At 69.6% G+C, this 54,897-nt stretch carries 59 protein-coding genes and 1 tRNA gene (1 of these 60 only partly in view); 29 read left to right on the top strand and 31 right to left on the bottom strand.

The genetic code is table 11. The features are described 5' to 3' along the window. On the top strand, positions 1-586 hold the 3' portion of the coding sequence (locus tag KNO15_RS00300; RefSeq protein ID WP_241701367.1) for a sugar phosphate isomerase/epimerase family protein. The gene continues 332 nt to the left of window position 1, outside the view; the window shows 586 of its 918 coding nt (coding positions 333-918); the start codon falls outside the window, past its left edge; its stop codon occupies positions 584-586. Here KNO15_RS00300 and KNO15_RS00295 read toward each other — a convergent pair. Next, positions 498-1,370 carry an SGNH/GDSL hydrolase family protein gene (locus KNO15_RS00295; RefSeq protein ID WP_241701366.1) on the bottom strand — a complete coding sequence of 291 codons (873 nt, stop codon included), beginning with the start codon at positions 1,368-1,370 and terminating at the stop codon, positions 498-500. The genes KNO15_RS00300 and KNO15_RS00295 overlap by 89 nt on opposite strands. A gap of 59 nt (positions 1,371-1,429) precedes the next feature. Further along, the gene (locus KNO15_RS00290; protein ID WP_241701365.1) at positions 1,430-2,092 is read right to left on the bottom strand and encodes a TetR/AcrR family transcriptional regulator; all 663 of its coding nucleotides are present in this window, start codon (positions 2,090-2,092) and stop codon (positions 1,430-1,432) included. A 136-nt stretch (positions 2,093-2,228) separates the two neighbouring features. Here KNO15_RS00290 and KNO15_RS00285 point away from each other — a divergent pair, with 136 nt between their 5' ends. After that, a complete protein-coding gene (locus tag KNO15_RS00285; RefSeq protein ID WP_241701364.1) occupies positions 2,229-5,177 on the top strand; it encodes an MMPL family transporter in 2,949 nt (982 codons plus the stop codon). Continuing rightward, the gene (locus KNO15_RS00280) at positions 5,174-7,135 is read left to right on the top strand and encodes a YhgE/Pip domain-containing protein (protein ID WP_241701363.1); all 1,962 of its coding nucleotides are present in this window, start codon (positions 5,174-5,176) and stop codon (positions 7,133-7,135) included. Before KNO15_RS00285 ends, KNO15_RS00280 begins: the two co-directional genes overlap by 4 nt. Before the next feature lie 20 nt (positions 7,136-7,155). On the opposite strand, the gene KNO15_RS00275 is transcribed toward KNO15_RS00280, so the two are convergent. After that, on the bottom strand, positions 7,156-8,310 hold the full coding sequence (locus tag KNO15_RS00275; protein ID WP_241701362.1) for an SLC13 family permease: 1,155 nt from the start codon (positions 8,308-8,310) through the stop codon (positions 7,156-7,158). Between the two features lie 61 nt (positions 8,311-8,371). On the opposite strand from KNO15_RS00275, the gene KNO15_RS00270 reads away from it, so the two are divergent. Both KNO15_RS00270 and KNO15_RS00265 read left to right on the top strand, forming a co-directional pair. Then, positions 8,372-8,569, top strand: coding sequence for a hypothetical protein (locus KNO15_RS00270; protein WP_241701361.1), 198 nt, complete (start codon positions 8,372-8,374; stop codon positions 8,567-8,569). 97 nt (positions 8,570-8,666) lie between these two features. Further along, entirely contained in the window at positions 8,667-9,116 is a 450-nt protein-coding gene (locus KNO15_RS00265) for a hypothetical protein (RefSeq protein ID WP_241701360.1), read from the top strand. Between the two features lie 74 nt (positions 9,117-9,190). On the opposite strand, the gene KNO15_RS00260 is transcribed toward KNO15_RS00265, so the two are convergent. Beyond that, entirely contained in the window at positions 9,191-10,567 is a 1,377-nt protein-coding gene (locus KNO15_RS00260) for a glucose-6-phosphate dehydrogenase (protein ID WP_241701359.1), read from the bottom strand. A gap of 29 nt (positions 10,568-10,596) precedes the next feature. Here KNO15_RS00260 and KNO15_RS00255 point away from each other — a divergent pair, with 29 nt between their 5' ends. Genes KNO15_RS00255 through KNO15_RS00245 form a run of 3 tightly spaced genes read left to right on the top strand, consistent with a single transcriptional unit; the run spans position 10,597 to position 13,195 of the window. Further along, entirely contained in the window at positions 10,597-12,375 is a 1,779-nt protein-coding gene (locus KNO15_RS00255) for a glycoside hydrolase family 15 protein (RefSeq protein WP_241701358.1), read from the top strand. Further along, positions 12,372-12,674, top strand: a complete 303-nt coding sequence (clpS, locus tag KNO15_RS00250) for an ATP-dependent Clp protease adapter ClpS (protein WP_374113118.1) — start codon at positions 12,372-12,374, stop codon at positions 12,672-12,674. The genes KNO15_RS00255 and clpS overlap by 4 nt, the downstream gene beginning before the upstream one ends. After that, positions 12,671-13,195 (top strand): DUF2017 domain-containing protein, encoded by a 525-nt coding sequence (locus tag KNO15_RS00245; protein WP_241701357.1) that lies wholly within the window; start codon positions 12,671-12,673, stop codon positions 13,193-13,195. Before clpS ends, KNO15_RS00245 begins: the two co-directional genes overlap by 4 nt. A gap of 91 nt (positions 13,196-13,286) precedes the next feature. Here KNO15_RS00245 and KNO15_RS00240 read toward each other — a convergent pair whose 3' ends face one another. Continuing rightward, positions 13,287-14,408, bottom strand: a complete 1,122-nt coding sequence (locus KNO15_RS00240; protein WP_241701356.1) for a baeRF8 domain-containing protein — start codon at positions 14,406-14,408, stop codon at positions 13,287-13,289. 224 nt (positions 14,409-14,632) lie between these two features. Between KNO15_RS00240 and KNO15_RS00235 the strand changes: the two genes are divergently transcribed. Genes KNO15_RS00235 through KNO15_RS00225 form a run of 3 tightly spaced genes read left to right on the top strand, consistent with a single transcriptional unit; the run spans position 14,633 to position 17,114 of the window. Continuing rightward, entirely contained in the window at positions 14,633-14,971 is a 339-nt protein-coding gene (locus tag KNO15_RS00235; protein ID WP_241701355.1) for a YciI family protein, read from the top strand. Continuing rightward, positions 14,968-16,212 (top strand): RNA polymerase sigma factor, encoded by a 1,245-nt coding sequence (locus KNO15_RS00230; RefSeq protein WP_241701354.1) that lies wholly within the window; start codon positions 14,968-14,970, stop codon positions 16,210-16,212. Before KNO15_RS00235 ends, KNO15_RS00230 begins: the two co-directional genes overlap by 4 nt. A 59-nt stretch (positions 16,213-16,271) precedes the next feature. Then, positions 16,272-17,114: an NAD(P)-dependent oxidoreductase gene (locus tag KNO15_RS00225; RefSeq protein WP_241701353.1), complete on the top strand. Its 843-nt coding sequence runs from the start codon at positions 16,272-16,274 to the stop codon at positions 17,112-17,114. A gap of 77 nt (positions 17,115-17,191) precedes the next feature. Here the strand turns inward: KNO15_RS00225 and KNO15_RS00220 are convergent, their stop codons facing one another. From KNO15_RS00220 to KNO15_RS00190, 7 genes are all read right to left on the bottom strand, one after another. Further along, on the bottom strand, positions 17,192-18,247 hold the full coding sequence (locus KNO15_RS00220; protein ID WP_241701352.1) for a Gfo/Idh/MocA family protein: 1,056 nt from the start codon (positions 18,245-18,247) through the stop codon (positions 17,192-17,194). Further along, entirely contained in the window at positions 18,244-19,275 is a 1,032-nt protein-coding gene (locus tag KNO15_RS23235; RefSeq protein ID WP_241701351.1) for a Gfo/Idh/MocA family protein, read from the bottom strand. Before KNO15_RS23235 ends, KNO15_RS00220 begins: the two co-directional genes overlap by 4 nt. 41 nt (positions 19,276-19,316) lie before the next feature. Then, a complete protein-coding gene (locus tag KNO15_RS00210) occupies positions 19,317-20,216 on the bottom strand; it encodes a carbohydrate ABC transporter permease (protein ID WP_241701350.1) in 900 nt (299 codons plus the stop codon). Further along, positions 20,209-21,174 carry a carbohydrate ABC transporter permease gene (locus KNO15_RS00205; protein ID WP_241701349.1) on the bottom strand — a complete coding sequence of 322 codons (966 nt, stop codon included), beginning with the start codon at positions 21,172-21,174 and terminating at the stop codon, positions 20,209-20,211. The genes KNO15_RS00210 and KNO15_RS00205 overlap by 8 nt, the downstream gene beginning before the upstream one ends. Positions 21,175-21,176: 2 nt before the next feature. Continuing rightward, positions 21,177-22,442, bottom strand: a complete 1,266-nt coding sequence (locus KNO15_RS00200) for an ABC transporter substrate-binding protein (RefSeq protein ID WP_241701348.1) — start codon at positions 22,440-22,442, stop codon at positions 21,177-21,179. Between the two features lie 120 nt (positions 22,443-22,562). Further along, positions 22,563-23,792 (bottom strand): Gfo/Idh/MocA family protein, encoded by a 1,230-nt coding sequence (locus KNO15_RS00195; RefSeq protein WP_241701347.1) that lies wholly within the window; start codon positions 23,790-23,792, stop codon positions 22,563-22,565. Then, the gene (locus KNO15_RS00190) at positions 23,789-25,000 is read right to left on the bottom strand and encodes an ROK family transcriptional regulator (protein ID WP_241701346.1); all 1,212 of its coding nucleotides are present in this window, start codon (positions 24,998-25,000) and stop codon (positions 23,789-23,791) included. Before KNO15_RS00190 ends, KNO15_RS00195 begins: the two co-directional genes overlap by 4 nt. 229 nt (positions 25,001-25,229) lie before the next feature. On the opposite strand from KNO15_RS00190, the gene KNO15_RS00185 reads away from it, so the two are divergent. Next, entirely contained in the window at positions 25,230-26,339 is a 1,110-nt protein-coding gene (locus KNO15_RS00185) for an AI-2E family transporter (RefSeq protein WP_241701345.1), read from the top strand. Positions 26,340-26,347: 8 nt separating this feature from the next. Here the strand turns inward: KNO15_RS00185 and KNO15_RS00180 are convergent, their stop codons facing one another. Genes KNO15_RS00180 through KNO15_RS00170 form a run of 3 tightly spaced genes read right to left on the bottom strand, consistent with a single transcriptional unit; the run spans position 26,348 to position 29,239 of the window. Then, complete coding sequence (locus KNO15_RS00180) at positions 26,348-27,640, bottom strand: MFS transporter (RefSeq protein ID WP_241701344.1); 1,293 nt, start codon at positions 27,638-27,640, stop codon at positions 26,348-26,350. A 25-nt stretch (positions 27,641-27,665) separates the two neighbouring features. Further along, positions 27,666-28,274 (bottom strand): winged helix-turn-helix domain-containing protein, encoded by a 609-nt coding sequence (locus KNO15_RS00175; RefSeq protein WP_241701343.1) that lies wholly within the window; start codon positions 28,272-28,274, stop codon positions 27,666-27,668. 50 nt (positions 28,275-28,324) lie between these two features. Beyond that, the gene (locus KNO15_RS00170) at positions 28,325-29,239 is read right to left on the bottom strand and encodes an NAD(P)H-binding protein (RefSeq protein ID WP_241701342.1); all 915 of its coding nucleotides are present in this window, start codon (positions 29,237-29,239) and stop codon (positions 28,325-28,327) included. Positions 29,240-29,306: 67 nt separating this feature from the next. Here KNO15_RS00170 and KNO15_RS00165 point away from each other — a divergent pair, with 67 nt between their 5' ends. After that, complete coding sequence (locus tag KNO15_RS00165) at positions 29,307-29,666, top strand: metalloregulator ArsR/SmtB family transcription factor (RefSeq protein ID WP_241701341.1); 360 nt, start codon at positions 29,307-29,309, stop codon at positions 29,664-29,666. Positions 29,667-29,698: 32 nt separating this feature from the next. Here the strand turns inward: KNO15_RS00165 and KNO15_RS00160 are convergent, their stop codons facing one another. Then, positions 29,699-30,166 carry a hypothetical protein gene (locus tag KNO15_RS00160; protein WP_241701340.1) on the bottom strand — a complete coding sequence of 156 codons (468 nt, stop codon included), beginning with the start codon at positions 30,164-30,166 and terminating at the stop codon, positions 29,699-29,701. A gap of 892 nt (positions 30,167-31,058) precedes the next feature. Next, on the bottom strand, positions 31,059-31,634 hold the full coding sequence (locus KNO15_RS00155; protein WP_241701339.1) for a DUF416 family protein: 576 nt from the start codon (positions 31,632-31,634) through the stop codon (positions 31,059-31,061). A gap of 31 nt (positions 31,635-31,665) precedes the next feature. On the opposite strand from KNO15_RS00155, the gene KNO15_RS00150 reads away from it, so the two are divergent. The 4 genes from KNO15_RS00150 (at position 31,666) to KNO15_RS00135 (ending at position 34,434) form a co-directional block, all read left to right on the top strand. Continuing rightward, positions 31,666-32,109: a hypothetical protein gene (locus tag KNO15_RS00150; RefSeq protein WP_241701338.1), complete on the top strand. Its 444-nt coding sequence runs from the start codon at positions 31,666-31,668 to the stop codon at positions 32,107-32,109. Between the two features lie 227 nt (positions 32,110-32,336). After that, on the top strand, positions 32,337-33,128 hold the full coding sequence (locus KNO15_RS00145) for a DUF4241 domain-containing protein (protein WP_241701337.1): 792 nt from the start codon (positions 32,337-32,339) through the stop codon (positions 33,126-33,128). Then, positions 33,125-33,499 carry an immunity protein Imm33 domain-containing protein gene (locus KNO15_RS22775; protein ID WP_241701336.1) on the top strand — a complete coding sequence of 125 codons (375 nt, stop codon included), beginning with the start codon at positions 33,125-33,127 and terminating at the stop codon, positions 33,497-33,499. Before KNO15_RS00145 ends, KNO15_RS22775 begins: the two co-directional genes overlap by 4 nt. Next, positions 33,499-34,434 (top strand): suppressor of fused domain protein, encoded by a 936-nt coding sequence (locus tag KNO15_RS00135; RefSeq protein WP_241701335.1) that lies wholly within the window; start codon positions 33,499-33,501, stop codon positions 34,432-34,434. The genes KNO15_RS22775 and KNO15_RS00135 overlap by 1 nt, the downstream gene beginning before the upstream one ends. Positions 34,435-34,453: 19 nt before the next feature. Here KNO15_RS00135 and KNO15_RS00130 read toward each other — a convergent pair whose 3' ends face one another. From KNO15_RS00130 to KNO15_RS00095, 8 genes are all read right to left on the bottom strand, one after another. Beyond that, positions 34,454-34,666: a hypothetical protein gene (locus KNO15_RS00130; protein WP_241701334.1), complete on the bottom strand. Its 213-nt coding sequence runs from the start codon at positions 34,664-34,666 to the stop codon at positions 34,454-34,456. Between the two features lie 111 nt (positions 34,667-34,777). After that, positions 34,778-35,311 carry a hypothetical protein gene (locus KNO15_RS00125; protein ID WP_241701333.1) on the bottom strand — a complete coding sequence of 178 codons (534 nt, stop codon included), beginning with the start codon at positions 35,309-35,311 and terminating at the stop codon, positions 34,778-34,780. Positions 35,312-35,480: 169 nt separating this feature from the next. After that, a complete protein-coding gene (locus tag KNO15_RS00120; RefSeq protein WP_241701332.1) occupies positions 35,481-35,924 on the bottom strand; it encodes a WapI family immunity protein in 444 nt (147 codons plus the stop codon). A 105-nt stretch (positions 35,925-36,029) separates the two neighbouring features. Further along, positions 36,030-37,052 (bottom strand): DUF695 domain-containing protein, encoded by a 1,023-nt coding sequence (locus tag KNO15_RS00115; RefSeq protein ID WP_241701331.1) that lies wholly within the window; start codon positions 37,050-37,052, stop codon positions 36,030-36,032. Positions 37,053-37,258: 206 nt separating this feature from the next. Beyond that, positions 37,259-37,852: a hypothetical protein gene (locus KNO15_RS00110; RefSeq protein ID WP_241701330.1), complete on the bottom strand. Its 594-nt coding sequence runs from the start codon at positions 37,850-37,852 to the stop codon at positions 37,259-37,261. 430 nt (positions 37,853-38,282) lie between these two features. Beyond that, positions 38,283-38,927, bottom strand: coding sequence for a hypothetical protein (locus tag KNO15_RS00105; RefSeq protein ID WP_241701329.1), 645 nt, complete (start codon positions 38,925-38,927; stop codon positions 38,283-38,285). A gap of 36 nt (positions 38,928-38,963) precedes the next feature. Beyond that, positions 38,964-39,215 (bottom strand): hypothetical protein, encoded by a 252-nt coding sequence (locus KNO15_RS00100; protein WP_241701328.1) that lies wholly within the window; start codon positions 39,213-39,215, stop codon positions 38,964-38,966. Between the two features lie 247 nt (positions 39,216-39,462). Continuing rightward, positions 39,463-39,535, bottom strand: a tRNA-Lys gene (locus KNO15_RS00095). A gap of 122 nt (positions 39,536-39,657) precedes the next feature. On the opposite strand from KNO15_RS00095, the gene KNO15_RS00090 reads away from it, so the two are divergent. Then, positions 39,658-40,461, top strand: coding sequence for an inositol monophosphatase family protein (locus KNO15_RS00090; RefSeq protein ID WP_241701327.1), 804 nt, complete (start codon positions 39,658-39,660; stop codon positions 40,459-40,461). Between the two features lie 15 nt (positions 40,462-40,476). On the opposite strand, the gene KNO15_RS00085 is transcribed toward KNO15_RS00090, so the two are convergent. Both KNO15_RS00085 and KNO15_RS00080 read right to left on the bottom strand, forming a co-directional pair. Beyond that, the gene (locus KNO15_RS00085) at positions 40,477-40,950 is read right to left on the bottom strand and encodes an SRPBCC family protein (protein WP_241701326.1); all 474 of its coding nucleotides are present in this window, start codon (positions 40,948-40,950) and stop codon (positions 40,477-40,479) included. Between the two features lie 5 nt (positions 40,951-40,955). Then, positions 40,956-41,339 carry an ArsR/SmtB family transcription factor gene (locus tag KNO15_RS00080; protein ID WP_241701325.1) on the bottom strand — a complete coding sequence of 128 codons (384 nt, stop codon included), beginning with the start codon at positions 41,337-41,339 and terminating at the stop codon, positions 40,956-40,958. 189 nt (positions 41,340-41,528) lie between these two features. Here KNO15_RS00080 and KNO15_RS00075 point away from each other — a divergent pair, with 189 nt between their 5' ends. Genes KNO15_RS00075 through KNO15_RS00065 form a run of 3 tightly spaced genes read left to right on the top strand, consistent with a single transcriptional unit; the run spans position 41,529 to position 44,637 of the window. Beyond that, the gene (locus KNO15_RS00075; RefSeq protein ID WP_241702641.1) at positions 41,529-42,404 is read left to right on the top strand and encodes an ABC transporter ATP-binding protein; all 876 of its coding nucleotides are present in this window, start codon (positions 41,529-41,531) and stop codon (positions 42,402-42,404) included. Between the two features lie 2 nt (positions 42,405-42,406). Next, positions 42,407-43,651, top strand: a complete 1,245-nt coding sequence (locus tag KNO15_RS00070) for an ABC transporter permease (RefSeq protein WP_241701324.1) — start codon at positions 42,407-42,409, stop codon at positions 43,649-43,651. After that, the gene (locus KNO15_RS00065; RefSeq protein ID WP_241702640.1) at positions 43,651-44,637 is read left to right on the top strand and encodes an NAD(P)H-quinone oxidoreductase; all 987 of its coding nucleotides are present in this window, start codon (positions 43,651-43,653) and stop codon (positions 44,635-44,637) included. The genes KNO15_RS00070 and KNO15_RS00065 overlap by 1 nt, the downstream gene beginning before the upstream one ends. Here the strand turns inward: KNO15_RS00065 and KNO15_RS00060 are convergent. Continuing rightward, complete coding sequence (locus KNO15_RS00060) at positions 44,561-45,001, bottom strand: ribosomal maturation YjgA family protein (protein ID WP_241701323.1); 441 nt, start codon at positions 44,999-45,001, stop codon at positions 44,561-44,563. The genes KNO15_RS00065 and KNO15_RS00060 overlap by 77 nt on opposite strands. An 82-nt stretch (positions 45,002-45,083) precedes the next feature. Between KNO15_RS00060 and KNO15_RS00055 the strand changes: the two genes are divergently transcribed. The 4 genes from KNO15_RS00055 to KNO15_RS00040 all read left to right on the top strand — a co-directional run bounded on the left by KNO15_RS00055 (position 45,084) and on the right by KNO15_RS00040 (position 49,449). Further along, a complete protein-coding gene (locus KNO15_RS00055; protein WP_241701322.1) occupies positions 45,084-46,097 on the top strand; it encodes an adenosine deaminase in 1,014 nt (337 codons plus the stop codon). Next, positions 46,085-46,957 carry an alpha/beta fold hydrolase gene (locus KNO15_RS00050; RefSeq protein WP_241701321.1) on the top strand — a complete coding sequence of 291 codons (873 nt, stop codon included), beginning with the start codon at positions 46,085-46,087 and terminating at the stop codon, positions 46,955-46,957. The genes KNO15_RS00055 and KNO15_RS00050 overlap by 13 nt, the downstream gene beginning before the upstream one ends. 105 nt (positions 46,958-47,062) lie before the next feature. Beyond that, a complete protein-coding gene (locus tag KNO15_RS00045; protein ID WP_241701320.1) occupies positions 47,063-47,944 on the top strand; it encodes a hypothetical protein in 882 nt (293 codons plus the stop codon). 92 nt (positions 47,945-48,036) lie between these two features. Then, the gene (locus KNO15_RS00040) at positions 48,037-49,449 is read left to right on the top strand and encodes an APC family permease (RefSeq protein ID WP_241701319.1); all 1,413 of its coding nucleotides are present in this window, start codon (positions 48,037-48,039) and stop codon (positions 49,447-49,449) included. Here the strand turns inward: KNO15_RS00040 and KNO15_RS00035 are convergent. Then, on the bottom strand, positions 49,409-50,083 hold the full coding sequence (locus KNO15_RS00035; protein ID WP_241701318.1) for a hypothetical protein: 675 nt from the start codon (positions 50,081-50,083) through the stop codon (positions 49,409-49,411). The two genes, KNO15_RS00040 and KNO15_RS00035, sit on opposite strands and share 41 nt — an antisense overlap. Before the next feature lie 166 nt (positions 50,084-50,249). On the opposite strand from KNO15_RS00035, the gene KNO15_RS00030 reads away from it, so the two are divergent. Beyond that, positions 50,250-51,458 carry a toxic anion resistance protein gene (locus tag KNO15_RS00030; protein WP_241701317.1) on the top strand — a complete coding sequence of 403 codons (1,209 nt, stop codon included), beginning with the start codon at positions 50,250-50,252 and terminating at the stop codon, positions 51,456-51,458. A 46-nt stretch (positions 51,459-51,504) separates the two neighbouring features. Here KNO15_RS00030 and KNO15_RS00025 read toward each other — a convergent pair whose 3' ends face one another. Further along, the gene (locus KNO15_RS00025; RefSeq protein WP_241701316.1) at positions 51,505-52,329 is read right to left on the bottom strand and encodes a hypothetical protein; all 825 of its coding nucleotides are present in this window, start codon (positions 52,327-52,329) and stop codon (positions 51,505-51,507) included. A 134-nt stretch (positions 52,330-52,463) separates the two neighbouring features. Between KNO15_RS00025 and KNO15_RS00020 the strand changes: the two genes are divergently transcribed. Both KNO15_RS00020 and KNO15_RS00015 read left to right on the top strand, forming a co-directional pair. Then, positions 52,464-52,673 (top strand): hypothetical protein, encoded by a 210-nt coding sequence (locus KNO15_RS00020; RefSeq protein ID WP_208041735.1) that lies wholly within the window; start codon positions 52,464-52,466, stop codon positions 52,671-52,673. Beyond that, positions 52,670-53,110, top strand: a complete 441-nt coding sequence (locus tag KNO15_RS00015) for a MarR family winged helix-turn-helix transcriptional regulator (protein ID WP_241701315.1) — start codon at positions 52,670-52,672, stop codon at positions 53,108-53,110. Before KNO15_RS00020 ends, KNO15_RS00015 begins: the two co-directional genes overlap by 4 nt. Before the next feature lie 32 nt (positions 53,111-53,142). Here KNO15_RS00015 and KNO15_RS00010 read toward each other — a convergent pair whose 3' ends face one another. Continuing rightward, positions 53,143-53,412: a hypothetical protein gene (locus tag KNO15_RS00010; RefSeq protein WP_241701314.1), complete on the bottom strand. Its 270-nt coding sequence runs from the start codon at positions 53,410-53,412 to the stop codon at positions 53,143-53,145. Between the two features lie 268 nt (positions 53,413-53,680). On the opposite strand from KNO15_RS00010, the gene KNO15_RS00005 reads away from it, so the two are divergent. Continuing rightward, a complete protein-coding gene (locus tag KNO15_RS00005; RefSeq protein ID WP_241701313.1) occupies positions 53,681-54,133 on the top strand; it encodes a hypothetical protein in 453 nt (150 codons plus the stop codon). The last annotated feature ends 764 nt before the right edge of the window (positions 54,134-54,897 follow it).

Below are 54,897 nucleotides of genomic sequence, written 5' to 3'. Positions count from 1 at the left end.
CTTCCTGGACATCGTCCGGGCGACGGCGTCGTCGACGGGGGTCGTGGTCGCGGTCGAGAACATGTTCCCGTGGAAGGTCGCCGGGCGGTCCATGGCCGGGTACGTGCCGCACTGGAACCCGGTGGGGATGGACTGCGACGCCGTCACACTCGATTTCTCGCACGCCGCGCTGAGCGGTGTGGACGGTCTCGAGCTGGCCGACGCGCTCGGCTCCCGGCTGCGCCACGTGCATCTCTGCGACGGCTCCGGCGCCCTCGACGACTCGCGGGTCTTCGACGAGCACCTCGTGCCCGGTCGCGGCAGCCAGCCGGTGGCCGCCGTGCTCCGCTCGCTCGCGGCCTCCGGCTGGAGCGGGTCGATCGTCGCGGAGGTCAACACCCGAAAGGCGCGCGACGCCGCGGACCGGCGGGCGATGCTCCAGGAGACCCTGAGCTTCGCATACGCGCACACGAGCGGGATCGACCAGGGCGGGCCGGACGAAACGGCGACCCCGCCCGCTACTGCGCCCGCCCCAGCAGCCGCACCAGCGCGCTCGAGTATTGTCCGTAGCCCGTTGCGGTCGGGTGGAAGGCGTCGATCCCGCTGACGTTGAGCCACGGCGATTTCGAACCGATGCCGTGGCCTGCGAAATCGACGCCGACGTATGTGATCGGCACGCCGGAGGAACGCTGGCTGGCCACCACGTCCTGCACGGTCTGGTTCAGTCCGAGCGTTGCCGCGTTGATCGCCGTCGCCGTGCCGAAATCGGGCGACCTGGTGTTCGAGTTGTCGAACATGAGCGCGTAGCCCGTGACGACGATGCGCGCGTTCGGCGCGGCATCGTGGATGGCGCCGTAGACGGCGGCGAGCCGCTCCGGGAGGACGTTGAGCAACGACAGCGCCGACGACACCCCGTCGCGGCACGGGACGGCTTTGCCCGCGGTGCACTCCGCCGCGATGGCGGCGACGCCGAGGTCGTTGCCTCCCACGCTCACCGTGACGAGGTCGGTGCGGTCGTCGAGGGCGATCAGCTGGTGCTTGAGCAGGTCGGAGGTCGTCGCTCCCGCGCACGCGGCGTTCACGACGAGGTCGATCCCCGAGGCCCTCGTGAAGTCGCTCGGGTAGCTGTTGGGGCTGAGCCGGCATTTGCCGGTCTCGTCGCCCCCGCCCATCCCGGCTGCGAACGAGTCGCCCAGAGCGACATAGCGGGTGCGCTCGGTCAGCGGCTTGCGCGGGAACGGATCCGGCGTCGTCGATGCGGTGGGCGCCGGCTGGGGCGTCGCGTCCTGCGTGCCCTGCTGTGCACCCGGCGATGCGCACGCGGCCACGGCGAAGAGCACGGCGGCTCCGAGCGCGGCCGTGAGAGCGGAGGTGAGCACTCTGCGTCGCATCGAACTCACGTTACCCGCTGCTCCTCGCTGTTCGATCGGAGGCCGCAGTGAGGAGCTGATCAGATCCGTTCGGTGAGCGCGAGCAGGATGGCGGGAACCGTCTGCGACAGCCGCTCGGCGAAGGGTCGCTCGTCGCCGGCGAGCAGGGCGCGCGCTTCGCCGTTCGCGCACAGCTCCGCGATGATGCGCACCCCCTCTTCCGGGTCGATCGTGAAGCGGCGGCGTGCGCTCGCCAGGGCTGCGACGACCGTCTCGGTGAGCTCCTGGAAGAAGCTGTCCTGATAGCGGAGGAAGTCGGCGGAGATCGCCGGGTCGCGCAGCGCCAGCAGCAGGAACTCGGACTGCACCAGCCACCAACGCCGGTCGTCGGACTGCAGTTCGAGGATCCGGGTGATCGTGCGGATGACATCCCCGTCGTCGAGCTCCACCCCTCCATCGCCGACGAGCGGCCGCAGATACTGCTCGACACCGGCGTCGAGCTGCTGGATGCGCATGACCTTCTCGCGCTCCATCAGGGCGAAGAAGAGCTCCTCCTTGCTGGAGAAGTTCGAGTAGAACGCGCCGCGCGTGAAGCCCGCCGCCTCGGCGATCGTCTCGACGCTCGCGGCCTTGACGCCCTGCTCGGCGAAGACGTCGAAGGCGGCGTCGAGGAGGCGGGCGCGGGTGCGCTGGCGGCGCGCGGACTCGACGGGGGCGTCCTCTCTGAGAGCTGTGCCTTCCAAGCTGAAACCTTCCTGGGTCGAGTTCCCGATACACGAGTGTATCCGATACAGTTTCGGGCGTCGGATACAAAGGTGTATCGAAGTCCTTCGTCGGTCCCGACCTCCGGTGCCGTCGGTCCCTACCGCTGGAGAACGCGTGTCCTCGCTCCTGTATTCGATCGGCCGCTGGGCCTTCCGTGCCCGCAAGCTCGTGCTGTCTGTGTGGTTGCTGCTGCTCGTCCTCCTGGCCGGTGGCGCCATCGCGTTCAACCAGGGCACGGACAACACGTTCAGCATCCCCGGCACCGAGTCGCAGGAGGCCCTCGACACGCTGAGCAGGACCTTCCCGCAGGTCAGCGGCACCAGCGCCCAGATCGTCGTCGTGGCCCCCGACGGCGAGACCGTCGACCAGTCGGCGATCCAGAAGCCCGTCGAGCGGACGGTCGCCGACCTCGCGAAGACCGACGGCGTCGCCGGCACCACCTCCCCCTACAGCTCGACGGTCAAGAACCTGATCTCGGACGACCGCACAGCGGCCATCATCACCGTGCAGCTGCACGGGCAGCAGACGACGGTGCCCGCCGCGACGAAGAAGGCGATCTCCGACGCGGGCGCGTCCCTGCGCACCGAGCTGCCGTCCGGATCGCAGGTCGCCGTCGGCGGTCAGCTGTTCTCGCAGAGCCTGCCCGAGATCTCACCGACGGAGGGGATCGGCCTCGTGATCGCGATCGTGGTGCTGATCATCACGTTCGGGTCGATCCTCGCCGCGGGGATGCCGCTGGCGTCGGCCCTGCTCGGCGTCGGCCTCTCGATGGCGCTCATCTTCATCGCGACCCTCTTCGGGCCGATCTCCTCCACGACGCCGCTGCTGGCACTCATGCTCGGCCTCGCCGTCGGCATCGACTACTCGCTCTTCATCATCTCCCGCCATCAGAGCCAACTGAAAGCGGGGGTCGATCCCGAGGAGTCCGCAGCGCGCGCCGTGGCGACCGCCGGCTCCGCCGTGCTCTTCGCGGGCATCACCGTCATCATCGCGCTGGCCGGTCTCGCCGTGGCCGGCATCCCGTTCCTGACCACGATGGGACTCGCGGCGTCGGTCGCGGTGGGCATCGCCGTCCTCGTCGCGCTCACGCTCACTCCGGCGTTCCTCGGCTTCGCCGGTGCCCGCATCGCGCCGGGACACCGCGCCGCAAAGCGCGCTGCACGGAAGTCGAAGGCGGCCACGGCAGTCACAGCGGACATCGCTGCGCCGGAGGCCGCGGCACCCGCCGCAGAGCCGGTCACCCGCGCCAATCCGTCGCTCGCGCACGCGGCGAAGGCGGAGATCCCGAAGGGACCGTTCCGCACCTGGGTGCGAGCTGTCACCCGATTCCCGATCGCCACAGTGGTCGCGGTCGTCGTCGCTCTGGGAATCGCGGCCGTCCCGGCGCTCCAGCTGCGGCTGGCGCTCCCCGACGCAGGCTCGCACCCCAAGTCCGACCCTGCACGCATCGCCTACGACCTCGTCTCCGAACACTTCGGGCCGGGCTACAACGGCCCGCTGATCGTCACAGGGTCGATCATCTCCAGCACGGACCCGGTCGGCCTGATGAAGAAGCTCGGCGCAGAGATCGCCGATCTACCCGGCGTCGCCGCGGTTCCGCTCTCGACCCCGAACCAGAACGCCGACACCGGGATCGTGCAGGTCATCCCGACGACCGCCCCCGACGATCCGCAGACCGCGCAACTGGTGTCCGAGCTGCGCGCCAAGCACCAGCACTTCCTCGACGAGTACGGTGTCGACCTCAAGGTGACGGGCACGACGGCGGCCCAGATCGACGTCTCCTCCCGACTGGCCGGCGCGCTGCTGCCGTTCGGCATCCTCGTCGTCGGGCTCTCGCTCGTGCTGCTGACGATGGTGTTCCGGTCGATCGCCGTGCCCATCAAGGCCGCGCTCGGCTATCTGCTCTCGGTCGGCGTCGCCTTCGGCGCCGTCACGGCGGTGTTCGAGTGGGGCTGGTTCGCCGACGCGGTGCACCTCGACAAGACCGGGCCGGTCATCAGCTTCATGCCGATCATCCTGATGGGAGTGCTGTTCGGTCTCGCGATGGACTACGAGGTCTTCCTCGTCAGCCGGATCCGCGAGGACTACGTGCACGGCGGTGACGCGCGCCGAGCGGTGCAGAGCGGCTTCGTCGGCTCAGCCAAGGTCGTCACGGCCGCGGCCGTCATCATGATCTCGGTCTTCGCCGCGTTCGTACCGGAGGGCGACACCTCCATCAAGCCGATCGCCCTCGGCCTCGCCGTCGGAGTGTTCGTCGACGCGTTCATCGTGCGGATGACCCTGGTGCCGGCCGTGCTGCAACTGCTCGGCGACAAGGCCTGGTGGATGCCACGCTGGCTCGACCGCATCCTTCCGTCGTTCGATGTGGAGGGCGACGGACTGCAGAAGGAGCTGGAGCTGGCCGACTGGCCGGAGCCCGGCTCGCAATTCGTCGCTGCGGCGGACGGGCTCGCCGTCAGCGCGCGCCGCACGCCCATCCTGCGCGACGTGTCGTTCCGCCTCGGCGACGGAGAGGCCCTCGTCGTGCACGGTCCCGACCGCACCGCTGCCCTCGCCCTGCTGATGGCCGTCACCGGACGCACCACGGTCGCAGGCGGCACCGTGAAGGTCGCCGGCTTCGTCCTGCCGACGCGCGGCGCGGCCGTGCGGTCTCGCACGTCCGTCGTGCGGCTCGACCACTCGGAGACGCCGGTGGAGGATGTCCGCCGGGCACTCGCGAGCTCGCCGGTCATCCTCGGCCTCGACGCCGCCGACAGCCTCACCGATCCGGTGGAGCGTCGCCGCGTCCGCGTCGAGCTCGGCCGTGCGTTCGCGAGCGCGCAGGAGGCCGGACGCCCGTTCGCGCTCGTCGTCACCTGCGTCGACCCCTCCGGGCTGGACGACCTGCTGCCCGAGACCGCGGAGCCCACGGCGGTCCAGCTCACGATCGACGCCGACGGCGCCGCGCACCCCGCGACCGACCACCCCGCGACACCCGGCGTCACCGGGCAGGCCGGCACCGCCGGCGAAACCGATGACGCGGACCACCCCGCCGCCCACCTCGAGAAGGCGAACGCCCGATGACCACCCCACCTCCTCTGCGCCGCCCGCGCTCCCTGTTCTCGCTCGAGCGCATGCGCTCCGACAAGCGGGTGACCTGGCTGACCATCGTCGGCCTCATCCTCGTGCCGCTCGTCATCGGCGGACTGCTCGTCTGGGCCCTGTGGAACCCGACCGAGCGCCTCGGCGAGGTGAAGGCCGCAGTCGTCAACCTCGACCAGCCGGTCACCGTCAACGGCCAGGTGGTGCCCCTCGGCCGCCAGATGGCCGCTGGGCTGCTCGGGGCCAAGAACGACAACTTCACCTGGGTGCTCACCGATCAGAAGGACGCGGACGCCGGGATCGCCGACGGCAGCTATGTGGCGGTGGTCACGATCCCGAAGAACTTCTCGAAGGCGGCGACCTCCACGGCGGGCACCACGGGCGCGGCGACCCAGGCCACCATCGACGTCCGGACCAGCCAGAAGTCGAAGCTCGTGGACCCCGCGATCAGCCAGGCGGTGACCACCACGGCGACCGGTGTCCTCAACAAGCAGCTCACGACGACCTACCTCGAGAACGTCTACGTCGGCTTCAACACGCTGCACGGCCAGCTGGCCAAGGCAGCGAGCGGGGCGCACTCGCTCTCGAGCGGGCTGACGCAGCTGGCATCGGGGGCGCACCAGGCCGCGGATGCAGGGGCACAGCTCTCCAGCGGGGCGTCGTCGCTCGCGGGAGGTGTCTCCCGCTTGGCGGGCGGGGCCTCCGACCTGTCCAGCGGGCTCGGCACGATCGCGGGCAACCTCGACACCGTCTCGAGCGGCCTCGGCCAGGCGGCATCGGGCGCTGCGCAGCTCCCCGCCGCGATCGAGGGAGTGGGCACCGCCGCGCGCACGTCCGCGGCGAAAGTCACGAGCGCCGCCCAGGCGATCGGCGCCGCCGCGGCGACGAACTGCACGCCGACGCCGGTCGACCCGCAGCTGGCGGCGCTCTGCGCAGCAGTGACGGCGAACCTGCCTGACCTTCAGCAGGGCATCGGTTATGCGTCAGGTGCGGCATCCGGGGCGTCCACGATCGCCGGCCAGACCACGCAGCTGTCGTCGAATCTCGGCACGCTGTCGACCGCCACCAGCCAACTCGCCGCCGGCACCCATCAGTCGGCCGACGGTGCGGCGACGCTCGCCGCCGGGGCCGAGCAGTCCGCCGCGGGGGCCACGCAGCTCGCCGACGGGACTGCGCAGCTCACGGCAGGACTCCAGCCGCTCGCCAGCGGCGCCGATCAGTCCGCCTCCGGCGCGGCCTCCCTCGCGTCCGGCCTCGACACCGCCGTCGCGCAGCTGCCGAACTACGACGCGGGTCAGCGCACCAACCTCGCGTCGGTCGCCTCGCAGCCGGTCGGGCAGAAGCAGTCGGGCACCACGGCGTTCGGCGCCTCCAGCGTTCCGCTGTTCGCGTCGGTCGCCCTGTGGCTCGGAGCCCTCGCCACCTTCCTGGTGCTCCAGGCGCTGTCGCGGCGCGCGCTCCTGACGTCCCGTGCCGCCGGCCTGATCGCCGCGGACGGCCTCGCGCCCGCCGCCGTGATCGGGGTCGTCCAGGGCCTGCTCGTGGCCGGGATCATGCAGCCGGCGATGCACCTCGGCCTCGGCGCGTGGTTCGGCTTCGCCGCGGTCTCCGTCGCAGCGGCGGTCTGCTTCGCCGCGGTGAACCACGGTCTCGTCGCCCTGCTTGGCGGAATCGGCCGCTTCCTCGCCATGCTGGTCGTCGTGGTGACGCTCGCCGCCGGCATCGTGTCGACGTCGCCCGGGTTCTTCGACAGTGTGATGGCGTGGATGCCGACCTCACCGGCGATCACCGCGCTGCAGGGTGTGGTCGACGGCTCGACAGGGGTGTGGCGGGGCCTCGGCGGTCTGCTCCTCTGGGCCGTCGTCGGCTTCGGCCTTGCGCTGGCGGCCGTCGCCCGGCGCCGCATCGTCACCGCCTCGCAGCTGTTGCCTGCGGAGTAGCGCGGAGTGGTCCGACGGCGTCAGGCGGTCGCGGCGAGGGCGAGCGTTGCGACGACGACGGTGACGGGGGCGACCAGGAGGCCGAGGAGCACGTAGCGGCGCCAGCGGATGCGCACGTCGAACGACGACAGCCGCTGGTGCCACAGCAGGGTCGCCAGCGACGCCCATGGCGTGATCAGCGGACCGGCGTTCACCCCGATCAGCAGCGCGGCGAGCCGCACCGGGCTGCCGGCCGCGGGCTCCAGCGCCAGGTAGGCAGGGAGGTTGTCGATCGCGTTCGCCCCGACCATCCCGGTCAGCGAGAGCCGCAGCAGGTCGAGCGGCGACTCCCCCGATCCCGACACGCGTGCCAGCAGCGTCCCGAGCCCGTTGGCGTGCAGCGCCTCGATGAACAGGAACAGCCCCGACGCCAGGAGCACCAGCTGCCAGGGCAGGAGGCCGAACCGCAGGACATCGCGGCGACGCACGGCGAACACCGTGATGAGCACGACCGCCGCGGCCGACGCCGGCAGCCAGACCGGGATGCCGGACACCAGGAGCGGAACCAGCGCCGCCACGACCGCAGCGCTGATCCAGAACAGCACGGGGTCCTCGACGCCCTCCTCCTCGCCCGTGACGTAACGCACGCGCAGCTGCTTGCGCGAAATGACGGCCACCACGACCATCGGCAGGATGATCGCGACCGCAGCCGGCGCCCACATCAGCGCCGCGAACTGCAACGGCGAGGGATCCCCCATCGCGTGCTGGGCCAGTAGGTTCGTGAGATTGGACACCGGCAGAAGCAGGGAGCCGGTGTTCGCCAGCCACACCGTCGTCAGCGCGAACGGCAGCGGGTCGAGACCCGCGTGCCTCGCGAGGACGATCACCACCGGCGTGAGCAGCACAGCCGTCGTGTCGAGCGAGAGGAAGATCGTGCTCAATGCCGCCACCGCAACGACCAGCAGCCAGAGCAGCCAGGCTCGTCCGCGGCCCCACCGCGCGGTCTGCTGCGCGATCACCGTGAACACGCCGGCCTCCGACGCCAGCTCGGTCACCACGGTCACCGCGATGACGAACAGGAGGATCGGCCACACGCGATCCCAGAGGGCCAGCGCGTCCGACCACGGAAGCAGTCCCGTCACCGCCGCGACACCGCCCAGCACCAGGAGCGCCGCGCCGACGATCGCCGTCCGCATGCCGCTCCTCTCGTCAGACGCCTTGGGAAGCGTACGCTAACTCACGAGCGAAAGGACGCCGATGCGCAAGTTCATCTTCAACGGCGCGGTCATCAGCGCGATCATCGGGCTGTGGACGACGATCCAGACCACCAAGAACGGCCCCCGGGACTGGCGCGTGCCGCTCATCTGGATCAGCGCTGCGCTGAGCGTGGTGATCGCCGTCGGGACGGTGCTTCAGGAGTCCCGCGAGGCCGACGAGCGCGAAATCGGGCACTGACCGCACGAATTCCGCAGTCCGCACGGCGTGTCCGCGCGTTTTGAGCAGGTACGGCCCCGAAACTGTTCTCGACGGAGAACCTGGAAGGGGTTGCGCGATGTTTGGACGTAGGCGGCACGCCGCCGCCGAGGTGCAGGCGGCGCCGGTTCCTCAGCTGACGGATGCACAGATCCTCGAAGTGGTTCACGCCAAGATCGCCGAGCTGATCGGCGAGCGCGGCGAGTGGACGGTCTCGCGCCGTTCCTCCGACGACACCGACGCCATCTTCCACTCCGTCCTCTCGCAGTCCGTCTCGGTCGGCATCACCGCCGCACTGGTGGAGGCACGCCGCCGGCTCGAGGCCGGCGAGTCCGAGATCGTCGTGGCCGCCGAGCCGCAGCACCGCGCAGAGGCCGAGGCGGAGCCCGTTGTCGAGGCCGAGGCCGCCGACGAGGTCGCCGAGCCCGCCGCGTTCGGCTGGGAGCCCGCGCCCATCACCGTCTGGACCGACCTCCGTCGCCCGGTCACCGGCGAGATCCCCGCGATCATCGAGCGCCCCGCGGCCTGACCCGTCCGCGACACAGCGCGAACGACGCAGGCATCGCGCGGGACGACGGAGAATCAGCCGTCTCGAGTGTCCGCTCAGCCGATGTGCTTCCAGGAGGCCGGGCCGGATGAGCCCGCTCGGTAGGTCTGGAGCGGCACGTCGTCCTTCTTCCACGCCGAGATGACGGGCGTCACGATGCGCCACATCTCGACTGCGGTGTCCCCGCGCACGGAGAGCGACGGGTCACCGTCGAGGATCCCCTCGAGGACCTCCCCGTAGGCCAGCAGGAGCCCCGGGCCGAATTCCGCGCTCAGCGCCACCCGCTCGATTTCGTGCGGATCGCCCGGCCCGTTGATGTTCAGCTCCAGCGACATCGCATCCGGCGCGAGCATGATCCGCAGCATCGTGGGCTCGTTGTGCCCCCGCAGACCGCGCGGGATGTGCCTGGCCGGCTTGAACGTGACCAGGATCTCGCGGCGACGCGAACCGAGCGCCTTGCCGGAGCGCAGCGTGAAGGGCACACCGGCCCAGCGCCAGTTGTCGATCTCGACCGTGAGCTCGGCGAGCGTCTCGGTGTTCCTGGACGGATCCACCCCCGGCTCGTTCGTGTAGGCGGGCACCTTGCGCCCCTCGACGGTTCCCGCGGTGTAGCGGGCGCGCCGGCTCGCCACGAGCGGATCGTCGCGCCAGATGCGCGTCGCCCGCAGCACAGTCGCCTTGGCGTCACGCAGGTCGGTGGCGTCGAGGGCGGACGGCGGCTCCATGGCGACGACGGCGAGCACCTGCAGCAGGTGGCTCTGGATCATGTCCATGAGGGCGCCAGCGTTGTCGTAGTAGCGGGCGCGGCCCTCCAACCCCAGGGTCTCGTCGTAGACGATGTCGACGCTCTGCACGTGGTCGCCGTTCCAGACCGGCTCGAGGATGCTGTTCGCGAAGCGCAGGCCGATGAGGTTCAGCACCGTCGAGTTGCCGAGGAAGTGATCGACGCGGTGGATGCGCTCCTCCGGCACCAGGGTCGCCAGCCGCTTGTTCAGGGCGACCGCGCTGCGTCTGTCCGTGCCGAACGGCTTCTCCAGTGCGAGCGTGAGCCCCTCGGGGAGCGTCAGCTTCGCCAGCGCCTCGCAGGCTTTCGCGGTGATGGCGGGCGGGAGGGCGAAGTACAGCGCGGGAGCACCTTCGCAGAGGTCGAAGATGCGCTGGAGGTCGTCGGGCTTCGTGACATCGACCGAGAGGTACCTCGACCCGTTCAGCAGCTCGTCCACCGCCGGCCCGCTCGCCTTCACGGTCTTGAACGACGCACGGAGGGTGGAACGCCACTTCGCATCCGACCACTCCTCCGCTCCTGCGCCGATCAGCCGGAAGCGCCGTTCGGGGTGGTTGCTGAGCAACTGGCCGACGGCGGGGAGCAGGAGCCTGGACGACAGGTCGCCGCTCGCTCCGAGAATCACCAGAGTGCCAACGGTCTGCGTCATGGCCTTCACAGTACGGCCATACTGGGGATATGTCGCTCCCCATCGAGGATTACGCCCTGATCAGTGATTGCTTCACGGGAGCCCTCGTCGGACGGGACGGCAGCATCGACTGGCTGTGCCTGCCGCGGTACGACTCGCAGTCGACCTTCGGCGCCCTGCTGGGCACCGAAGACCACGGCCGCTGGCTGCTGGCCCCCACGGATCCCGCCGCGAGCTGCACCCGCGCGTACGAGCGCGACACGATGATCCTCGTCACCCGGTGGCGCACGTCCACCGGTGAGGTGGAGGTCGTCGACGCGATGCCGATGGGCGATCACCGGGCCGACCTCGTGCGGCGGGTGCGCGGGGTGAGCGGCCACGTCGAGATGCGCGAGGAACTGCGGATCCGGTTCGGCTACGCCACGGCCATCCCGTGGGTGCGCAAGATGACGGACGAGAAGCCGGCCGCGCTGGTGGCGGTCGCCGGACCGGACGGTCTGGTCTTCCGGGGTTCGTCGCTGCACGCGAGCAACCACGCCCACGAGGGGAGGTTCACCGTGCACGCCGGGCAGACCGTCGACCTCTCGATGACGTGGTTCCCGTCCCATCGCGCCACGCCCGAAGCGCTCGACGTGGAGGACGCCCTCGTGCGCACGCGCGCCTGGTGGACCGGCTGGGCCGAGGGCTGCGACCACGACGGCCCGTACCGCGAGGAGGTCGTGCGCTCGCTGCTCATCCTGCGCGCACTGACCCATTTCGAGACCGGCGGGATCGTCGCGGCGGCGACGACGTCGCTCCCCGAGAGCTTCGGCGGCGAGCGCAACTGGGACTACCGCTACGTCTGGCTGCGCGATGCCTCGCTGACGATCGCCGTGCTGCTGGCGCACGGTTACAACGACTACGTGGACCACTGGCGGGACTGGCTCCTGAGGGCCATCGCCGGCGACCCGGGAGACGTGCAGATCATGTACGGGCTCGGCGGTGAGCGCGACCTCGAGGAGCGCGAAATCGACAGCCTCCCCGGCTACCAGGGCGCCCGCCCGGTGCGGGTGGGCAACGGCGCCTCGACCCAGTTCCAGGCCGACGTCATCGGCGAGGTCATGCTGGGCCTCGACCGCGGGCGCGAGGCCGGCGTGCCGGAGACCCGGTTCTCCTGGGCACTGCAGCGCGCGCTCATGGGCTTCTTGGAGGACAACTGGCGGAATCCGGATCACGGTATCTGGGAGATCCGCGGGGAGCCGCAGATGTTCACGCACTCTCGCGGGCTGGTCTGGGCGGCGTTCGACTGCGCCATCCGCGGAGTCGAGCAGTACGGGCTGGACGGCCCGGTCGAGCGCTGGCGGCATCTGCGCGACCAGATCCGCGCCGATCTGGAGGCGAACGGCTTCGACGAGCACCGCGGGACGTATGTGCAGTACTTCGGGAGCACGGAGGTGGACGCCTCCCTGCTGCTGCTCGCCCAGGTCGGCTACTGCGCCTTCGACGACCCGCGGATGCTCGGCACCGTCAGGGCGATCGAAGCCGACCTGCTCCGCGACGGGCTCGTGCTGCGCTACCGCACCGAGCAGGGCGTGGACGGGCTGCCTCCCGGAGAGCACCCGTTCCTCGCCTGCTCGTTCTGGCTCGTCGAGCAGTACGCGCGGTCGCATCGGATGGACGACGCGACGCGGCTGATGGACCGGCTCGTCGGGCTGGCCAACGACGTGGGGATGCTGTCGGAGGAGTACGACGTCGACGGCCGCTCGCAGGCCGGCAACACCCCTCAAGCGCTGACCCACCTGGCTCTCGTCCGGGCGGCGGACGCCATCGCGGAGATGCAGTCGCAGTGACGCCGGCAGTGACGGAGCCCGCGGTCGAGGAGCAGGTCGACCTCGGCGAACGGCTCGAGCTCGGCTCGCCCTGGGTGACCATCGTGTGGAACGACCCGGTGAACCTGATGTCGTACGTGACCTATGTCTTCCAGAGCTACTTCGGCTTCTCGAAGGCGGAGGCGCAGCGCCTGATGCTGCTCGTGCACAACGAGGGCCGCGCCGTGGTCGCGACCGGTACGCGCGAGGAGATGGAGCGGCACGTGGAGGCCATGCACGAGTACGGGCTGTGGGCGACCTTGAGGAAGGCGGACGCGTGAGGCCGTTCCGGGCCGACCGGCACGGCGGCGGCGTGCACGCGCGCTTCGAGGCTGCAGAGGTGGAGGTGCTGCGCCGGTTCGCCGCGGAGGCGGTCTCCCGCGCCGAGCAGGCGGCCGCCGAAGGTGCCGGGGCAGCCACGGCGGAGTCCGACCCGGCGCTCGCGCGACTGCTGCCCGACGCGTATCCCGACGACGCCCAGGCCTCGGCGGAGTTCCGCCGGTTCACGGCCGAGCGGATCGCGGAGCGCAAGGCCGACAACGCCCGGGCCGTGATCGACTCGCTCGGCGACACGGCGGGCGAATCGGTGGAGGTGCGGCTCGACGACGCGCAGGCGCAGGCCTGGCTGCGCACGCTCACCGACATCCGGCTCGTGCTCGCCGCCGGGCTGGGGATCGAGCACGACGGCGACGAGGGCGACGTGCACGATCTCGAGTCGGCGACCCGGCGGGCCGTCTACGACTGGCTCGCCGCGGTGCAGGAGTTCCTGGTGCACGCCCTGACCCGGGCCTCCCGTCGCTGAAGCGCTCCCTCGGGCGTCGAAGGGCACGTAAGCGCCCCTAAAACCGAGCTTTAAGGGCGCTTAGGTGCCCTTCGGCGGGATCCGGTGCCGCTCAGACGGGGAAGCGGACGGCCGCTGCGACGGCGCCGCCTCCGGGGACGTCCTCGGCCCGGAGCGCGTAGACCTTCGCTTTGGAGGCCAGCGAGCGGCGGATGATCTCGTCGACCACACCGTAGTTGCCCGCGGTGTCGTCGTCGCCGTAGGCGATCTTGCCCGTCTCGTCGTCGAGCGATCCTGGTACGCGCCGGTCGATGTCGAACACCAGCGTCTCGACGGCTCCGTAGGTCGCTGCCCTGGCGATGTCGCTCAGATCGACCAGTGCCGTGCCTCCGGCGATGCGTGTCGAGAAGTCCTCCTTGAGCGCCTCCACCTTGCCCGCGTAGAGCCGGTCGAGCACGCCGCGCGCGGCGGCCGCCAGCTCGTCCTCCGTCTTCTCCTCGGGGTTGCCGGCGATCACGTCGTCGAGCAGTCGCGGATAGTCCGTCGCTCCGCGGAAGATGCCCACCAAGGGTTCGGCCGCGGCGAGGATGAGCGGTTCCGTGGAGGTCGCCAGCAGCGGGTGCAGCGCACGCTCGATCGCCTGCACGTACTCCAGCATCCGCACCTTCTGCCCCTCGGAACCCTGCACGCGACCGGACGCGGTCCGCCCGCTCACCGACGGCAGGCCGACCGCCGCCGGGACGTTCTCGGGCATGCCCTCGACCTCCACGAGGGCGGGCGGAGCCTCGGGGTCGATGCGGATCAACCGCACGGAGTTCTGCGCGAGCGCCAGGATCAGCGCGGACTGCGGGAAGGTCACGGCGCGCAGCAGCGGCTTGATGTAGAACCGGTCGGCGATCTCGCAGGCAGACGTCAGCCGGTTGGGCAGGCGGAACGTCTCGGCGACCGTCCCGTCGAGGAACACCGCGAGCGAACGCGACTGGTAACGCCAGAAGTCGCGGTCATCGAGGATGAGCTCCCCCTCGGCCTGGATGCGGCCGATCGTCGCACGGTCGATGCTCATCGCCTCCAGCGACTTCACCGCGCGGGCGAGGTGGTTCTTGAGCTCGATCCGGGCACGGTCGGCTTCCGGCGGCGTCGTGCCCGTCGGCAGGTAGATGCTCACGCAGCCCGGCTCGCGCAGCGACGCGATCCTTTCGATGTCGGCCTTGGTCGGAATGTCCTTGTACTCCACGTTTCCTCCTCGGTCGTCCACCGGCCGGACGTCGTCGGCCGGTCCGCCCAGTCTCGTCGCGGCCGTCAGACCGCACAAGTCCCGAGGACTGGCCGGCATTCGTCACGAATGTCGACATTCGTGGCACGAATGTCGACATTCGTGACGAATGCGAGCGGTCCGCGCCATGATGTCGAGAAGGTGCCCTCCCGTTCGTGTAGACGGTGAGAGGAAGGAATCCCACCATGTCCCAGTATCTGCTCAGCGTCTACCAGCCCGACGGGCCCATCCCGGAGCCGGAGGTGCTCGCCGCGATCGGCGAAGACCTCGACCGCCTCAACGACGAGATGCGCGCCGCCGGCGCCTGGGTGTTCTCGAACGGCCTGCTGCCGGCCGCCTCGGCGACCGTGCTGCGGCCGGACGGCGACGAGGTCCTCGTCACCGACGGCCCGTTCGCCGAGGGCAAGGAGCACCTCGGCGGCTTCACCATCGTCGACGTGCCGGACCTCGACGCCGCCCTCGCATGGGGCAGACGTCTGGCCGTCGCGTCGACGCTGCCGATCGAGGTGCGCCCGTTCGCATGACCCTCCCCACCGATGGCACCGAGGCGGTGGCGGCCGTGTTCCGACTGGAGTTCGGCCGCGCCGTCTCGGTGCTCTACCGGTCTCTCGGCGACCTGGACCGCGCGGAGGACGCCGTGCAGGAGGCGTTCGCGGTCGCCGTGGCCCGCTGGCCGGTGGACGGCGTTCCGGCCGCACCGGCCGGTTGGATCATCACGACGGCGCGTCGTCGGGCGATCGACCGGCTGCGGCGGGAGGCGGTCGGGCGGGAGCGGGAGGCGGAGGCGACCGAGCTGCTCGCGCTCGCGACCTCCCTCGAGTCGGCCGACCCCGGGCCGGTCTCGGACGATCGGCTGCGGCTGATCTTCACCTGCTGCCACCCGGCCCTCGGGCCGGAGGCCAGGGTCGCCTTGACGCTGCGCCTGCTCGGGGGACTGAGCACGGCGGAGATCGCCCGGGCGTTCCTGGTGTCGGAGGCGACACTCGCGCAGCGCATCTCGCGGGCCAAGGCGAAGATCCGCCAGGCGCGCATCCCGTACCGGGTGCCGTCGGCGGCCGACCTCCCCGGCCGGTTGGCCTCCGTGCTCGCGGTGGTCTACCTGATCTTCAACGAGGGCTACTCGGCGACCGCCGGCGACAGGCTCGTGCGCGACGAGCTGTGCGCGGAGGCGATCCGGCTCGCACGGCTGCTGGCCGGGCTGCTGCCTGAGGAGCCGGAGGTCGCGGGACTGCTCGCCCTGCTGCTCCTCATCGATGCACGGAGGCCGGCGCGGCTGGACCGCGACGGCGCGATGATCGCTCTGCCCGACCAGGACCGGTCGCTCTGGGACGCCACGCTCATCACGGAAGGCCATACCATCGTGCGCCGCTGCCTGGTACTCGGGCGGCCAGGGCCGTACCAGCTGCAGGCGGCGATCCAAGCGGTGCATGACGACGCCGCGCGCGCCTCCGACACCGACTGGCGACAGATCGTGACACTGTACGACCAGCTGCTGCGGGTTCAGCCGTCGCCCGTGGTCGCGCTCAACCGGGCGGTCGCGGTGGCGGAGGCGGCGGGGGCGTCGGCCGGGTTGGTCGCTACGGAGCCGCTGAGAGATCCGCTCGCCGATTTCTACCTGCTGCACGGGGTGAGGGCCGGGCTGCTGGCCCGCGTCGGACGCGAGATGGAAGCAGCCGAGGAGTACGACGCTGCGCTGCGGTTGTGCGGGAACGAGAGCGAGCGGGCGTTCCTGGAACGGCGGCGGGGATTGCTGCCGGAGGGGTGAAGGTGTTGTAGTCTCGTCCTCCCCTTCCCCTCGCCTCCCCTCCGGTGGAGAGTGGCCGCATGGACATCGCATTCCTCGGGCTCGGCCGGATGGGCCGCGAGCTCGTTCCGCATCTGATCGACGCCGGCCACCGGGTGACCGTGTGGAACCGGTCGCCGGGGCCCGCCGAGACCATCGGGCGGCGCGGCGCGGGGGTCGCCGAGTCGGCCGCGGAGGCCGTCGCCGGGGTCGACGCGGTCGTGAGCGTGCTGTTCGGGCCGGAGGCCGTGCGGGAGACCATCACCGAGGCCGGGCTGCCGTGGCGACCGAGGACGCTGTGGATCGACGTCACGACGGTCTCCCCCGCCGACGCGATCGAGTTCGCCGAACGTGCCTCCGCTGCGGGTATCCGCTACGTCGCGGCGCCGGTCGTCGGCTCGCTCGCCCCTGCGCGCGCCGGCGCGCTCGCCGTTCTCGTCGGCGGCGAGCACGACGCGGCGCGCGACGCGAAGCGGATCGTCGGGCTGTGGGCCGACCAGGAGAAGCTGCGCACCTTCGACTCGGCGGCCGCGGCCACCGCCGCCAAGCTGGTCGCGAACCTCGCGCTCGCGGTGTCGATGGAGACGCTGTCCGAGGCGCTGCGGCTCGGCCGAGCCGCGGGGCTCAGCAATGACGACGTGCTCTCGACGCTGTCACTGACCGCCATCGCGCCACTGGCCGCGCAGAAGGGTGCCCTCGTCACCGCCGGCGACTTCGACGACGCGCAGTTCACGGCCGAGGCGCTCGCCAAGGACACCCGTCTCATGCTCGCGACCAGCGACGTGCCCCTCCCGGCCGTCGCCCTCGTCGCCGCCGAGCTGCAGCGCGCCATCGAGGCCGGCCACGGCGACAAGGACTTCTCCGTCATCGCCCGCGATCGCTGAGCGCACGGTTTGCGGCAAATGTGCTCTGTGAGCGCGTCGAACGCATCATTTGCCGCAAATCCGCAGAACCGTGAGCGTCACCCGACGGTTGCGACCACCTCGCCGGTGGCGGCGGAGCGGCGGGCCGCATCGACGACGCGCAGCGTGCGGAGGCCGACCCGGCCGTCCGGCGTCGCCGGGCGCCCGGAGCGCACCGCGTCCACGAACGCGTCGAGCATGGCCCCGTCCAGGTCGGTGCCGAGCGGCACCCACACCGGGCCGTCTTCGGTCTGGCCGCCCAGGTGCGGCGCGAAGGGGGCGATCGTGACCGACCCGCGCGTCCCCGTCACCTGCAGCGTCAGCCCGCCCCAGGTCGGAGCGCTCTGCGGAACGCTCCAGGAGCAGTCGATCGTCGCCACCACGCCGCTCGGGTACACCGCCGTCACGAGGCCGCCGGTCTCAACGGCGGACTCCGGGTGGAGGAGGCGGTTCGCCACCGCGTGCACCGTCGACGGCTGCTCCCCCAGCAGTTCGTCGAGCAGGTCGGCACAGTGCACCACGTGGTCGACCAACGCGCCGCCTCCGGAGAGCGCCGGGTCGGTGAACCAGGCGCGCTCGGCGGGCAGCTTGCCGTTGTTGGTGCCCTTGACCGCCAGCACCGTGCCGAGCTGGCCCGAACGCACGCGGTGCAGGAGGTCGGCGAACGACGGCGCGAACCGCACGGGGTACGCCGTCATCAGGGTGACGCCGGCACGCTCGGCGGCGGCGAGCATCGCCTCCGCGTCCTCGACGGTGGTGGCGAGCGGCTTCTCGCACAGGATGTGCGCGCCGACGGCGGCCGAAGCCTCCACCAGCGCGCGGTGCCGGGCGTTCTCGGCCGTGACGATCACGGCGTCCGGCGCCCAGGCGAGCGCCTCTTCGTACGTCTCGAGGTAGCGCACGCCCAGCTCCGCGGCGAGCTCGGCTCCCCGGGGCGCCTCATCCGGAGCCGACGCACCGTCGGGATCGGCCACGACGAGGTCGATGTCGGCACGGCCGGCGAGCGCCCGGCAGTAGCCGATCGCGTGCGTGTGGGCGAAGGACAGCACGGCCACCTTGAGAGGCCGGGAGGCGGACGGGGTCAACGGAAGCTCCTCGAAGGTCGTGCCGGTCATGCGCCGACCCCGGCGGGGACGGCGGCGGACGCCCGGTCGGAGGTCGACGACAGGTCGACCTCCACCGGAAGCCCTGTGCGCAGCGAATCCATCGCCGCCTCGGCCACGATGACGGCGCGCAGGCCGTCCTCGCCCGTCACCCGGGCCTCCCGCTCCTCCGCGATCGCGGCGACGTAGTCACGCAGCTGCGCGGTGTAGGGGCTCTCGGTCGGGGAGGCCGGCGGGAGGTAGCCGTCACCTGCATGCGCCGTCGGGATGTCGACCCGGCTGGCGCTCGGCGCCGAGTCGAGGGCCAGGGTCCCGGCCGATCCCGCGATGTCCGCCGAGGTGCGGAACGGCAGACCAGGCGGCCCCCACGTGCCCTGCACGTGGCTCAGGGCGCCGTTCGCGTGCGTGAGGACGACGTGCGCCGTGACGGCGTCGGGGGCGTCCGGGTCGCCGGCCGGCGCGCTCTGCGCCGCGTACACGCGGACGATGTCGCCCGCCATCCAGAGCGCCTGGTCGAGGTCGTGGATCATCTGGTCGCGCACGATCCCGCCGCCGCGGCCCACGTCGTGGAACCAGGTGCCCGTGCGCGGTGCCTCTCCCCCACGCACGAATCGCAGGACGGCCGGCTCGCCGATCCGGCCGGCAGTCACCTGCCCGCGCAGCGCCGCGTAGTCGGGGAAATAGCGCACGACGTGCGCGGGGAACAGCTGGACGCCGGCCTCCCGTGCTGCGTCGATCACCGCGCGTGCGTCGTCGACGGTGCCCGCGAGCGGCTTCTCGCAGATCACGTGCTTCCCGGCCCGGATCGCCGCCAGCGCGAGCGGCGCGTGGCTCGTGGTCGGGGTGACGATGTCGACGAGGTCGACGGTAGCGAGGAGGGTGTCGAGGTCGGTGGCGACCGCGAACCCGTACTCGGCCGCGAGCGCGTCAGCGCCGTCGTGCGAGTACACGGTGACGGCCGCGCCCAGGGCGCGCCAGCCGTCCGCGTGGACGCGGGAGATGCCGCCGGCCCCGATGAGGCCGACTCGAAGGGTGGTCACGTGGAGTGCCTTTCTGAGGTGGTCGCTGCGGCTGCGCCCGGTCACTTGAGACCGGAGAAGGCGATCCCGTCGATGACGCGCCGCTGCATGAGGAGGAAGAGGATGAGCACCGGCGCCATCGCGAGCAGGCTCGCCGCCAGCAGCAGCGGGAAGTCCGGGATGGACCGCTGGCTGGTCAGAGTGGCGATGCCGGGCGCCAGAGGCATCTGCGTCGAGTCCGTCGCCACGATGAGCGGCCAGAGCAGGTCGTTCCAGGAGGCGAGGACGGTGATGATCGCCAGAGCGGAGAGGCCGGGCTTGGCCAACGGCAGCATGACCTTCCAGAACACCTGGAAGTGGTTGGCGCCGTCCAGGCGGGCAGCCTCCGCGAGCTCGTCCGGCAGCCCGAGGAAGAACTGCCGCATCATGAAGGTGCCGAACGCGCTGAAGATGCCCGGCGCGGCGATGCCGGCGATGGTGTTGAGCCAGCCGAGCCCCTGGACGATCTGGTACTGCGGAAGCAGGTACACCTGCGGCGGCACCATCAGGATGGCGAGCACGAGGGCGAAGATCGTCCGGCGGAACGGGAACTCCATCCGCGCGAACGCGTACCCGGCCATCGAGCACAGGAGCAGCTGGCCGACCGTGCGGATGACCGTCACGGCCACGGACACCCAGAGCTGGTTGAGGAACGGCAGCTGGTCGAACACGTGGGCGAAGTTCTCGAAGTGCAGGGTGCCCGGCCAGACCGTCGGGGGGACCGACGTGACCTGGGCGTTCGTCGCCAGCGACATCAGGATCTGCCAGACGAACGGGAAGATCATCAACAGCGAGGCGATGATCAGCACTGCGTGGGTCAGTCCGTTGCGGTTGCGCGCGCGGCCCGCGCCAGGGCGGGAGCCGGTCGGACGGGAGGCGGCGGACCGGGAGGCGACCGATCGGGAGGCGACCGAGCTAGACATAGTTGACCCACCTCTTCTGCATGCGGAACTGGAGCATCGTGAGCGCGCCGACCAGGATCAGGATCGCGACCCCGACCGCTGCGGCGTAGCCGTTGTCGCCGGTCTGCTGGTGCGCGAAGAACAGGTAGACCAAGGACTGCGTCTGGTTGATCGCCGGGTTCTGCGTGCCCATCAGCGCGTACAGCAGGTCGAACAGCTGGAACCCGGTGATCACGGTGATGACCGACACGAAGAAGATCGACGGACTGAGCAGCGGCACGGTGATCGAGAAGAACTGCCGGGTGCGCGTCGCGCCGTCGATCGACGACGCCTCGTACATCTCGGGCGGGATGCTGCGCATGCCGGCCGAGAGCACGATGAGGTTGAAACCGAGCGAGATCCACACACCGACGACACCCACGGCGAACAGCGCGAACCACTCCGTGCTGAGCCAGTTGGGACCCTTGATGCCGACGAGGGAGAGCGTGTAGTTGATCACGCCGAAGTCGCCGTTGAAGATGATCCGCCACACCATCGAGATCGCGGCGGGCATCGCGACGTAGGGCAGGAAGAAAGCGGTGCGGTATGCGGCGGCGAACTTCAGGCCCGGCCGGTTGATCAACGCGGCGAACAGCACCGCGATCGGGATGCCGAGCAGCAGGATCCCCACGTAGATCAAGGTGTTGAGGATCGACCGCCAGAAGTCGGGGTCGGCCAGCATCTGCTGGTAGTTCGAGATGCCCGACCAGGTGGCGCCGCCGAAGGCACCCCAGGTGGTGAAGCTGAAGTAGGCGTTGCGGAAGATCGGCCAGATGTAGAACACCAGCACGCCGAACAGTAGCGGGCCGACGAAGAGCAGCGCCCACCAACCGTCCTTGCGGAGCCGGCCGTGCTTGCGGGGCCGAGGGGCGCTCTCGCCCCGGGAGGCGGGCGCCGCCTGCGCGGCGCCCGCTCCCTTCGTGATCGTCTGAGTGGACATGGTCACTCTTTGGCGAGGGCCGCGTTCATCTGCTTGGCGAGCTCCTTGGCGACCTCTTCGACCGGCTTCTTGCCGCTGAAGGCGTCGGGCAGGAGGTCGTTCTCCAACTTGTTCCAGGCCGCGGTGTTCTTGGAGATCGGGTACGGGAACGCGTAGTCGGCCGCAGCGTTCTCGAAGATGTTCAGATCCCACGGAGCGGTGTCGACGAACGCCTGCTGCGTTCCGTTGAAGGCCGGGTTGGCCGCGCCCAGCTTGGCCTGCGTCTCGGCGGCCTGCTTGCCGCCCAGGTAGTCCTGGAACGCGATCGCGGCGGACTTGTTCTTGGAGTCCTTCGCGACGACGTTGGCGAGACCGTGGATGACGGTCGCCTGGCGCTCACCGGTGGGCAGCGGGGCCAGCGCGATGGTGTTCTTGATCGGCGAGGCGAGCAGCTCCGAGTTGAGCCAGGTGCCCGACCAGATCATGGCCGACTTGGAGTTGATGAACCACTGGTCCTGCGGGGTGTCCGACAGCTGAGAGAGCGTCGGCGACGAGCCGTCGGCGATCAGGTCGCGCACGAACTGGAGGCCCTTGATCGACTTGGGGTCGTCGTAGCCCGACTTCTTGCCGTCGCTCGAGATGATCGAGCCGCCGGCCTGAAGGATCGTGTTGTAGTACATCTCCTGGCCGCCGGAGAGGCCGCTCGCGACGCCGTAGACGCCGTCGCCCTTCAGCTTGTCCGAGATCTCCTTGGCCTTCTGGTGGAACTCGTCCCAGGTCCAGTTCGCGCTCGGGTAGGCGACGCCCGCCTTGTCGAAGACGGCCTTGTTGTAGAAGACGCCGATCGTGTCGAAGTCCTTGGGCGCGCCGTACTGCTTGCCGTCCCAGCTGTAGAGATCGTTCAGCGCCTTGGGGTAGTTCGCCGGCTTGATGCCGGAGCCGATCGGCTCGAGCAGGCCGTTGGATGCGTAGAGCTGGAAGTTGGGCCCGTTCATCCAGAAGACGTCGGGGAGGGTCTTGGAGGATCCCTGGGTCTGCAGCTTGGTGAAGTAGTTCGCGTACGGAGTGATCTGGGTGGTGACCTTGATGTTCGGATACTCCTTGTTGAAGTCCTTGATCAGAGCGTCCATCGCCGGCTTCTGGTTCACGTCCCAGAACGCGTAGGAGATGCTGGCGGACAGATTATGATCGGCAGGGGCATCGGAACCGCTGCCAGTGTTGGACGAGCAGCCGGCGAGTACGACCGCGGTGGCGACAGCGGCCGCGGCCGCGAGCAGGGCTTTTCGCATTGGTTCTCCTTCGATGAGGGGGTTGTCGGTGCCTTGCCGGGTCGGCGACTCCACTCGCCGGCCCGGATCTTCGTTTCTCGTGCGCTCCGTGCTTCTGGTGCGTACGGAGCCTGGTCGCGGCTACAACCGCGCCGCGACCTGTGCATCCACGGCGGGCACGGCACGGGGCCGGGATCCGTCGCGGATCGATTCGGTGGCTGCCACGGCGGTGGCCACCGCGTTGCGGGCGGCGACGGCGGACGTCGTCGTCGCGGTCCCCTCCCGCACGAAGCGCACGAACTCGGCTACGGTGAGCCGATCCGCGTCTCCGTGTCCGCCCTCGTCGCCGAGCACGGTGTACTCGGCGTCTCCGACGGGGTTGTAGGTGGTCCGGCGATTCCAGACGCGCACGATGGCGCCGTCCGAGTCGCCGAAGTTCTCCAGGCGCCCCTCCGTGCCGATCACGGTGTAGTTGCGCCAGTAGTCCGGGGTGTAGTGGCACTGCTGGTACGAGGCGAACACGCCGTTGTCCAGGTGCATGGTGACCATCGAGAGGTCCTCGACATCGATCACCGGGTTCAGCTCACGCTGGGCCAGGGGCGGCCAGGCGTCGAGCGAGAACCAATCCGGCATCGAGCGGTCGGAGTTGTCCCTCCGGTCGTCGATCCCGCCGTAGAGCGTGAGGCCGCCCATGCCGGTGACCAGTTCGGAGTAGCCTCCCGCGAGCCAGTGGATGATGTCGATGTCGTGGGCGCCCTTCTGCAGCAGCAGCCCGTTGGACTTGGCGCGCTCGGCGTGCCAGTCCTTGAAGTAGTAGTCGCCTCCGTTCCCGACGAAGTGCCGGCACCAGATCGCCTTGACCTCGCCGATGTCGCCGCGCTGGATGATGTCGCGCATGGTCTGGACGACGGCCATGTGCCGCATGTTGTGCCCGACGTAGAGCGGGGTGCCCGACTCGGCGGCGGCGGCGAGGATGGCGTCGGCGTCGGCGACGTCGATCGCGAGCGGCTTCTCGAGGTAGACCGCGATGCCCGCCCTCAGGAGGTCGATCGCGACCTCCGCGTGGGTGTGGTCCGGAGAGGTGACGAAGGCGGCGTCGACGTCGACGGCGCCCGCGATCAGCTCACGGTGGCCGGCGAAGAGCTCCGCCGCCGCACCGAACTGCTCGGCCGCGCGCTCCCGCGCGACGGCACTCGGGTCGGCGACGGCGACGATCACACCGTCCCCCGCCTCCACGGCGTGACCGGCGATCTCGGATCGGGCACCTGCGCCGATCACGGCGAGCCGCAACGGCCGACCGGTGACCCGCTCCCGCTCGCCCGCCGTCTGTTGCGCTGTCAGCTCTGCGCCCATCTGCACTCCTCTGCTCATCCGGCTGCTTCTTCCACGATCTCCTGCGCCGCCATCGTCCGTGCCGCGGCGACGTCGATGTCGGGCTCCGGCAGGTCAGGCACCAGGTACAGCCGCTCCATCGCCTGACCGGAGGCCAGCGCCAGCGCGCCGAGCACCACCGATTCGGCACCGAGCTCCGACTGGATGATCGACGGCCGGACCGGCACCCCGATCTCCGACATGACGGCGGCACGCAGCGGTCGGAGCAGCTCTTCGCCCGCGCGGGACAGACCGCCGCCGACCACGACCACGTCAGGGTCGACGGCCATCGTTACCGTCGCGATGCCGGTGGCGACGCCACGCACGAACCGCTCGATCTCTGCCTGGGCGGCCGCGTCTCCCGCCGCAGCTGCGCGGAAGACCTCCTCGGCGGTCTCCGCGGTCTCCCAGCGCAGCTGGCCCGAGTCGTCGACGTGCATCGAGAAGACGCTGCCGCCGATCTCGCCCGCCGCGCCGTGACGACCACGCCGCAGCTTGCCGTCGATGATCAGGCCCATCGAGATGCGGTGGCCCGCGAAGAAGTAGGCGACGTCGTCGACGAGCCGTGCAGCGCCCATCCGGTGCTCGGCCAGCGCCGCGAGCCGCATGTCGTTCTCGATCGCGGCGGTGCAACCGAACTCCTCGCGGAGCCTCCCCGCGATGTCGACGCCCTCCCAGTCGGGGAAGTTGTGCGAGACCGCCAGCCGGCCGTCCGGTCCGACCATCCCCGACACGGCGACCGCCATGCCCGACAGCGTCGCCAGTCGGCCGACGTCGAGCCCGGCTCGGTCGAAGCAGGTGCGCACGGCGTCCTTGACGTAGTCGAGACGGTCGGCGCCGACGAACCGGTGCTCGATGTCGCGCTGATGCCACGCGACGATCCGCCCGGTCAGGTCGGCCACGACCACCCGCACGCGGTGGATGCCGACGTCGACGCCGACGAGGAGGCCCGCGTCGGCGACGAACTCGAAGATACGTGCCGGACGGCCTGCGCCGCGGCCTCCCGCGGTGTGCTCCTCGATCATGTCGACCAGACCGCGCTCGCGGAGCGCCGGGAGGGCGGCCTCGACGGTGGGGCGTGAGAGTCCGGTGCGCTCGGCCAGCTGGGCGACGGTCGCGCGGCCTCCGTCGCGGAGGGCGACCGCGACGCGGGCGCCGCTCTGGTTCGCCTGGCGCGCATCGTGCGCGCCGTTCTCCACTGGAATCACCGCAGGACCTCTCCGTCCGCTTACAAAGAAAGTAGCTTTTGTAATTGCTTTCGGACAGTAGAGCACGACCAGGTGCCTGCGGTCAAGACGAACGCCGATACAAGCAAAACGACTTGCGTATTCCGCGATCTCGGATACCGGCCGCCCCACTCTCGCGCGTCGCCCTTGTCCGTGCGTTCGCCGACCAATACGCTCGCTCTGACGCTCGACCAGCCAGCAGGAGGCCTCCATGCGTTTCATCCAATCGCCGGAGCGTCGCGCGGCAGACCGCGCCTCGGAGTCCTCCGGCTCCGCCCCGCTGCTCAAACGCAGCCCCCTGCTGTTCGGTTTCGTGGTCACTCTCGGCGCGCTGGGGGCGATCGCCACGGGCTACATGCTGTACGGCCTCCGGTCGATCATCTTCTCCGTCTTCCTCGCGGCCTTCGCCACCGTCGGCCTCGACCCGCTGATCCGCTGGTTCCAGCGACACGGGATGAAGCGGGCGTGGGCCATCGTGACGGTGATCCTGCTCATCGTCGGCGTGCTCGTCGCGATCATCTGGGTGGTCGTCCCCCTGCTCGTGACGCAGATCTCCAACCTCGCGACCTCGATCCCCGCCGAGGTCCAGAGGCTGCAGGCCGAAGGCTGGTTCGACGCAACGAACAAGGCCAGCAACGGCGTGCTCGGACAGGCCCTCACCTGGATCTCGGACCAGGTGAAGAACCCGCAGACCTGGGCCAACGTCGGCAACGGCCTGCTCGGCTTCGGCCTGTCGGTGCTGAACGCCTTCACGACGGGCTTCTTCATCGCCATCCTGACGATCTACTTCATCGCCTCGTACGACTCCACCAAGCAGTCGCTCTACCACCTGGTGCGACGCTCGCACCGGACGCGGTTCGAGGGGTACTCCGAGCGGATCCTCCAGAACTTCGGCAAGTACCTCAGCGGAATGGTGATCCTCGCCTTCTTCAACGCGACCTACAGCCTCATCCTGCTCCTCGCCACCGGCGTGCCCGGTGCCTTCCTGATCGCGCTGGCCGCGTTCTTCATCACGCTCATCCCGCTGATCGGCACGGTGCTCACGACCGCCGTGATGACAGTCCTCGCGCTCATCCACTCACCCGTCAGCGGCATCGTGGTGCTGGTGTTCATGCTCGTGTACATGCAGGTGGAGGCGTACATCCTCACTCCGAAGGTGATGGGCAAGGCCGTGCAGGTGCCCGGCTCGGTGGTCCTCATCTCGGCGCTGGCCGGCTCGACGCTGTTCGGCCTCCCCGGCGCTCTGGTCGCCATCCCGATCTCCGCCGGCATCATCCTGATCATCAAGGAGGTCGTGATGCCGAGGAAGGACCGGTTGTAGGGCGCCCCTCACTCCGCTGCTGGCCCCGGCGCGCCGCGGTCCAGCCCCCGCCACACCGGGAACACCAGCGGTGCGATCGTGACCACGAGCATGACGAGCCCGGCCGCCACGCACGCGACCGTGAGCCCTACGCTCTGAGCCAGGAGGCCGCCGAGGAGCGAGCCGAACGGGATGCCGAGATAGGCGCTCGCCTTCATCGCGCCGAGCACGCGGGTCTGCAGCCGGGGCGGAACGCGTTCGAACTGCACGGCGCCGACGATCGGGTTCGGTACACCGCCGAACACGCCGCACACGAAGAACACCGCGGCGACCGGGAGCACGGCGTCCGTGCCCGCGACCGCGAAGAACGGCGGGGCGGACGCCAGCAGCGTGCACAGGGCGAACGTGATCCAGCGAGGCAGCCGTCGGCCTCCCCAGGCCGTGAGCAGCACCCCGACCAGCATCCCGAGGCCGGACGCTCCTCCGACCACCCCGAACGCCACGGCGTCGTGAACCCGGTCGTGCGCCCACACGGGGAGGAAGACGGCGTTCATCGCCTGGTCGAGCAGATTGGTGATGACGATCAGCACCAGGAGGCTGAGCAGCAGGCGGTCGCCGCGGAGGAAGCGGGCGCCCTCCCGGAGCTGGGCGAGGTAGGCGCGGAGGCCGGAGCCGTCAGCCGCGTGCGGCAGGCCGGGCGCGGCAGAGGGTTCTGCAGCGGGCGGACGGGTGACCGCGACCGCGGGGACGAACACCGCAGTGAGCACTGCAGCGACCAGGAAGCTGATGCTGTCCAGCAGCACCGTGCCCGCCGGCCCGAGGAGGGCGACCAAGGCTCCGGCGAGAGGCAGTCCGATCAGCAGGCCCGCCCGGTTCGCACCACTGTAGAGGCCGACAGCGCGCTCGTCGCTCCAGTGCGCCAGGCGGGCCAGCGGCGGGAGCATCGGGGTCGTGGCGGCATCCGCCGCCCCGCGCACGGCCCCTGCGGTCGCGACGAGTGCCAGCAGCACGCCGAACGGCAGGGCATCGAGCTCGCCCAGCAGGAACACCAGGAAGACCGCGACGGCGGCCGCCAGATTTCCCAGCAGGAACGTGCGCCGCAGCCCGAGTCGGTCGACCAGCGGGCCGGCGGTCGCCTGCAGGAGCACGTACGGAGCCATCTCCGCGAAGCCGGCGACCCCGGTCGCGACGGCGCTGCCGGTCGTGACGAGCACGAGCCACGGGATCGCGACGGCGGAGAGCGCCGTTCCGGTACCGCTCACGAAGTAGGCGGCCACCAGAGCCAGCAGTGGACCGCGACGGCGGCCCGGCGTGCTGCTCATCGTGTCGCCGCAAGCGTCGCCCGCATCAGCCCTCCGGGAAGAGCTGGAACTGCGCGTGAACCCGCACGGCGTCGGCGTCGCTCGACGGGGTGTCCGGATCGCGCTGGAACCGCGTCACGAGGTCGCGCACGGCCGACACCACCGTCCGCGCCTGCTCGTGCGTAAGGGTCAACGGCCAGTCGCTGACCGTCCACGGCATCGCCGCGAGCTCGTCGACCTGGCTCGGGAGGGTGTCCACCCAGTCGAGGGCGCGCCGGTGGGAGGCCTCCACGTTGAGGCGGATGAACTGCACCGCCTGATCGACCGTGTCGGTCGTCGCCGGATCGCCCGGCACGCGGAACGAGAACGACGTCGACCGGTGCACGGCCCGCCACCAGCGATCGCGGTCGTCACCGCGCTCCTCGTCCTCCACGATGAACCCGTGCTGCGCGAGCACGCGCAGGTGGTAGCTCGTCACGCCGGTGGACTGCCCGACCCTTCGGCCGAGCTCGGTGGCCGTCGACGGCCCGTCGGCCTGGAGCAGCTCGAGCAGCCGGAGCCGCAGCGGGTTCACCAGGCCGCGCATCGCCGACGGCGAGAGCATGACATCCCGTGTGGGATCGAACCCCGGGAACCCGTCCATCTCCTCGTCCATACGGGCAGGATAACTGCAGAATCTTTTCTGCAGAAGAGTTTCTGTGGAAATCAGGAGGTGGCGACCACCCTCCGCCGCCTCCGGCCCACGAAGCGGAGGTCGGCGAGACCGAAACCGCCGACCGGGAGCGCCGCACGGATCCTGTCGTCGTCGAAATGCCTCGACGGTCGCAGCTCGACCGGGAGCTCGGGGGCGAACGGAGCAGGCTCGTCGACGCCTTCGTTCAGCATCCGGGCCTGCGCCTTGGCGACCAGCGGCACGACCATCGTCCACTCGGTCAGCTGGGCCAGCGCCCGGATGGTCCACACCGGGGCGGGGAAGAACACCGGGCGCCGCCCGGCAACCCGCGCGATGCGGCGCACCGCTTCGCCGAGCGCGAGCTCGTCGGCCCCCATCACCGCGACGGTCGGATCGGGGACGCGGCCCTCCAGCGCGGCGACGAGCACGTCGACCGCGTCGTCCACCGGGACTGGCCGCACATTGCGCTCGCGGAAACCGACCGTCGCGAACGCCGGGAGCGTGCGCACCGCACGCGTGACGTGGTCGATCATGTGATCGCCCGGCCCGTAGATCATGCCGAACTTGAGGATCGTGTGCGGGATGCCGGAGTCGCGGATGAGCTCCTCTGCCTCCCACTTGGTCTCGTGATAGCGCGAGCCGCAGTCGGGGCGCGCCCGCAGGAAGCTGACCATGACGATGCGCCGAACGCCCGCCCGGCGCGCCGCATCGATGACCGCGCGCGCCCCCTCGACGTGCACGCGATCGAAGGTCTGCTCCCCCAGCTCGCGGTTGATCCCCGCGCAGTGCGCGACGGCGTCGCAGCCGGCGAAGGCCGCCGCGAGGGCGTCGACGTCGTCGATCCGCACGCCGGTCCGGCGCGAGATCACGACCGTCTCGACCGGGTCGAGCCGCTCGGCGAGGTGGCGCCCGACGAAGCCCGTGCCTCCGGTGATGGCGATCCGCATGATGGAACTCCTTTGCTAATTAGCACTGGAGCTAAACAGTATCTAGCAATGGTGCTAAAGTGCAACCATGACAGACAGCGCTTCCGAGATCTTCGCCGCGCTCGCCCACCCGACCCGGCGGCAGATCCTCCAAGACCTCAAAGACGGCGAACTCGCCGCCGGCGAGATCGCGGCGCGCTTCACCGCCACCGGCCCGACGATCTCCCGCCACCTGAGCGTGCTGCGCCAGGCCGGACTCGTCACGGAGCGCCGCGACGCCAACCGCATCCTCTACTCGCTCGCAGGCGACTGGCTCGCGCTGTCGGTCGGCGACTTCCTCTCGACCGTGTGCCCGGAGCAGATCGTGCTGCGCGAGGTGCGCAAGCGCGGCACCGGGCGGTCGGCCGGCACCGGCCGCGTCCAGGAAGCGCGGCCCAAGATCTCCTGATCAAGTGCCGCTGCGAGGAGGATCTGCTTGCCTCACGCGCGACCTCTGTTCTTTCCGGATCCCGTTCGTCGCGGTGAAGCGACCCAGCGATCGGACCTCATCGTCAGGCGTTCGACGCGCCTCACCCCACGCGACACGTACTCGTCCACTGCCGCTCGGTAGACCTGTTCCTGGAGAGCGTAGTCCGCGGGCGGCCGAAGATGACCCTGCAGCACGACACGAAGCTCACGCACTTGCAGACGAGGTCGCAGGTGCTTCAACGACGGTGAGGCAAGCAGTTTCATCGCGGCTCTGGTTGGACGCAACCGTCCACGATCGTCGTCATCGATCAACCCCGACCCCAGCAGAATCGCTGCGGAGCGCTCCAATTGGGTGCGGCAGGGGATGCCGGCGTCCAACATGTCCCATGCCGAGATGACGTGAGCCAAAGTCGTCCAACGACCCCGGCCGATGGAGAGCAGCAACAGTTCCGGATCGGCCCGCATCTCGACCTCCGGCATTGCATTCTCCATTCCCCTGCTGTCCTGCGCAATCCTTACAGACGCACGTCGCTGATCGAGATTCTCGTAGCCATCAACGGGACGCTGTTCCATCGCATGGAACGGGCTCGCTCCCGTTCCCCCTCTTTCTCACGGCGTGGACCGAGGCTGCCGGGATCGTTGCAGCTGCGAGCTGCACAGGACCGGAGGCATCACGGGCTGCATTGGTGAACCGGTACGCCGATTCCTCGAGCACCCAGGCATCCGCCCAGACGAGCACCACCGACGCATCGACCATCGTCACTTCCCAAACACGGGACGACTGGCCGGTAAGCCAGCATTCACCATCGAACGTGATCGAATCGTACGAGTCCTCCGGGTCATTCCAAGCACGAGGGGTGTATTCGACCTCACCATGATCGTTCTCTGCCGGCTCACTCCAATCCACATACGCTCCCCGTAAAAGGTGCGCGACGGGACTGAGAACCGTAGCCCCTCCTCGCTCGATGAGTTGCTCGAACTCCGCGTCGGCACGGCGGCCCATACTGTCTGCCCACACGAAAGCTTTCGCTCCGCTCGGAAGCGCCACCGTCCACCGCTGGGGCGGAAAGACAAGTCGCCTGCCTGAGGCGGAAACGCTGGCGGAATCAGGCTGCACCGGCATCTCCTCTTACGGGATCGTGGGTGTTACAGGGCGAGGTTACAACTCCGACACCCGAGGTGCGGGTTCACAACGCCCGCGGATCGCCATCCCTCAGGCGTCCGAGAGCGTCAGCAGCGCGCTGCACCATCGTCGTCGGCCTGCGGTGACAAGTCCCAGAGGTCGCGGAGGTCCACGCCGACTTCGTGGAGCTCGAACAGCCGTTCAACGGACGCAATCGCCACATCGCTTTCAAGAGCCGTGTGCGCCCCGTCAGCCATGCCAGCGGTCGGCGAGCTGCCACCCCCAGGAGTCGTGCGATGTGCTTTCTGCCAGCAGAGCCCTGAAACCATCGGTGTTCGACTCGACAACGGCGATGTCGTGCTCGATCGCCTCGGCAGCCGCATCGACCAGGGATCCCGACGAAGCAGACGATCCTGATCCAGCGGCGTAGTCTGCGGCTTCTATCGCTTGCCGCAGTCCCCAAGCCGCTTGCTGCGCATCATCGGTGACCCACACCCGCCACGCATACGCCACGGCTGCAGCGGCATTCTGCGCAAACGCCGACTCAGGGATCCAGGAGGGATCGTCCGCATTCGGAACCAACGAAAGCGCCGCTTCATACGGATCGGATGAGCCGTGCGGCACGCCATCCAGAACAGCGCTCCACACGTCATCCAAAGCGGTCCTCAAAGCTCCGGGGTCCGAGCTCTCGCGCGCGGCATGCGAGTAGAGCACATAGAGCGGAAAGAGGCGCTCAGCCGTCGCCGCAGCCACGGCGGCTTTCGCACTTCGGGCAAGTGGAGCCAAGCGGTCGTGAATGACTCGCTCGTCATAGCTGTGCGTCACGGCGTACCTCATCACCCACTAGTCTCACGTCGTGGAGTCCACACCAGCACCCGTCCGGCGCCGCCGCGCTCGGCCGTCCGTCGTCGCGGTGGCGATCGTCGTCGGCGCCGCGGCCGCTGTCGGCCTGGCGTATGCGCTGCTGAACCCGGCCGCTGCGGCTCCACGTGGCCGCGTGCCCGGCGCGACGGCGCCGATGTCGACCGTCGCCGACGCCTACCTGAAGGCCGCCAAGGACGAGGACTGCGGGATGACCCGAGTGCTGACGACCTCGCACACCCCGGCGTGGTGCGACGACCCGCGCCTGACCTCCTACCGCCTCGTCGGCCGCACCGGAGATGACGGGGAGTGCATGTCCTACGTCATCACGACGACCGGCAGCAGCGACCGGTCGATGAACGCGGGCAGCGAACCCTGGTCGTTCTGCTTCGTTCAGACGAAGGACGGGTGGCGGCTCTGGGATCAGGGGCAGGGCTGAGGTTGCGCGGTCCGGAGCGACACGGCCGAACAGCGCGCGTATCACCGCCGGCGTGCGGCCGTGGAGCCCAGAGCGATGAACCAGCGCTCGTCCCCCATCGGTGAACCGGCCGCGGCACAGGCACGTCGGGCAGGACGGGCTCGATGAACGGAAGGGTCGACCTCCGCTCGCCAAGACCCCCGGGCGTGTCGCCGAGCCGCCCGGGGCCGGCGCCATCATCATGAGGCGTGGACATCCGCGATCATCACGCGCTCTCGACCGGCCTCGCACCCCTGCCCGACGGGCGCCAGGTGCAGCTCGCCGTCGTCGGGCTCGGTGATCTCAGCGTCGAGTCGGGACGGCTCGGCGCGTGCGACCCCTTCGCGTACCTGTACGACCCCGTCGTGCTCCCGGTCCCGCCCGGCCGCCATCCCGTTTTCGTGACCGTCGCCGACGTCTCGGAGGCGCAGGACGGTTCCCACCGGCGGGAGGCCTACCTCTCCGTGGTGTTCTCCGAGGCCGCGTCGACGGTGGTCGAGCCGGCGCCGAACGAGGGCGGCGCTCCGGAGGACGGCCTCGCCTGGGGAGTCGGCGTCGATGCGGGCACGGTCGGCTTCGTCGACGCGGACGCGATCGATCGCTGCATGCCCGGGGACGGCTCCGACTGGTACTCGGACGTCTTCGACACGGGTGGCGACGACGGCTGGTTCGCGCAGATGGATGCTGACAGCCCGTACCCGGCCGGGACGGCGAACATCCCGCTCCCGCTGGCGGCCGACGGCGAGAACGTCGTGCTCTCCCGCTCCGGCTGGGGCGACGGGTTCTTCCCCCTCCTCAGGACGCTGGCCGCGGACGGGATGGTCACCGCCATCCACATCGACCTGCTCGTGGTCGGAGCGCCGGAGGAGGAGACGGCGGAGGAGGAGACGGCGGGGCCGGATGAGGCCACCCCGGTGGCACAGGAGCCGGAACCGGCCGCGCCGGGAACGTCGGAGGGGTGGCTGCGCCGGCTCTTCGGCGGGTCGGGACGGACCTCGTGACGTGGAGACGGCGGCGCAGCCCCGCCGACGAGCGACCTGAGCGTGTACGCGGTCTTCCCGCGCCCGCCGACTACGACGATCTGACTCCCGACGTCCCCTGCTTCGCCACCACCCGGATCACGCGCGACGGCCTGCCGGTCGGCCTCATGATCCACGGCGCTCCCGACGGCGGCGGCGGCGACGCCGCCGACCGGTTCTGGCAATTCTTCGCCGGGGACGAGGATCAGGCGTTCGTGGACGATCCGGACAACACCCTCATCGTCGGCACCAACACCATCGCGAATCATGACCCGGCTGTCGTGCCGTACCTGGGCGCCCCGATCGGTTCGCTCTGGGTGCGCGCCGGAGCCGTCTTCGTCGAGGACGAGTAGTGCCGCCGGAATCGGATGGCCAGGGGCGGATCGCGCGTGACCGCCTCCGCGCCGCGCTCGCCGGGTTCGACGGTGCGGGTGCCGCGACAGCTCGGCGACTCGTGGAGGACTCCCCCGCAGAGCAGTTCCCCGCCGCCCTCGATGTCTCCTCCGCCGAGCTGTCGACGATCTATTCGCGACGACGCGCGCGCCTGGAAGCCGGCTCGGGCGCGGCCGTCGAGGTCGACACCCTGCTGGCGGCGCTGGCCTCCGACCCGCAGGGGCACGTCGCCATGGTCGTGCTCGGCAGCGGGACGACGGCCGCCGCCGTCTTCCTCAGCGAAGACGGAGATGTCGTCCTCGCCGTGCTGACCGGCTCACGCCGCTCGCTGCTGGCCGCTGTGGACGACCACTATCGCAGGCATCTCGGACGATTGGCGGGAATCCGTCCCTTCTCGACCCGACCCGAAGGAGTCGAGCTCGAGTTCGACCTCCTGGTGTTCGAACCGGGTCCGGACGGGTATCACCCCATCGCCACCCGCGGCCTCAGCGAGCATCCGCTGGCCCGCAGCGCCGGGGGCTCCGTGCGGATGGAGCTCCTGATGATCGTCCCCGTCGAATCGTCCGAACTCGCCCAGTCACACCTGTGCGACGTCACGATCGACATCGTCCGCACGCACCGGGCGCCCGGGCGCTCCGAAATCCTGGAGCGTCGCGGCGAGCTTTTCCCGGGATCCGGCAAAGTGGCGCTGCTGGCGACGACGCCCGTCTACCAGGGCGGTGGGGCGTTCTTCGTCCTCGACGCTCCCGGCGGCCGGGTGCTCTTCCCGTGGCTCCTACCGATCAGCGCGACGGAGGCCGACTACGCCCGTCGCCATGGTGCAGCGGCCTTCGAGGATGTCCTCGAGGCGTCGGAGGTCGACCTGCGCGACCCCGCGCGCGCATCGCTCGTCTGAGCGGACGGAGTTCGTGCGCTCACTGCGGTCTCCCCGTCCGTGCACGCCGCTCCAGCCGGTCGACGACGAAGAAGCGCAAGCCGCCCCCGAGACACGCTCCGGACAGGATCGCCAACGTCTTCGAGACTTCCGGCGCCATCCCGAGAGCCGGGGCGACCAGCAAGAAGACGATGCTACCTCCAGCGCCGAGCGGCACGAGGACAAACGCGAGAAGGCGCCGGTATCGAGCCATTGCACGCTCCTCGTCTCGGCCTCGGGAAGGTGGCGATGCGCCCATTCTGGCGCAATTCGCCCCCGAGACGACGTCGCTCCCTCATTCCTGCGCCTCCGTCAGCTGGGGTGATCACCTCCTCGGCACCCAGAAGTTGCTGAGCCCGACGGCGACGAGAAGCGTCGAGACACCGACCGGCAGCGATGACGGCTCGAAGAACGGCACAGCCGTGGGCCACGACGCGTCCGGACGGAAGGCCTCCGCTCCAACGAACACCACGACCCCCAGCAACGCGCACGCGAACGGCACCCAGCGGTGCTTCACCACCCAGACCCTCGCGGTCGCGATGAGGCGAACGGGCAGCCCGAGCAGGACGGCGACGGTCACGACGGCGACGGTCGGCAGCGCTGCGGCGATCCCGACGATGATCGGTATGACGAAGATCCCCAGCGCTCCGTCGTCCGCTTCGGACGGGGACGTCACAGCGGAAGGGGCGGACTGGATCACCCGAGAGACGACCAGCACGACATCCATGACGAAGAGCACGAAGATGACGACTCCGGCGATCGATGTCTGGACAAAGAGCGCCCACCAGGGCCATCCGAGTGGTGTTCGACGCGGTGGGCTCGCGGCAGGGTGCATGGCGGGGCGCGCCAAGTCGGTCATCGGGCGCTCCGCCGCTCACTCGGACACCGTTTCAGAGCCACCCCGCCACCATAAGGGCGTAGCGAAGCCCGGCCGTGGTTGGCGATGATGGAGGTGAAGGTGGACGAACCGTCACTGCACCATCGCGGCACCATCCGGCAGTTCGTCCTGGTCGGCTTGGGGCCTTCATTCATCGAACCGGGTATGCCACGAGTTCGGACGCCCACTCGTCGGCGGCGCGTGCGACGTCGCTCAGGGCGGCATTCAGGATGATGTGCCGAGGAGCCTCCAGCGCTCGGGGCGCGGCGGACTCATGGGAGAAGCTCACGCGCAACGCGACGCCCTCCGCAGTGGATCCGTCGAGGTCGAAGGCGAGGTTCGGTTCCAGGAAGCACAGCGCTTCCGGTGAGCCGCCTCCCGCGACTTCATGAAGCCAGTTCAGAAGGCTCTGCGCCTCCACCGTCAGCAGACACGGGTCGACGAAGGACCAGTGAACGCCGCTGACCTGGAGGGCGCCGCGAACGAGCAGCCAGTTCGCGTCATGGTCGAATAGGCCCCCGCTCGGCAACCGCTCGGGAAACTCATAGCCCTCGATCGACAGCTCGACCGATGAGCCGCCGGAGTGCATCCTCATGGTGCGTGAAAGAGTAGCGCATCCTCATCGATGGGTACGCCCGGAATCCAGGTGCTGGGGATGGGCAGATTCGGCCCGGCGACAGGTCCCACCACGACCCACCGCTCATCCCGTGAAGTGGCGAACCTCCCGCCACGCCGGATCGTGGGTCGCCTCGACCGTTGCTCCGTGCGACTCAGCCCACATGGTGAGCTGCTCGCCGGCGTTCTGGTCCTCGCTGTCCGTGTACACGTGGAAGGTCCGGCGACCGGCCAGCGACTCGTGTGCGACGAGCATCGCGTCGCCGGTCAGGCGTGTCTCGAGCTCCGATTCAAAAGCCCGAAGCCGTTCCAATTCCGCCGTGTCCGCAGGCAGACCGTTGCCCTGTGCCGAGTAACTCACGTGGAGGAGGTGGTGAGCATCGAGTGTCGGATGATCGACCCATCGCAAGGCACGGCGAAAGCTCGCGAGTCCGTGCAGGCCGGATTCTTCATCCCACCGGGCGAGTGTCCATTCGTCGCGATCCTGTTCGCGACGCAGAGCGGCTACAGCGTCGACGACATCGTCTGCGGTCGCAGTCGCATCGCCGGCACCGTCGACGCGCTCCACGCCGGCGATCCATCTCTCCACGTCGTCCTCGCCGAGCAACCAGTCCAGAACGAGGAAGATCACCTGGAGTGGCGCGTCGGCCGGGAGGTCGTCGAAGTCCGGGTTGAAGACCCCGAGGCTGATCCGCAGCTCGTCGGGGTGCGACTCGATCCGGAAGCGGGTCGCTGACAGATCGACCGTGCGGCCGGCGATCGTCATGGTGTTGGTGAGCGCGCGTGGATCGGCCTCCTGACTCGCGCGGAACTCCCAGGTCTCGTCGGCGCGCGGAGCAGCACGAAGCCATCTCGTGGCGACGGGCCGGAGCTCGGGGACGCCGTTGCCGGACACGGTCAAGCGGTGCTCCGCGTCGGTTCCCGCGCTGAGGTGCCACGCCAAGCCGTCATGGATCGCGGCCACTCGTGCGGCCAGCTCGTCGGTCAGCGACGAGCGCGTGCTCGGATCGAGAAAGCGGCCCTCAGACGACCACCACTCCCAGAAGTCGGTGACAGGGTGCACGGATGCGGAAGCCGCGGGCCGACGGAAGAAGCGCATGAGGCTCATGCTCTCACTTCGGGCCTCCGTATCGAACTTGTTGGACCGCGGTGATTCCCAACAACGAAAAGCCATGGGGACGATCAACGCAGGGAAGGACCCGAGACCGCCATACGCACCAGCTCAGCGGCGACGTTCGATCACACCGCGTGCTTACGTTGAGGGTGAGCACGACGAGGTCCTTCCGTGTCCGTCCTCGCTTCGATTGGGATTCGTCAGGAGGGGAACATCCCCATCCACCAACAGGCCAGTCCGAGAAACACGAAAACACCGACAACCGTCACGATCAGCCAGAGGAAGCCGATCAGATACTCGATGCCGACGCGTCCGCGGGTGGCGGGCACGCGCCGCCCGACGAGGCGGGCGACCGCGGATCGATTGTCTGTGGCCACGGGCGAGAGCAGCACCAGGACGCGGAGGCCGTGGCCGATGAGGATCGCCCCATGGACGGACCCACCGTTCCCGAGCGCCCTGAACGGTACGACCAGAGCGCCGGACAGCCGGATCCGTCGGCGTCCGATGACGGTGTCCGCCACGAGGTCATCGCCATCGCGCCAGGCGGCGCTCGGGGGCGCCGTGAGCCCGCAGAGCCACTGGCTCGAGAGCGCAGTCGCGAGAACGAGAACGAGAGCGGCGTTGGGTACCCAGCTTCTCGGAACCCCGTTCGAGTCCCATCCTTCCGCCGCCCAGGATGCGTGGGTCAACCAGGTCGCGACGGCTGCCGCGACCGTGACGAGGATGAGCGCCCGCCCTCCCCACACCATGACAAGACGCGAGACGGTGAGGCGCCGACGTCCGCTGGATGGCATCGTCGAGGGAGCCTTCTGTTCGGCCCGGGGAGTTTCGGCGTTCTCCATGTCAGGTCGATCCTGGCAGAGCGGAAGTCAATCAGCGGAGCGCGCGGCAGGAAGTTTCGCGGTGCGCCCCGCTCGGGACTGCATACCCGGCAGAATCTCCCGTATGAACGGCGAACTCGAGGCGCTGGTCGCGCTTCGTCTGCGCGAGAACGATTGTCCAAACCCGGTCACGCAGACTTCGCGCCAGAGCGGAATACGACCGGCGAACCGACGAGCTCTACCGCTGCGTCCTCGCAGCCCTCATCGCTGTCGCCCGCGGACCACAGTCCGTGGGAGTGCCGATGATGTGACCGAGGCCGGCGAGGAATCCGCGCCTGGCATCTCCGAGTCTGTGCTCTCGCGCAGGACATCGCCCGGGATCTGCCTCACCGTTCGCCCAGGCTCAGGTCTGCGGCAACTCATCCTCGAGCCATCCCGCGCGTGCGTTGAGCGCGGCGAGAGCTGCGCGGGAACTTCCGTAGGTCTGCGGGAAGAGCCCGCCGAATGCGTTGGATCCCAGTGTCAACTGCAGCGGTTGCTCTTCGCCGTTCCACTGCGCGGTGGAACGCAGGACGAACTGCGGAAGCGCTCCCTCTGTCGCGGCCTGCTCGAATGGGGCCAACAGGAGCCACGGAATCGAAGCGAGCTCTCGGGGCTGTTCTCCCGGATCGCCTCCGGCCCAGGCCGCGAGTGAGTCTCGAGCTGCAACAACCGTGAGGAAGTACGGAATTCTCCGGTACGGGATGTCGAGCGCGTCCACGTCGATGAAAGGGCGGAAATCATCGCGTCGCGCGACGAGTACGACCGCCTCGGGAAAGCGACGACGTAGCTCGGCGCGGCATCGAACGTTCGGGAGAACCCACAACGGGAAACCAACGGCCGCGGCGAGGAACGCTCCGCCGAGCACCACTATCGCGATGGTCAACTCCGTCGAGGAACCCAGCGATGATGTCCGAATCCGCTGGATCATCATGAACGCCAGGAAGATCAGCCAGAGGAGGGCGAACGCGTAGTACGCGACCCACCGGGTGAGGACTCGGGCTCGCACAACTCCCCCTTTTCGCATGCTTGGTTGACGGTCGCCTCAGAGAAGCCGGATGGTGGCGATCAGACCCGAGACGAACATGATCGCGCCGATCACGACGGCCGCGCCGGCTCCCCACTTCAGGTTCCACGCCGTGTAGACGGTGTCAGCCGTCTTGTCGCCGAAAAACATCGAACCCGTCTTTCGAAAGGACTCGGCCGCGCCCTCGGCATGACGCCACAGCAGAACGCCGATGATCGCGAACACACCGCCGCTGACCATCGGGACGATTGCTCGCACCAGGTTGGGCACGCCACTCCCCCTCGCTCGGGTAGTCGAATTGTGGCACAGGGCAGTGGCACGTCCCGCGGCGACGGACCACCGTCAGTCCTCCGCGGTCGTCCGTGCTCCCATGCTCGATCGACACGGGGCGGCGAAAGCGGATGTGGGTAATAGGCGAGCAAACGACCTCATCGCACACCCACCCGCGAAAACGAAGAAGCCCCCGATCCCAGTGTTTCCAAGGGATCGGGGGCTTCTCGCCACCTGCGGTGTCGGGTGCGCCCCCAGGGACTTGAACCCTGAACCCATTGATTAAGAGTCAATTGCTCTGCCGATTGAGCTAGAGGCGCATTCGGTTCGGTTTCCCGGACCGAGGCTCAACATTAGCATCCGGGTCGGGCGCTTCGCCAATCGAGGGGCGTCGGATGAGACGCCCGGGCGTGTCTGGGTGCTGGGCCGCTAGGCTCCTGGCGTGACCGACGCACGCGACACCGACCGGCCCCTCTCCTCCGACCTGGCGCTCGCGCTCCGGCTCGCCGATCTCGCCGACGGGATCTCCTCCGCGCACTTCCGCGAGCGCGGCCTCCACATCGACACCAAGCCCGACCGCACGTTCGTCACAGAGGCCGACCTCGCCGTCGAGCGGGCGATCCGGGAGGCGCTCGCGGCCGATCGGCCCGGCGACGGCATCCTCGGCGAGGAGTACGGCACGGAGGGCGACGCGAGTCGGCAGTGGATCATCGACCCGATCGACGGCACGTCAAACTACCTGCGCGGCGTGCCCGTCTGGGGCACCCTCATCGCGCTGGCGATCGACGGGAGGCCGGTGATCGGAGTGGTCAGCTCCCCCGCTCTCGGCAAGCGCTGGTGGGCGGAGACCGGCGACGGCGCGTGGACGACCGACGCCCCCGGCGCCCAGCCTCGCCCGATCCGTGTCTCCGCGGTCGCCGACCTCGAGCACGCCTCGATCAGCTTCCAGAGCATCGCCCAGTGGGATGAGGCCGGCTACCTCGACCGGCTCGTCGCCCTGACCCGCCGGGTGTGGCGCGACCGCGCGTACGGCGACATGTGGTCGTACATGCTGCTGGCCGAGGGCCTCCTCGACGCCGTGGGCGAGTTCGACGTGAAGACCTATGACCTGGCCGCGCTCATCCCGATCGTCGAGGAGGCCGGAGGCACGTTCACCTCGGCGACCGGAGAGCCCGGCCCGGCCAACGGGTCGTCGCTGGCCTCCAACGGACTGCTGCACCCGGCCCTGCTCGACGCGCTCGCGTAGGCGGAGCGCCGCGCCTCAGATGCTCGCGAGCACCTCGTCCAGCTGCTCGTAGCCCTCGGTGACCCCCTTCGCCTGACCCGACGCGACCATGCCGTCCCGGGCCTCCAGGCTCGGGTAGACCGCGTGGACGTGCAGCCGGCTGCGTCCGCCCTCGAGCGGTTCGAAGCGGATCGACTCCACGCTCACGACATCCGGGTACCCTTCGAACTCGAAGGTCTGGATGGCGAACTCGTTGTCGCGCACGACGTGGAAGACCCCGTTGAACGCGTAGGACTCGCCGCCAACGGTGTGGACGTAGCGGTAGCGGCCGCCTGTCGTGAAGTCGAACTGCTCCAGGTCCATCTCGTAGCCCCGCGGCCCGAGCCAGCGCTTGAACAGATCCGGCTCCTTGTGCGCGCGGAACACCAGTTCGACGGGGTAGTCGAACTCGCGTTCGATGTCGATGAAGGGCAGGCCCTCCGGGGCGGTGATGGTGACGTCGTTGGTCATTGCTCTCATTCCTTCTTCGCGTTCTGGTGGGTGGACGTGTCGGCGTGCGCGAGGTCGCCGAGCACGGTGTCGAGCGTGCGGAATCGTTGCTCGTGGATCAACCGGTAGCGATCGATCCAGGACGTGAGCTCTTCGAGAGCGCCGGCGCGCAGGTGCACCGGCCGGCGCTGTGCGTCGCGGCTGCGCGTGACGAGCCCGGCCTCCTCCAGCACGCGGATGTGGCGAGACACCGCCTGGGTCGTGATCGCGAACGGCTCGGCGAGCTCGTTCACGGTCGCCGGCCCGGTGCTGAGCCGCGCGATGATCGCTCGGCGCACCGGGTCCGAGAGCGCCTGGAACGCTCGATCGAGTCGCTCCTGCGCTGCGGGATTCGATTCACTCCACGTCATATCCAACAATTCCTTTTATCAACACTTCTATTGATAACGGTACGCCGCCCGTCGCCCGGACGCAAGCGCCGCCGCTCCCCTAGGCTCGACTGCGTGAGCACTCCACCAGACGCGCCCGCCACGACCGCCCCCGCCACGACCGCGCCCGGCGCCGACGCCGAGCCCCTCGTCCACATCGCCGGCTTCAGGATGGACTTCGGCCGCACGACCGTAATCCGCGACCTCTCCTTCGACATCGCCCGCGGTGAGACGTTCGGCTTCCTCGGCAGCAACGGCTCCGGCAAGACCACGACCATCCGCGCCCTCCTCGGCATCTACCAGCCGACCGCGGGCGTCCTGCACATCGACGGCAAGGAGTTCTCGCCGGAGACCGGGGAACGTCTCGGCTACCTCCCGGAGGAGCGCGGCCTCTACAAGAAGGAGTCCGTCATCGACGTCATGGTCTACTTCGGCCGGCTCAAGGGGCTCGGGGCCGAGCAGGCCCGCCGCTGGTCGCGGGACTATCTGGAACGCGTCGGCATCGGCGAGAAGGAGAAGATCCGGCTCGACAAGCTCTCCGGCGGCCAGCAGCAGAAGGTGCAGCTCGGCGTCACGATCATGAACCAGCCGGAACTGCTGATCCTCGACGAGCCGACCAAAGGCTTCGACCCCGTGAACCGCCGCCTGCTGATGGACATCATCGACGACCAGAAGCGCGCGGGCTCCACCGTCATGATGGTGACCCATCAGATGGAGGAAGTCGAGCGGCTCTGCGACCGCGTCATCCTCCTCAAAGACGGCGTCTCGCGCGCCTACGGCACGGTCTCGGAGGTGCAGGAGCAGTTCGGCGGCACCGTCGTGCACGTCGACCATGACGGCGCTGTCCCGGCTTCCCCCGACTACCGCATCGCGAAGGACCAGGGCGGCCACGCCGAGCTGGAGGTCGCGAACGACGCCGACACCGCCGCGATCCTGCGCTCGCTCGTGGAGGCCGGCCTCCACATCACCCGCTTCGCCCCCACCCGCAAATCGCTCGACGACATCTTCGTCGAGGTCTACGGCGCCTCCAGCCGCGAGGAGGACTGACCATGGCCCGCCACAACCTCTCCACCGTCATCGCGTTCGAGTTCACGCGAACGATCAAGAAGCGCAGTTTCTGGGCGGTGACGCTCATCCTCCCCATCCTCGTCTTCGGGCTGGGCGCACTCCTCATCTCGGCCAACGTCACCAGCGCCAACACCGCGGACCAGCAGAAGAACGCACGCTTCGACTTCCTCTACGTCGACGCGTCGGGCCTGGTCGACCCGGCGATCGCGCACAGCTACGGGGGCAAGCAGATCGTGAGCAGCTCCGAGGGCGTCGAAGAGGTGCAGATCGGCGGCACCCCCGCCTTCTTCGACTACCCGGCCGATCCCTCGAAGCAGGCGATCAAGGTCTACGGCGCAGACGCCGGCGTGTTCCAGAACAGCAAGTACTCGGCCGTCGCGCAGTCGCTGCTGTCGGCGAGCGTCGAACAGAAGCTGTCCAGCCCGGTAGACGTCGCCATCCTCCGAGGTGAGACCAACACGACGACGACCACGTTCAAGAACGGGGCCGTCGCCCCCGGATTCGAGGCGATCCTGCCGGCCCTGATCTTCTTGGCCGCGTTCTTCGTCGTCATCGTCTTCCTCGGCAACCAGATGCTGAACTCCACGCTGGAGGAGAAGGAGAACCGCGTCACGGAGATGATCCTGACGACGATCAACCCGACCAACCTCCTGGTCGGCAAAGTGGTCTCGCTGTTCGCGGTCGGGCTCATCCAGATCGCGGTGTTCGCACTGCCCGTCGTGGTCGGCTACCTGTTCTTCCGCGACCAGCTCGCCATCCCGAGCCTCGACCTCAGCAGCCTCGTCTTCGACCCGCAGAAGATGATCATCGGGGCGCTGATCACACTCGGCGGATTCGCCCTCTTCACCGGCACCCTGGTTGCCGTGGGCGCGGTGATGCCGACGGCGAAGGACGCCGCGCCGTTCTTCTCCGTCGTCGTCTTCGCCGTGGTCATCCCGCTCTACGCGTCGAGCTACGCCGTCAGCACGCCCGGCGCCCCGATCGTCCAGATCCTGGCGTACTTCCCGTACACGGCCCCGATCACGGCGCTCATCCTCAACGCCTTCGGATCGCTGCCGCTCTGGCAGGCGATCGTGATCATCGTCGAGCTGTTCGCCCTGTCGTTCGTGGTGCTGCGGCTGGCGGTGCGGCTGTTCCGCTACGGCTCGATCGAGTACTCCAGCAAGGTCAGGATCCGGGACGTGCTCGGCCGCCGCACCGGACCGGGACGCACGGCGGTCCGGTGATGCGCGCCGTCGTCGTCCAGCAGCCCGGCGAGGCGGAGGTCCTCACGCTGGCCGAGGTCGCCGACCCGCTGCCGGCGCCGGGCGAGGTGCGCATCCGAGTGATCGCCGCCGGGCTCAACGGCGCCGATCTGAGCCAGCGTCGCGGCCATTACCCGTCGCCGCCCGGCGCGCCCGAATGGCCGGGACTCGAGGTCTCCGGCATCATCGACGCGATCGGCGACGATGTCGAGCCGGGCCGGTGGCGCGAGGGCGACACCGTCTGCGCCCTGTTGCCGGGTGGAGGCTACGCCGAGTTCGTCACGGTCGACGCCGGGCTGGTCCTTCCGGTCCCGGAGGGTGTCGACCCGGTGGAGGCCGCCGGCCTCCCCGAAGTCGCGGCCACGGTCTGGTCGAACGTGTTCGACCTCGGCGCCCTGGCTCCGGGAGAGACCCTTCTCGTCCACGGCGGGTCGAGCGGGATCGGCTCGATGGCGATCCAGCTGGCCCGTGCGCTCGGATCGCACGCGATCGCGACGGCGGGCAGCGCGGAGAAGGCGGCGTTCTGCCGCTCGCTCGGCGCCGAGGCGGCCGTCGACTACCGCACAGACGACTTCGTCGCCGCGGTCCTCGCGTTCACCGACGGCCGCGGCGCCGACGTCGTACTCGACATCGTGGGAGGCGACTACATCGCCCGGGATCTGCGAGCGCTCGCGACCGGAGGCCGGATCATGTCGATCGCGGTCCGCGACCACGCACCGGCCGCCGTCGACATGGGGCTGCTGATGCGCAAGCGCGCGCGCATCCAGGGCACGACCCTGCGCGCACGCCCGCTGGCCGAGCGGGTCGCTGTCATCTCGTCGGTGCGCGAGAACGTCTGGCCGCTGCTGGAGGCCGGAGCCGTGCGCCCCGTCATCGACTCGGTGTTCCCGTTCACGGACGCGGCTCAGGCGCACCGGCGGATGGAGTCGTCCGCTCACCTCGGGAAGATCCTGCTGCGCGTCTCCTGACGAGGAGGTCGACGAACGTCGCACCCAGCGCACCCAGGGCGTAGGCGAGCAGATCGGTCGCCTGGAAGGTCGTCCCCAGCACCAGCTCGACACCGGGGACGGCCGCCGACAGAAGTGCGGGAACGCCGGTGAGCTGCAACAGCTCCACCCCGACGCACACCGCCAACGCGACACCGCCCACCACTACGCTCGGCGCGCGCGGCACCACGATGGCGACCAGCATGACCATCAGCACCGCATAGAGCGCATCCCCCGTGAACCCGCCGATCCAACCGTCGGCCAGCCGGTGCACGGTGAGGCCGGTCACGACGACCAGCACCGCCACGACGAGCAGTGCGACGCGGCGACGGACGAGGGAGGTCATCCTCCGACGCTAGCGGCGCTGCACGGGTCACCTCGTCCTCCGGATGTCGGATCGCGCCTCCATCGGTGGGAGGATCGAGCACATGACCTCGCTGCCGTCCGACGAAGCCCTGCTCAGCCTGCCGAAGGCCGAACTCCACCTCCACATCGAAGGCACGCTGGAGCCCGAGCTCGCGTTCGAGCTCGCGGACCGCAACGGGGTGGCCCTCCCCTACGCGTCGGTGGAGGAGCTCGCCGCGCGGTACGAGTTCTCCGACCTGCAGTCGTTCCTCGACCTGTATTACGCCACGATGGCGGTGCTGCGCACGGAGGACGACTTCGCCGAGCTCACCCGGCGATACCTCCGCACCGCCGCCGAGCAGGGCCTCCGCCACGTGGAGCTGTTCTTCGATCCGCAGGCGCACGTGAGCCGCGGAGTCGCGCTGGAGGCCGTCGTCGACGGCATCAGCGGTGCGCTGGCCGAGGCGGAGCGCGATCTCGACATCTCCAGCGGGATCATCCTGTGCTTCCTGCGCGACCAGCCGGTGGAGTCGGCCGATGCGGTGCTCAGCGCCGCGCTCACCCGGCCGGAGCGGTTGCTCGGCGTCGGGCTGGACTCCGCCGAGGTCGGCTATCCGCCCGAGCTGTTCGCGGGTGTCTTCGCCCGTGCGAAGGACGCCGGGCTGCACACGGTCGCGCACGCCGGCGAGGAGGGGCCGCCCGCGTACATCCGGCAGGCGCTCGATCTGCTGGGCGTCGAGCGGGTCGACCACGGCATCCGGGCGGCGGAGGATCCGCAGCTGCTCGCGCGACTCGCCGCCGAGGGCGTCCCGCTCACGGTGTGCCCCCTCTCGAACGTGCGCCTGCGCACCGTGCCCGACCTCGCCGACCATCCGCTGCTGGCGCTCGACGCCGCCGGAGTGCGGGTCACCATCAACTCCGACGACCCCGCCTACTTCGGCGGCTACGTCGGCCACAACTACCTCGCCGTGCGGGATGCGCTCGGCGTCGACGCGGCGACGGCGGAGCGATTCGCCCGCACCTCGATCGACGGCTCCTTCGCGTCCGACGCGCGCAAGGCGGCGTTGCAGCGCGAGGTGGACGCGTGGCGGGGCTGAGCGACGCGACGGCACCGTCGGGTGCGGTCGCCCGCCCCGACGGTCGCCGGGTGCGCTACTTCGACACCGGAGGGAGCGACGACGCTCCCGTGCTGGTCTGGCACCACGGGACCCCGCAGACCGGCGCCGTCATCGAGCCGGTGGCCTCGGAGGCCGCCGCCAGGGGCCTGCGCGTGGTCTCGTGCACGCGTCCCGGCTACCCCGGCTCCGACGCGCTCCCCGGCCGCAGTGTCGCCGCCGCGGCCGCCGATGTGATCGCGGTGCTCGACGCGCTGGGCATCGATCGCTTCGCGACGATGGGCGCCTCCGGCGGTGGCCCGCACGCGCTCGCCTGCGCGGCGCTCGCGCCGAAGCGGGCCACGGCCGTCGTCACGTTCGCCGGAATCGCACCCTACTGGGGAGATGTCGACTGGTTCGCCGGGATGGCCGACCCGGGAGGGCTGCGCGCCGCCCTCGACGGCCGGCCGGCGCGGCTCGCGCACGCCGAGACGGCCGAGTTCGAGCCGGAGTCGTTCACGGCCCGCGACTACGAGACGTTGAAGGGCGCCTGGTCGGCGCTCGGAGCCGACGCCGGAGCCGGTGCAGCCTCGGGGCCGGCCGGCGAGGTCGACGACGACCTGGCCTTCGTGTCACCGTGGGGGGTCGAGCTCGGCGCGGTGACCGCGCCGACCCTCCTCGTGCAGGGTGGCCGCGATCGCGTGATCCCGGCGACACACGCCGGCTGGATGCTCGAGCGCCTGCGCCGCGGCGAACTCTGGCTGCGGCCGCGAGAGGGGCACGTGTCGGTGCTGACGGCGCTGGGGGTGGCGATGGACTGGGTGGTGGCGACGACCCCCGCCCCCGATACGACTCCCGCCTGAAGCGCAATCGCCGGAACCGCCCCCGAACTGGGGGCGACACGGCCCGGTGCCGACGGCGGTGGGCCGACAGAATGGGGTCGACCCTGTCCCCGTCTGGAGTTCGAGATGAGTCGTGCGCGTGTCCTCGCGGTCGTTCTGGCCGGTATCGTCGGCGGCGCGGCGCTGCCCGCCGCCGTCGCCGGCGCACCCGCGCTCGCCTGCCCAGGATGGGGCTCGACGTGGGCATCGGCGACCGGATTCGCCGTCGCAGGGACGGTCGGCTCTCCGCTCGCCTCGAATGTGCTCAGCTACGACAGCGGCCTCAGCTCCGCGCTCACGCTCGACTCGGTGTCACCCGACCCGGCCACGCTCGGACTGACGGTCACCAGTCAGCAGCGGACGACCGCCGGGCTCACCGGCCTCGACATCACGATCACCGGAACGCCGACCCACGCGGGGACGCACCAGCTGACCTTCACCGTGGCCGGACTCGACGTCGGCTGCGGTGCGGGCACCGAGTCGAAACTGCTCCAGTTCTCGCTTGCGCAAGGAAGCCAGAGCATCGCTCTGCCCGCACCGGCCGCCACGACCCGCGCGGGACAGACCGTGGCGCTCCCCGCCGTCGCGACCTCCGGCCTCCCCGTGACCTACTCCGTCGCTCCCGCCGGTTCGACGGTCTGCTCTGTCTCCGGCTCGACGCTGTCGTTCCTCACCGCGGGCACCTGTACCGTCGACGCCGCTCAAGCGGGAGACAGCGACTGGCTCGCCGCGACCGCCGCCAGCGTCAGCTACACCGTCCTCGCGGCGGCCCCGCCTGCCGATCCCCCCGCACCGGCCGCCGCAGCCCCCGCGCCGCCGGCGGATCCAGGTCCGCAGCTGGCGGCGACAGGGCTGCCGGTGGCGCCGCTCGTGTGGCTGGCCGTCCTCCTGGCGGCAATCGGGTGCGTGCTTCGTTTCGCACCCACGCTCGCTGTGGCCCGCGACGCGAGGCCCCGCCGCCGCTCCTGAGAGAGTTTTCAGAAAAAGGCGCTCCGACTGCTAGTGTCGTCGAACGCGTCGGCCTGCACGGCCGACGGTTTTCTGTTCCCGAAGGAGAGAACATGACGACGTCGACCGCCGCCGCACCCGCACGCTCGGGCACCCTGCGCCGCAATCTCGGGCTCTGGGCCATCGTCGGCCTCGGCCTCGGCTACATGACACCCACCGTCGTCTTCGACACGTTCGGGATCGTCTCCGACGAGACGAACGGCGCCGTCCCCGCCGCGTACCTGGTGGCGCTCATCGTGATGATGTTCACCGCCGTCAGCTACGGCAAGATGGCAGGCGCGATCCCGAGCGCCGGCTCCGCCTACACGTACGTGCGCGAGTCCATCCACCCGAACGTCGGCTTCATGGTCGGCTGGACCTCCCTCATCGACTACGTGCTGCTGCCGATGGTGAACTGCCTGATCATCCGGCTCTACCTGGAGCAGGTGTTCCCCGACGTGCCCGGCTGGATCTGGGTGGTCATCTACTGCGTGGCCGTCACCGCCCTCATCTACTTCACGATGCGTGGCACGTCCAGCGTCAACATGATCCTGCTTGTGTTCGCGATCATCGTGATGGCGGTCTTCGTGGTCATGGTGATCGCACAGCTCGCCAATGGCGCCGGCGATGGCACCGTCGCCTCCATGAAGCCGTTCTTCCACGACGGCGTCACTCTCTCCGCCGTCCTCACCGGCGCCACGGTGGTCTGCTTCTCGTTCATCGGTTTCGACGCGGTCACCATGTACGCCGAGGAGGCGAAGACCCCGAAGATCATGCCGCGGGCGATCCTGCTGACCGTCATCATCGGAGGCGCGATCTTCCTCATCGCCGGCTTCTTCACCCAGCTGCGCTTCCCGACCAACGCCCCGTTCGGCGAGTTCACCGACGACCCGCTGCCTCAGATCGGCCTGATCGTCGGCGGCCCGGTCTTCCAGGCGATCTTCGTCTCCGCCGGTTTCGCCGCGACGCTCGCCTCCGGTCTCGCGTCGCACGCCTCCGTCTCGCGGATGCTGCTGGTGATGGGCCGCAACAACGTCCTCCCCCGCCGTTTCTTCGGCTACATCAACCCGAAGACGCACACGCCGACACTGAACATCATCCTGGTCGGCGCGATCTGTCTGCTCGCGATGTCGTTCTCCCTGGAGCTGATCTCGGCGTTCATCAACTTCGGCGCCCTGATCGCGTTCACCTTCGTGAACATCTCGGTCATCGCGTGGTTCGCGATCCGCCAGGGCCGCCGCAAGACCGCGGGCGAGATCTTCAGCTTCATCGTCCTCCCCACGATCGGCATGATCCTCACCGGGATCCTGTGGGCGAACCTGCACGCCGACGCCCTGATCGGCGGCCTGATCTGGACCACCATCGGCCTCGTCTACCTGCTGGTACTGACCCGCGGCTTCCGTCGCAAGGCAGCGGCGTTCGACGAGAACCAGCCGGTGACGGGATTCACGAAGGCGGTGCAGCCGGAGCGCGAGGAGAGCCGGTAGGAGCCTGGCCGTCCGGCTCGACTCCGCACACGCGCGCTAAGTCGTCCCACCCGATCGACAGGTCGAGTGGGACGATCCTCTCGCCGCCCGGAGTACTGGCGTATCGGAGGATGGTCCGGCCGGCGACCGTCGTCACGTCGTACTCGCCGTGGGCGAAGGCGTTGTACGTGCCGACGGGGAGAGCGCACGCCGGCAGGCTCACGTAGAGCAAGCCCCGCCGCTCGAGGAAGTCGATCTCCGGGTGCCGCCAGGTGTTCTCCCTCGCAACGATGTCGCGGCCCGGCACCTCCAGGTGCGAATAGCTCGTGGTCGCAGCGAGGCCGGCAGCCAACAGGAGTAATGCCCCGGCCGGCATCAGTGCGACGATGACCGCCGCGGCGAGCAGGCGCACCACGAAGGGCGCCCAGTTGCTCCGGAGCCTGCCCGCCATCACGCACAGCTGGCCCAGAGCGACGACCGCGAGGGGCACCGCGACCAGGAGAAGCGTCAGCCCCAGCTGCGTTCCGCTCGACTCGCCGACCAGGAACGTCCCCTCACCGCTGGTCGAATCAAGCCTCATCACGGCGATGCCGACGGTCGCCGCCGCGACGACGAGACCACTGGGAAGCCACGCCAGAAGGGAACGGAGTCGCATCCTCCCAGCCTGCCCCGGGGACGGGGATCGACCATCCGCCTCGCGATGGATCCCGCCCATGCGGACGGCGGATATCGATCCCTCTCCGCGCAGCACCCCCGTTCGTTCTAGTGTTGGACTCAGGTGCAGGGGGGAAGATGCGTCCACGCACCGGGAGGAGTCGCCGATGTCCGAGCTCGACCTCAACCAGCCGTTGACCCCGCCGGAGGGGCCGGCGGAAGGCGTTTCGCTCACGCCTCCCGCCGCCGTGCCTGAGGTGCGGGGCGACCAGGCCGTCGGGATGGTCGCGGTGCCGGCCGACAAGCGCGCGGAACTGCAGGCCAAGGCGGACGAATTCGTCGCCGGGCTCTCCGCAGTCGAGCCGGGCAGCCCCGAGTTCACACGCAAGGTCGACGAGATCACGCGCATGGGCGTGCAGGAGATCCGCTCGTCGTCGGAGGTGTCCAACCGGATGCTGCAACGGCCGGAGTCGTCGCTCGCCGCCGCCCGGGGTCGCGGCGGCCCGTCGGATCCGCAGACGCAGGTGGCGCAGACGCTGCAACAGCTGCGCACGACCATCACAGACCTGGACCCCGGTCACGCGAACCTGGCCGGGCCGAAGGGGTTCCTCGGGCGCCTCCCCGGCGGCAAGTCCCTCATGCGGTACTTCGAGCGCTACCAGCCCGCCCAGAAGCAGCTCGACGCGATCATCACCGCACTCATCTCCGGCCAGGACGCCCTCCTCAAGGACAACGCCGCGATCGATCTCGAACGAACCAACCTGTGGGCGACGATGGGCAAGCTCGGCGAGTACGCCGCGCTCGCCAAGGCGCTCGACGAGTCCATCGAGGCGCAGGTCGCGAAGCTGCGCACGACCGACCCCCGGCGGGCCGACTCGCTCGTGGCGGACGCGTTGTTCCCCATCCGTCAGCGACGACAGGATCTCACGACGCAGATCGCCGTCTCGGTGCAGGGCTATCTCGCACTCGACGCCATCCGCAAGAACAACGTGGAGCTGATCAAGGGCGTCGAGCGCGCCCGCACCACGACGGTCGCCGCCCTGCGCACCGCGATCATCGTCGCCCAGGCGCTCGGCAACCAGGAACTCGTGCTCGACCAGATCAGCGCGCTGAACGACGCGACCAACGCCATGATCGACCGCACCGGCGAGCTCCTGCGGCAGCAGACCGCCCGGGTGCATGAGGAGGCCGTCTCCACCGGCGTCAGCCTCGAGACGCTCCAGCACGCCTTCGACAACGTGTTCGCGACGATGGACGCCATCGACGGGTACCGTGTGAAGGCGGTCGAGAGCATGGCCAAGACCGTCGACGCGCTGGAACAGCAGGTCGAGCGGTCGCGGCGCTACCTGGACCGGTCGCACAACAGCACGAGCTGATCGCCGGGCTCCGGGTGCCCGCCACGCGGCCGGGACGACCCGCAGCTCAGGGCAGGTCGAGTCGCGACAGGCCGAACCGCTGCGAGAGGAAGCGCCCGTTGACCAGCAGCGCCGACGCGTCGTGCTCGGCCGCCGCGTCGCGCATCCCCTGCGCTGCGGCCTCGAGCTCCCCCAGCTGGGCCAGCAGCGTCTGCGCGGGCGTCGTGCCGTCCGGGAGCACGTGGTGCTCCGCCCAGTCGGGCGGCAGGACCAGGTAGGCGCGCAGCGTGTCGGGGAGGTAGACGGTCGCGGTGCGGCGCACCAGGACCTCCGCCTCGCCCTGCCCGGCGACCCGGTCGAGCGCGTCGATCAGCAGCTCCCCGATGCGGACGACCCGGGCGATCGCCTCGGTGGGCACCCGTCTGCCGAGCCGGGCAGGCAACGTGCGCAGGTCGCTGTCGATCTTCGCCGGCCGCACCTGCAGCTCCGAGCCGGGAGGCTCCAGACCGAGCGTCTGCAGGGCCAGCGAGGAGCTGGCGGCTTCTCCCGCCGCCTCGGCCTCCAGCGCGGCGACGCGCTCGACGAAGGCGGTGAGCCAGTCGCCGAGCCCCAGCGGCCGGCTGGCGACGGTGGCGCCGCGATAGACGAGCGCAGCCTCGCCCGCCCAGCGCGGCCCCGGCTCGTAGCCGAGTGTGAGCGTCTCCTGCCGGCCGAGGAGGCTGATCCGCGTGATCGCCCCCGGTCGCCCGGACACGCGATCGCTCAGTGTTCGCCTGCGCTCGACCACGAGCACCCGGGCGACGAGCACCGGCGACAGCGCCTGCCGCACGCGCTCGACCAGACCCAGCAGAAAGGCCTGGGGGTCTTCTGCCGCCTCCGCCGGTTCCGTCATGATGCCCACATGCTAGACGCTCCGACCGGGCGCCAGCCATGTCCGATCGCAAGGCTCGACTCTCCCGCGCGCGGTGATTAGTGCAATAATGGTTCGTGCACTAATCAATTCGTGATCCACTCGGGAGGAACCCCATGGCTGGCCGGTTCTGGCGCTTCTACGAACGTGCCAACGACGTCGTCCGCACCTTCACCGGCCCCGCGCAGCTCGGCGCCGGACACCCGGAGGGGCCGGACATCCGCCGCGCCGACGCCGCGTGCCCGATGTGCGGCAAGCCGCTCGACCAGCACGTCATCGAGCGTTTCGCCGACTCCCGCACGTCGACCCGCATCCACTGCCCGTGACCGACACCGCCAACCCGCTGGCCCTGGAGAGCCAGGTCTGCTTCGCGCTGTCCGTGGCGGCGCGCTCGGTCATCGCGGCCTACCGGCCCGTGCTCGAGCCGGTCGGCCTGACCCACCCGCAGTACCTGGTGATGCTCGCCCTCTGGGAGAACGAGCCGCTCTCCGTGCGGCAGCTCGCCGACCTCCTCGCCCTGGAACCGGCGACCGTCTCTCCCCTCGTCAAACGACTGGAGGCGCTCGGCTACGTCGCGCGCCGCCGCTCCGACACCGACGAGCGCGTGGTCGAGATCACACTGACCGACACCGGCCGGGAACTGCGCTCGTACGCCGAGACGATCCCCGGCACGATGATGCAGCGCCTCGGGATGACGCCCGACGATCTGCGCGACCTGCACCGCACCATGAGCGCCCTGATCAGCGCGACCCGCGACCAGTAGGGGCGGGGATCGGCGCCCGAGAGCGCGCCGCCTCACACACGGGCGGATCGCCGGCCGAGCAGCCAGCCGGCGATGCCCGCAGCGATCAGAAGGCCGACGACGACGAGCGCAGCACCTGTCACCCGCCCCGGCGTCAGCGGATACATCCCGTCGAACGCGAACGACGACGACAGCGGGGAGTAGGCGTACCAGCCCGTGTAGCCGAAGGAGACCGGCGCGAGCACGAACACGGCCGCACCGACCACCACCAGCACAACCGCCGCCCCGAGAAGCACCTTCCAGGCCATGCTCCACCCCCGCATGGGCTCCAGCGTACCGCCGGGCACAGGCACGCGAAATGGGGATGTCGGCCGATCGACCGATCCCCGGATACCGATCCACACCATGGGCGCACCAGTGCTGGCGTCCCTGTGAGCATTATCGCGGGTGCGCTAGCCTTCGAGCGTGCCCCACTACGTCCCGCCTCGCCCGCTGGCCCGCTCCCTGGTTGCACCACAGACGCCCACGCCCGGCCGGTTCCGGCCCTCGCGACCCGCCCCGTGGACCGTCCGCGCCGCATTCTGGGCGACGGTGGCCGACGGCGCTGTCACCGTTGTGTTCGTGGCGATCAGGATGGCGACGACCGACTGGGGCACGTACGTGTCGAGTCGGGTTCACTGGTTCGTCCACAACGGCCACCGGATCGAGGTGACACCAGGGCTCGTGGTCCTCACGGTCGTCTTCGGGATCGCGATCGCCCTGGGCGGCGCAGCCGTGCAAGTCCTACTCGCGGTGACGACACTGCGAGGTTTTGCGTGGGCGCGGATTGTCCTGTCGATCCTGGTGGCCATCGGGCTGCTGTCGACGCTGGGGGATGTGGCGACAGGCAAACTGCGCGTCGGCGGGTGGGACACCCTGACGAGCGATGCAACGACCGCGGTGCTGGCAGCCGGAATCGTGCTGCTGTGGCTGCCCGTATCGAGTCGATACCTCGCAGCGGTGAAAACCGAACGAATCCACTACCGTCAGACCCGTTTGCGTTGACGTGCGATCGGGTCAACTCGACCACGCGATGACGCCGAGAGTCGGGATCTACGCAGTCGTCTTCGGGTGCCAATTCTGTTCGACGAGCTGATAGACCACTCCAACTGGCAACGTCCGTCCGCACTCGGCACAAGAGTACTGCTGGGGCACCTGCTCAATCATCTGCGTGCCATCGTGAGGGCAGTACCATGACCATCCCCATGGCCTGTTCGACTCGTCCTCTGGAGGAGCGGGAACCGGATCGGCGATGGCCCATGCTTCGAGAAGCGCGGAGAGACGCTTCGAGAGCTCCGCGCCCGTCCGAAGGCAGGTGAGTGCACCGTCTTTGTTCACTGATGGCGAGCCGCAGTAAGGGCAGAACACGCGTCAACCCTATTTCGATTGTCGGCCCGGAAAGAATCCGGGCCGTCCGGACAGCATTCGTTGCCGGCTGCACCTACCGCAAGTGCGGCTCAGGTGGCGCGCAACCGACACCGCGACGACAACCGCTCCGTCATCACAATGAGCTCCATCGAGCGCAATGAGATCCCGTTGCGCCCCGACTTCCGCGTGATGACGCGGATCTCAAGCAACGCGCGATGACGACCATCGGTGGAGATGGGGGGAATCGAACCCCCGCCAGACGTCGTCGAGCGCCCCAATTAGGCGGAAATTCCGCAGAATTTCGCGCCTTTTCATGTCTAGGTGATCACGTCGATTCAATGTGATTTCAGAAAAGTGTGGGCAAAGTGTGGGCACGCGAGCAAGAAGCGAGCCTTCATCGG

Source organism: Leifsonia shinshuensis, from assembly GCF_022606355.1.
In the GTDB taxonomy this organism is placed as follows: Bacteria; Actinomycetota; Actinomycetes; order Actinomycetales; family Microbacteriaceae; genus Leifsonia; species Leifsonia shinshuensis_B.
The sequence above is the reverse complement of the archived record's forward strand: the minus strand, read 5'-3'. Positions and strand labels throughout refer to the sequence as shown.

Bases quoted from the DNA above. Each gene is read 5' to 3' on its own strand.
- KNO15_RS00220 (WP_241701352.1), bottom strand. From the start codon at position 18,247: ATGACCGGCACGACCTTCGAGGAGCTTCCGTTGACCCCGTCCGCCTCC.
- KNO15_RS00045 (WP_241701320.1), top strand. From the start codon at position 47,063: ATGAGTCGTGCGCGTGTCCTCGCGGTCGTTCTGGCCGGTATCGTCGGC.
- KNO15_RS00165 (WP_241701341.1), top strand. From the start codon at position 29,307: ATGACAGACAGCGCTTCCGAGATCTTCGCCGCGCTCGCCCACCCGACC.
- KNO15_RS00210 (WP_241701350.1), bottom strand. From the start codon at position 20,216: ATGTCTAGCTCGGTCGCCTCCCGATCGGTCGCCTCCCGGTCCGCCGCC.
- KNO15_RS00255 (WP_241701358.1), top strand. From the start codon at position 10,597: ATGTCGCTCCCCATCGAGGATTACGCCCTGATCAGTGATTGCTTCACG.
- KNO15_RS00235 (WP_241701355.1), top strand. From the start codon at position 14,633: ATGTCCCAGTATCTGCTCAGCGTCTACCAGCCCGACGGGCCCATCCCG.
- KNO15_RS00180 (WP_241701344.1), bottom strand. From the start codon at position 27,640: ATGAGCAGCACGCCGGGCCGCCGTCGCGGTCCACTGCTGGCTCTGGTG.
- KNO15_RS00280 (WP_241701363.1), top strand. From the start codon at position 5,174: ATGACCACCCCACCTCCTCTGCGCCGCCCGCGCTCCCTGTTCTCGCTC.
- KNO15_RS00200 (WP_241701348.1), bottom strand. From the start codon at position 22,442: ATGCGAAAAGCCCTGCTCGCGGCCGCGGCCGCTGTCGCCACCGCGGTC.
- KNO15_RS00265 (WP_241701360.1), top strand. From the start codon at position 8,667: ATGTTTGGACGTAGGCGGCACGCCGCCGCCGAGGTGCAGGCGGCGCCG.
- KNO15_RS00195 (WP_241701347.1), bottom strand. From the start codon at position 23,792: ATGAGCAGAGGAGTGCAGATGGGCGCAGAGCTGACAGCGCAACAGACG.
- KNO15_RS00185 (WP_241701345.1), top strand. From the start codon at position 25,230: ATGCGTTTCATCCAATCGCCGGAGCGTCGCGCGGCAGACCGCGCCTCG.
- KNO15_RS00205 (WP_241701349.1), bottom strand. From the start codon at position 21,174: ATGTCCACTCAGACGATCACGAAGGGAGCGGGCGCCGCGCAGGCGGCG.
- KNO15_RS00070 (WP_241701324.1), top strand. From the start codon at position 42,407: ATGGCCCGCCACAACCTCTCCACCGTCATCGCGTTCGAGTTCACGCGA.
- KNO15_RS00055 (WP_241701322.1), top strand. From the start codon at position 45,084: ATGACCTCGCTGCCGTCCGACGAAGCCCTGCTCAGCCTGCCGAAGGCC.
- KNO15_RS00160 (WP_241701340.1), bottom strand. From the start codon at position 30,166: ATGCCGGAGGTCGAGATGCGGGCCGATCCGGAACTGTTGCTGCTCTCC.
- KNO15_RS00125 (WP_241701333.1), bottom strand. From the start codon at position 35,311: ATGACCGACTTGGCGCGCCCCGCCATGCACCCTGCCGCGAGCCCACCG.
- KNO15_RS00110 (WP_241701330.1), bottom strand. From the start codon at position 37,852: ATGCCATCCAGCGGACGTCGGCGCCTCACCGTCTCGCGTCTTGTCATG.
- KNO15_RS00295 (WP_241701366.1), bottom strand. From the start codon at position 1,370: ATGCGACGCAGAGTGCTCACCTCCGCTCTCACGGCCGCGCTCGGAGCC.
- KNO15_RS00270 (WP_241701361.1), top strand. From the start codon at position 8,372: ATGCGCAAGTTCATCTTCAACGGCGCGGTCATCAGCGCGATCATCGGG.
- KNO15_RS00075 (WP_241702641.1), top strand. From the start codon at position 41,529: ATGGACTTCGGCCGCACGACCGTAATCCGCGACCTCTCCTTCGACATC.
- KNO15_RS00230 (WP_241701354.1), top strand. From the start codon at position 14,968: ATGACCCTCCCCACCGATGGCACCGAGGCGGTGGCGGCCGTGTTCCGA.
- KNO15_RS00115 (WP_241701331.1), bottom strand. From the start codon at position 37,052: ATGAGCCTCATGCGCTTCTTCCGTCGGCCCGCGGCTTCCGCATCCGTG.
- KNO15_RS00120 (WP_241701332.1), bottom strand. From the start codon at position 35,924: ATGAGGATGCACTCCGGCGGCTCATCGGTCGAGCTGTCGATCGAGGGC.
- KNO15_RS00020 (WP_208041735.1), top strand. From the start codon at position 52,464: ATGGCTGGCCGGTTCTGGCGCTTCTACGAACGTGCCAACGACGTCGTC.
- KNO15_RS00225 (WP_241701353.1), top strand. From the start codon at position 16,272: ATGGACATCGCATTCCTCGGGCTCGGCCGGATGGGCCGCGAGCTCGTT.
- KNO15_RS00085 (WP_241701326.1), bottom strand. From the start codon at position 40,950: ATGACCAACGACGTCACCATCACCGCCCCGGAGGGCCTGCCCTTCATC.
- KNO15_RS00065 (WP_241702640.1), top strand. From the start codon at position 43,651: ATGCGCGCCGTCGTCGTCCAGCAGCCCGGCGAGGCGGAGGTCCTCACG.
- KNO15_RS00025 (WP_241701316.1), bottom strand. From the start codon at position 52,329: ATGACGGAACCGGCGGAGGCGGCAGAAGACCCCCAGGCCTTTCTGCTG.
- KNO15_RS00175 (WP_241701343.1), bottom strand. From the start codon at position 28,274: ATGGACGAGGAGATGGACGGGTTCCCGGGGTTCGATCCCACACGGGAT.
- KNO15_RS00130 (WP_241701334.1), bottom strand. From the start codon at position 34,666: ATGGCTCGATACCGGCGCCTTCTCGCGTTTGTCCTCGTGCCGCTCGGC.
- KNO15_RS00030 (WP_241701317.1), top strand. From the start codon at position 50,250: ATGTCCGAGCTCGACCTCAACCAGCCGTTGACCCCGCCGGAGGGGCCG.
- KNO15_RS00080 (WP_241701325.1), bottom strand. From the start codon at position 41,339: ATGACGTGGAGTGAATCGAATCCCGCAGCGCAGGAGCGACTCGATCGA.
- KNO15_RS00260 (WP_241701359.1), bottom strand. From the start codon at position 10,567: ATGACGCAGACCGTTGGCACTCTGGTGATTCTCGGAGCGAGCGGCGAC.
- KNO15_RS00035 (WP_241701318.1), bottom strand. From the start codon at position 50,083: ATGCGACTCCGTTCCCTTCTGGCGTGGCTTCCCAGTGGTCTCGTCGTC.
- KNO15_RS00060 (WP_241701323.1), bottom strand. From the start codon at position 45,001: ATGACCTCCCTCGTCCGTCGCCGCGTCGCACTGCTCGTCGTGGCGGTG.
- KNO15_RS00040 (WP_241701319.1), top strand. From the start codon at position 48,037: ATGACGACGTCGACCGCCGCCGCACCCGCACGCTCGGGCACCCTGCGC.
- KNO15_RS00275 (WP_241701362.1), bottom strand. From the start codon at position 8,310: ATGCGGACGGCGATCGTCGGCGCGGCGCTCCTGGTGCTGGGCGGTGTC.
- KNO15_RS00170 (WP_241701342.1), bottom strand. From the start codon at position 29,239: ATGCGGATCGCCATCACCGGAGGCACGGGCTTCGTCGGGCGCCACCTC.
- KNO15_RS00010 (WP_241701314.1), bottom strand. From the start codon at position 53,412: ATGCGGGGGTGGAGCATGGCCTGGAAGGTGCTTCTCGGGGCGGCGGTT.